Origin of the sequence: Bacillus sp. NH11B, assembly GCF_001884205.1 — a bacterium.
GTDB classification, from domain to species: Bacteria; Bacillota; Bacilli; order Bacillales; family Bacillaceae_G; genus Bacillus_A; species Bacillus_A proteolyticus.
In genome coordinates this window covers 1-42,013 of record NZ_MAOG01000092.1, presented here as the reverse complement: position 1 = coordinate 42,013, position 42,013 = coordinate 1, and the positions used below count along the sequence as shown (strand labels likewise).

At 37.5% G+C, this 42,013-nt stretch carries 40 protein-coding genes, 1 pseudogene, 1 riboswitch and 1 other annotated feature; of the genes and pseudogenes, 23 read left to right on the top strand and 18 right to left on the bottom strand.

Annotated elements, in window-relative coordinates; translation table 11 throughout:
- Together BAU27_RS31845 and BAU27_RS13575 are read right to left on the bottom strand one after the other, a co-directional pair.
- Nucleotides 1-465: pseudogene (locus tag BAU27_RS31845) on the bottom strand (collagen-like protein); the annotation flags it as partial.
- A gap of 128 nt (nucleotides 466-593) precedes the next feature.
- Entirely contained in the window at nucleotides 594-1,514 is a 921-nt protein-coding gene (locus BAU27_RS13575) for a Nif3-like dinuclear metal center hexameric protein (protein WP_071771113.1), read from the bottom strand.
- A gap of 332 nt (nucleotides 1,515-1,846) precedes the next feature.
- Between BAU27_RS13575 and BAU27_RS13570 the strand changes: the two genes are divergently transcribed.
- Together BAU27_RS13570 and BAU27_RS13565 are read left to right on the top strand one after the other, a co-directional pair.
- A complete protein-coding gene (locus tag BAU27_RS13570) occupies nucleotides 1,847-2,170 on the top strand; it encodes an iron-sulfur cluster biosynthesis family protein (protein WP_071744424.1) in 324 nt (107 codons plus the stop codon).
- Nucleotides 2,171-2,385: 215 nt separating this feature from the next.
- A complete protein-coding gene (locus tag BAU27_RS13565; protein WP_071771112.1) occupies nucleotides 2,386-3,291 on the top strand; it encodes a DMT family transporter in 906 nt (301 codons plus the stop codon).
- A gap of 28 nt (nucleotides 3,292-3,319) precedes the next feature.
- On the opposite strand, the gene BAU27_RS13560 is transcribed toward BAU27_RS13565, so the two are convergent.
- Nucleotides 3,320-3,541 carry a hypothetical protein gene (locus BAU27_RS13560; RefSeq protein WP_002123250.1) on the bottom strand — a complete coding sequence of 74 codons (222 nt, stop codon included), beginning with the start codon at nucleotides 3,539-3,541 and terminating at the stop codon, nucleotides 3,320-3,322.
- Between the two features lie 291 nt (nucleotides 3,542-3,832).
- On the opposite strand from BAU27_RS13560, the gene BAU27_RS13555 reads away from it, so the two are divergent.
- Nucleotides 3,833-4,216, top strand: a complete 384-nt coding sequence (locus BAU27_RS13555; RefSeq protein WP_000624940.1) for an ATP synthase subunit I — start codon at nucleotides 3,833-3,835, stop codon at nucleotides 4,214-4,216.
- A 139-nt stretch (nucleotides 4,217-4,355) separates the two neighbouring features.
- On the opposite strand, the gene BAU27_RS13550 is transcribed toward BAU27_RS13555, so the two are convergent.
- Together BAU27_RS13550 and pckA are read right to left on the bottom strand one after the other, a co-directional pair.
- Nucleotides 4,356-4,553, bottom strand: a complete 198-nt coding sequence (locus BAU27_RS13550; protein WP_071771111.1) for a hypothetical protein — start codon at nucleotides 4,551-4,553, stop codon at nucleotides 4,356-4,358.
- A gap of 290 nt (nucleotides 4,554-4,843) precedes the next feature.
- Nucleotides 4,844-6,430, bottom strand: coding sequence for a phosphoenolpyruvate carboxykinase (ATP) (gene pckA, locus BAU27_RS13545; protein WP_071744427.1), 1,587 nt, complete (start codon nucleotides 6,428-6,430; stop codon nucleotides 4,844-4,846).
- Nucleotides 6,431-6,658: 228 nt separating this feature from the next.
- Nucleotides 6,659-6,780, top strand: a riboswitch (SAM riboswitch).
- 169 nt (nucleotides 6,781-6,949) lie between these two features.
- On the opposite strand from pckA, the gene metK reads away from it, so the two are divergent.
- Nucleotides 6,950-8,149 (top strand): methionine adenosyltransferase, encoded by a 1,200-nt coding sequence (gene metK / locus BAU27_RS13540; protein ID WP_000163112.1) that lies wholly within the window; start codon nucleotides 6,950-6,952, stop codon nucleotides 8,147-8,149.
- Here the strand turns inward: metK and BAU27_RS13535 are convergent.
- Both BAU27_RS13535 and BAU27_RS13530 read right to left on the bottom strand, forming a co-directional pair.
- On the bottom strand, nucleotides 8,144-8,365 hold the full coding sequence (locus BAU27_RS13535; protein ID WP_071771110.1) for a hypothetical protein: 222 nt from the start codon (nucleotides 8,363-8,365) through the stop codon (nucleotides 8,144-8,146). The genes metK and BAU27_RS13535 overlap by 6 nt on opposite strands.
- Before the next feature lie 6 nt (nucleotides 8,366-8,371).
- Nucleotides 8,372-8,551: a hypothetical protein gene (locus tag BAU27_RS13530; RefSeq protein WP_000424797.1), complete on the bottom strand. Its 180-nt coding sequence runs from the start codon at nucleotides 8,549-8,551 to the stop codon at nucleotides 8,372-8,374.
- A 251-nt stretch (nucleotides 8,552-8,802) separates the two neighbouring features.
- Between BAU27_RS13530 and BAU27_RS13525 the strand changes: the two genes are divergently transcribed.
- From BAU27_RS13525 to BAU27_RS13500, 6 genes are all read left to right on the top strand, one after another.
- Nucleotides 8,803-9,312 carry a MogA/MoaB family molybdenum cofactor biosynthesis protein gene (locus tag BAU27_RS13525; RefSeq protein ID WP_000117136.1) on the top strand — a complete coding sequence of 170 codons (510 nt, stop codon included), beginning with the start codon at nucleotides 8,803-8,805 and terminating at the stop codon, nucleotides 9,310-9,312.
- A complete protein-coding gene (locus BAU27_RS13520) occupies nucleotides 9,309-9,911 on the top strand; it encodes a molybdenum cofactor guanylyltransferase (RefSeq protein ID WP_071771109.1) in 603 nt (200 codons plus the stop codon). The genes BAU27_RS13525 and BAU27_RS13520 overlap by 4 nt, the downstream gene beginning before the upstream one ends.
- A gap of 687 nt (nucleotides 9,912-10,598) precedes the next feature.
- Complete coding sequence (locus tag BAU27_RS13515) at nucleotides 10,599-12,458, top strand: GAF domain-containing sensor histidine kinase (protein ID WP_071771108.1); 1,860 nt, start codon at nucleotides 10,599-10,601, stop codon at nucleotides 12,456-12,458.
- Nucleotides 12,433-13,071, top strand: a complete 639-nt coding sequence (locus BAU27_RS13510; RefSeq protein WP_071771107.1) for a response regulator — start codon at nucleotides 12,433-12,435, stop codon at nucleotides 13,069-13,071. The genes BAU27_RS13515 and BAU27_RS13510 overlap by 26 nt, the downstream gene beginning before the upstream one ends.
- Nucleotides 13,072-13,314: 243 nt before the next feature.
- Nucleotides 13,315-17,466, top strand: coding sequence for a S8 family serine peptidase (locus BAU27_RS13505; protein ID WP_071771106.1), 4,152 nt, complete (start codon nucleotides 13,315-13,317; stop codon nucleotides 17,464-17,466).
- Between the two features lie 369 nt (nucleotides 17,467-17,835).
- Nucleotides 17,836-18,435 (top strand): TasA family protein, encoded by a 600-nt coding sequence (locus BAU27_RS13500; protein WP_071771105.1) that lies wholly within the window; start codon nucleotides 17,836-17,838, stop codon nucleotides 18,433-18,435.
- A gap of 153 nt (nucleotides 18,436-18,588) precedes the next feature.
- Here BAU27_RS13500 and BAU27_RS13495 read toward each other — a convergent pair whose 3' ends face one another.
- From BAU27_RS13495 to BAU27_RS13485, 3 genes are all read right to left on the bottom strand, one after another.
- The gene (locus BAU27_RS13495) at nucleotides 18,589-19,731 is read right to left on the bottom strand and encodes a glycosyltransferase family 4 protein (protein WP_071771104.1); all 1,143 of its coding nucleotides are present in this window, start codon (nucleotides 19,729-19,731) and stop codon (nucleotides 18,589-18,591) included.
- Between the two features lie 12 nt (nucleotides 19,732-19,743).
- Nucleotides 19,744-20,277: a phosphatase PAP2 family protein gene (locus BAU27_RS13490; RefSeq protein WP_071771103.1), complete on the bottom strand. Its 534-nt coding sequence runs from the start codon at nucleotides 20,275-20,277 to the stop codon at nucleotides 19,744-19,746.
- 295 nt (nucleotides 20,278-20,572) lie between these two features.
- A complete protein-coding gene (locus BAU27_RS13485) occupies nucleotides 20,573-21,085 on the bottom strand; it encodes a gamma carbonic anhydrase (protein ID WP_071771102.1) in 513 nt (170 codons plus the stop codon).
- Nucleotides 21,086-21,159: 74 nt separating this feature from the next.
- Between BAU27_RS13485 and BAU27_RS13480 the strand changes: the two genes are divergently transcribed.
- Nucleotides 21,160-21,963, top strand: coding sequence for an alpha/beta hydrolase (locus tag BAU27_RS13480; RefSeq protein ID WP_071771101.1), 804 nt, complete (start codon nucleotides 21,160-21,162; stop codon nucleotides 21,961-21,963).
- 40 nt (nucleotides 21,964-22,003) lie between these two features.
- Nucleotides 22,004-23,068 (top strand): tetraprenyl-beta-curcumene synthase family protein, encoded by a 1,065-nt coding sequence (locus tag BAU27_RS13475; protein WP_044737537.1) that lies wholly within the window; start codon nucleotides 22,004-22,006, stop codon nucleotides 23,066-23,068.
- 37 nt (nucleotides 23,069-23,105) lie between these two features.
- Here the strand turns inward: BAU27_RS13475 and BAU27_RS13470 are convergent, their stop codons facing one another.
- The 7 genes from BAU27_RS13470 to mnmL form a co-directional block, all read right to left on the bottom strand.
- Nucleotides 23,106-24,407, bottom strand: a complete 1,302-nt coding sequence (locus BAU27_RS13470) for a PepSY-associated TM helix domain-containing protein (protein WP_071771100.1) — start codon at nucleotides 24,405-24,407, stop codon at nucleotides 23,106-23,108.
- Between the two features lie 113 nt (nucleotides 24,408-24,520).
- Nucleotides 24,521-25,045 carry a tetratricopeptide repeat protein gene (locus tag BAU27_RS13465; protein WP_071771099.1) on the bottom strand — a complete coding sequence of 175 codons (525 nt, stop codon included), beginning with the start codon at nucleotides 25,043-25,045 and terminating at the stop codon, nucleotides 24,521-24,523.
- The gene (locus tag BAU27_RS13460; protein ID WP_071744443.1) at nucleotides 25,042-25,716 is read right to left on the bottom strand and encodes an aspartate/glutamate racemase family protein; all 675 of its coding nucleotides are present in this window, start codon (nucleotides 25,714-25,716) and stop codon (nucleotides 25,042-25,044) included. Before BAU27_RS13460 ends, BAU27_RS13465 begins: the two co-directional genes overlap by 4 nt.
- A 24-nt stretch (nucleotides 25,717-25,740) precedes the next feature.
- A complete protein-coding gene (locus BAU27_RS13455) occupies nucleotides 25,741-26,421 on the bottom strand; it encodes an ABC transporter permease (protein WP_071771098.1) in 681 nt (226 codons plus the stop codon).
- Nucleotides 26,422-26,439: 18 nt separating this feature from the next.
- Nucleotides 26,440-27,273 carry an ABC transporter ATP-binding protein gene (locus BAU27_RS13450; protein WP_071744445.1) on the bottom strand — a complete coding sequence of 278 codons (834 nt, stop codon included), beginning with the start codon at nucleotides 27,271-27,273 and terminating at the stop codon, nucleotides 26,440-26,442.
- 115 nt (nucleotides 27,274-27,388) lie between these two features.
- Nucleotides 27,389-27,961: a tRNA 5-(aminomethyl)-2-thiouridylate-methyltransferase MnmM gene (gene mnmM, locus BAU27_RS13445; RefSeq protein WP_071771097.1), complete on the bottom strand. Its 573-nt coding sequence runs from the start codon at nucleotides 27,959-27,961 to the stop codon at nucleotides 27,389-27,391.
- A complete protein-coding gene (gene mnmL / locus BAU27_RS13440; protein WP_071771096.1) occupies nucleotides 27,958-28,917 on the bottom strand; it encodes a tRNA modification radical SAM protein MnmL/YtqA in 960 nt (319 codons plus the stop codon). The genes mnmM and mnmL overlap by 4 nt, the downstream gene beginning before the upstream one ends.
- 115 nt (nucleotides 28,918-29,032) lie before the next feature.
- Between mnmL and BAU27_RS13435 the strand changes: the two genes are divergently transcribed.
- From BAU27_RS13435 to leuS, 10 genes are all read left to right on the top strand, one after another.
- Nucleotides 29,033-29,296 carry a YtzC family protein gene (locus BAU27_RS13435; protein WP_000840869.1) on the top strand — a complete coding sequence of 88 codons (264 nt, stop codon included), beginning with the start codon at nucleotides 29,033-29,035 and terminating at the stop codon, nucleotides 29,294-29,296.
- Between the two features lie 15 nt (nucleotides 29,297-29,311).
- Nucleotides 29,312-29,461: a hypothetical protein gene (locus BAU27_RS13430; RefSeq protein WP_001129345.1), complete on the top strand. Its 150-nt coding sequence runs from the start codon at nucleotides 29,312-29,314 to the stop codon at nucleotides 29,459-29,461.
- Nucleotides 29,462-29,718: 257 nt separating this feature from the next.
- On the top strand, nucleotides 29,719-30,741 hold the full coding sequence (locus BAU27_RS13425; RefSeq protein WP_071771095.1) for a DUF418 domain-containing protein: 1,023 nt from the start codon (nucleotides 29,719-29,721) through the stop codon (nucleotides 30,739-30,741).
- A gap of 247 nt (nucleotides 30,742-30,988) precedes the next feature.
- Nucleotides 30,989-31,750 carry an ABC transporter ATP-binding protein gene (locus BAU27_RS13420; protein WP_071771094.1) on the top strand — a complete coding sequence of 254 codons (762 nt, stop codon included), beginning with the start codon at nucleotides 30,989-30,991 and terminating at the stop codon, nucleotides 31,748-31,750.
- 17 nt (nucleotides 31,751-31,767) lie between these two features.
- Nucleotides 31,768-33,627: an FtsX-like permease family protein gene (locus BAU27_RS13415; protein WP_071771093.1), complete on the top strand. Its 1,860-nt coding sequence runs from the start codon at nucleotides 31,768-31,770 to the stop codon at nucleotides 33,625-33,627.
- Between the two features lie 349 nt (nucleotides 33,628-33,976).
- Entirely contained in the window at nucleotides 33,977-34,543 is a 567-nt protein-coding gene (locus tag BAU27_RS13405; RefSeq protein WP_071771092.1) for a tyrosine-type recombinase/integrase, read from the top strand.
- A gap of 42 nt (nucleotides 34,544-34,585) precedes the next feature.
- Nucleotides 34,586-35,083: a cation:proton antiporter regulatory subunit gene (locus tag BAU27_RS13400; RefSeq protein WP_071771091.1), complete on the top strand. Its 498-nt coding sequence runs from the start codon at nucleotides 34,586-34,588 to the stop codon at nucleotides 35,081-35,083.
- 3 nt (nucleotides 35,084-35,086) lie between these two features.
- Nucleotides 35,087-36,310 carry a cation:proton antiporter gene (locus BAU27_RS13395; RefSeq protein ID WP_071771090.1) on the top strand — a complete coding sequence of 408 codons (1,224 nt, stop codon included), beginning with the start codon at nucleotides 35,087-35,089 and terminating at the stop codon, nucleotides 36,308-36,310.
- 233 nt (nucleotides 36,311-36,543) lie between these two features.
- The gene (locus BAU27_RS13390) at nucleotides 36,544-37,737 is read left to right on the top strand and encodes an MDR family MFS transporter (RefSeq protein ID WP_071744455.1); all 1,194 of its coding nucleotides are present in this window, start codon (nucleotides 36,544-36,546) and stop codon (nucleotides 37,735-37,737) included.
- 51 nt (nucleotides 37,738-37,788) lie between these two features.
- Nucleotides 37,789-38,007: a binding site (T-box leader), on the top strand.
- 65 nt (nucleotides 38,008-38,072) lie between these two features.
- Nucleotides 38,073-40,481: a leucine--tRNA ligase gene (gene leuS, locus BAU27_RS13385; RefSeq protein WP_071771089.1), complete on the top strand. Its 2,409-nt coding sequence runs from the start codon at nucleotides 38,073-38,075 to the stop codon at nucleotides 40,479-40,481.
- 27 nt (nucleotides 40,482-40,508) lie between these two features.
- Here leuS and BAU27_RS13380 read toward each other — a convergent pair whose 3' ends face one another.
- Nucleotides 40,509-40,937: a GNAT family N-acetyltransferase gene (locus BAU27_RS13380; protein WP_071744457.1), complete on the bottom strand. Its 429-nt coding sequence runs from the start codon at nucleotides 40,935-40,937 to the stop codon at nucleotides 40,509-40,511.
- Nucleotides 40,938-41,102: 165 nt separating this feature from the next.
- Here BAU27_RS13380 and BAU27_RS13375 point away from each other — a divergent pair.
- On the top strand, nucleotides 41,103-42,013 hold a 911-nt coding region (locus tag BAU27_RS13375), incomplete at its 3' end, for a VrrB protein (RefSeq protein WP_071771114.1).

Here is a 42,013-nt window from a genome sequence, read left to right as displayed (position 1 = left end):
AGGTCCAGTGCTCCCGGTAGTCCCAGTGATGCCAGTAGGTCCAGTGCCTCCGGTAGTCCCAGTGATTCCGATAGGTCCAGTGTTTCCAGTAGGTCCAGTGTTCCCGGTAGGTCCAGTAATGCCAGTGGATCCAGTGCTCCCGGTAGTCCCAGTGTTTCCAGTAGGTCCGGTGCTCCCGGTAGCTCCAGTAGGACCACCTTCTACCAATACGATATAATCTGGAGATACATTCGGAAAACCTTGAGGTGCATCTTTTTTTACAACATAGCCGCTACTCGTGTAAGTCACAACTTGTCCTGTTTTATAGTTAGGAGCGGCTGCTAGACTAAAAGCGGTAGTACTTTGTAAACCAGCCCCGGTAGGCCCAGTAGAACCAGTAGCACCAGTAGCACCAGTAGGTCCAGTGCTTCCGATAGAACCACTGTTACGTCTACCGTCACAACTAAAACAATTGCGTTGATACATGTACTTTCTCCTTTCTATATTTTTGAAAATCTATTATAAAAGTAGAACCACTATATATATATTATAGATTCTATATTTTTGTGTGGCCGATTGTATTGTGTATATAGATTTCAAAAATAGGGGAGGACTTATAACCACCATTTTTCCTGTGGAAGCAAAGTAACATTCGCACCAAAATTCTCTTTAAACCAATCATACATCAATGTCTCTTTCACTAAATATTCAGAGGCAGAGTGTGACACACCGATGAGTGACATATTTGTTTCTTTTACGTAATCCATAATGAGCGAGTATTTATGCCTGCCGTAATCATTGTCGATATGACAATGGATTTCTCCTGTAATATATGCTTCAGCACCTTTTTCTTCTGCTTCTTTCATTAAAGATACGACATCGCCGCAGCCAGCGATAATTGCAATTTTCTTGATGGAATCATGTTGTTTACCTTCGAAGTCTGTATAAGGAATGTTAAAGAGTTTTTTTAGATGTTTTTGGAGTTTTTCTGTTGTTGTTTCATCTATTTCACAAATGAGACCGACTGGTTCTGTTTCTGGACCACCGTAAGCAAACCCGTCAATTACATTGGCTTGTAGTGCTTTTGCGATTGAAATGCTAGTTCCATGCGTTTGATGAAAATCCATTGGAACGTGACATGTATATATAGAAAGTTGTTTTTCTTTAATTGCCTGCAAATATTTTGATGAAATTGGAGTAAATCCTCGCCCTGACTTTCCGAGTGGATCACCGCACTCCATCACAATTGGATGGTGCATGAAGAGTAAATCACCTGGCCTGGATTGTGAAATGAATTTTTCGAGAACATCATCAGTTGGGAACACAGCTAAAAAGATTGTGTTTACATTTTCAGCGCCTCTTATCATAAGACCGTTAAATAGCTCAACAAAAGTTGCTTCGAAAAATTGTTGCCATGGAAACTGGATTTGATCATATGTAGCTGGAAGGAAACGACTAAAGGAACTGTCTTTTCCGTATTTTTCAATTTGGAATAAATGATTAAGTGATTGTTCTATTTCTTTTAAAGCTGGCATGTTGTATTATCCTCCTTAAAATAATCCTTACCCTGTTAGTTGTTTTTGTTTTTCATGGCAAAATAAGAAGCGGATAGGAAGCACAAAAAACCTAGAATCCAACCGATAGAAGGAGAATAGGGAAGTATATGTTGTAATACCATTCCGCTAGAAATAAAAAAGCTACCGAGTAGACCTAAGAAGATGGGGTATCGCAGTAATTTGAACATACGTGATACAACCTCCTTTATTACATATATTGTATATTAGTCTTAATTTTCTGTATATATTTTTTGAGAAAAATGGTGGTACAATATATGAAGGATACGAGAAGAGAGGATGAAGATTAACGTATGTACGTTACTGTAACAGAAGCAGCATATAAAAAGATTATGGATACGATTCCAAATGAAGCGAAATATATAAAGTTATTTTACGATAATGAAGGTTGCGGTTGTGTAATGAGCGGAATCATCGATTTAGTAGCTGTAGCGGAAAAAGATGAGCGCGATGTGGATATCGAATCCAGCGCAATGAATTTTATTGCAGATCGCACAAAGCTTGTATTTATGGATGATAAGTTAACCGTTGATTGGCATGAAGGTGGAGGAACTTTTCAGCTGAAGAGCCCAAGCCAATTTTATAATCCAACTATGAAGTTACATGTTCGAGTGTAGTAAAAGGAAGGTGGTTCCAAAATGTATTTTGGAACCACCTTTTTATTGTATGAGGTGCTATTATTGTCGTTTTTTGTTGATAAGTCGATATATTCAGAAAATCGCCGATATAATTTTATTTACCAAAAGAAGGCTTAATAAAAAGATTTTTTCACATAATGAAATGTACATATGATTGAATTTTCTGTATAATTTTCTTTGCGGAGGGGATACGCATGAGAAAATGGGGAATTGAATTATTAATTTTAAGTGTTGTTATTATTTGGGGTATTAACTATACGATTGCAAAATATGGATTTTTAGAATTTACCGCAATTGAATTTACCGCGCTTCGAATGATGGCTGCGGCACCACTACTGTTATTACTTACATTCTTTATTGAAAAATCGCTTTATATGGAGCGAAAAGATATACCAAGATTAATCATCGTTAGCACGGTAGGTATTGTACTGTATCAAACGCTATTTATGGAAACTGTCAAATATACATCCGCTACAAATGCCTCCTTACTCATTTCTATTTCACCAATTTTTACAACTGTATTTGCGATTTTCTTGAAACAAGAAAAATTTTCTTCTCGAAAGTTCATTGGTTCTATGATTGCCTTTGCCGGTGCTGCATTAGTTTTAGTAGCTGGTCATTCACTCGCTAGTTCTTTTTACGGAAATGGAATTGGACTAATTACATCGATATGCTGGGGGCTTTATCCTGTTTTAGCAGGACCGTTAATTAAAAAGTACTCGGCACTACGTGTTACGGCATGGTCGGCATTAGTTGGCGCAATCCCGCTTTTATTGTTAAGTGGTCCACATGTATTTGCCATGCCATTTCGTATTACACACGGAATGACACTATTTGCCTTACTATATTCTATTTTCTTTGTAACGGTATTCGGCTTAGTTATGTGGTATGTTGGTGTCCAAAAAATTGGAGCATCACATACGATGGTATATATGTATATTACACCGCTTGTAGCTGTTTTATTTGCAGCTGTATGGGCAAATGAATATGTTTCATTACAACAAATAATCGGTGGAATCATCATTTTCTTCGGTCTATGGTTTGTGAAATCAGAGAAAGTAAAGGTGCATGCTACTGTAGAAAAACTTATATCAAAATAGGAAAACAGATCACCTATGATCTGCTTTCCTATTTTTTTATTTTTGGTAAGAAGATGAGAAATAAGATCGCAGTAATAAGTGGAATTAAGTTTAAAAATGGAATACGGAAGAGTGTAATAAGAATAATACCTGGAAGAAGAACACCGAGGACAGCATAGAAAATACTATGTTTTTTCGTGTACCAATATAAGGAAAGTCCAATAAGTGCAGGGACAATGAGGTGAATGAGAGCCATTAAAAAATAAATCATTAGACGCCCCCTTTATTTATGTGCTTATTACATCATATCCGTATGTTCATAGATTGATATCACTTTTTTCATAATTGGACGGAAAATGTTTTGAAAAACGTCACATTTGTGAGGGATTCTATATTAATAATCTTGTATAATATTATTTTCTGAAAACATTTTAACAACATAAACATACTGTTTATGTTTTTTTATTTGAGTGAAATGGATTTTAAGTAGTATGGACTCGAAAGAAATGAGTTATACAGCTTTTGTTGGATAAATAGAAAAAACATTGAAGGGGAGTACAGCATGATTAGTATGTCATTAAGATCGTTTAAAATTCAATCGTATTATCTACTAGGTATTCTGTTATTAGGCTGGATGTTAACACCGTTTTCAGCACATTTTCTCGGTGCTGGAATTGGACTTATTGTAAGTATGTACTGTGTTTGGCTTTTAGGGAGACGGATTGAAAAGCTTGGAGATAGTCTCGTAAAGAAGACGAAGGCGCCGACGCTTGGTATGTTTAATCGCTTTGCAGCTGCCATTTTAGGTGCTATTATTATGTACGAGATTGAGCACCATATGGTTATGTGGGCATTTGCAGTAGGGATTATGGGCGGTTATTTCTTAATTGTTGTTAATTTAGGATACTATAGTATGAAAGATGAGAAAGAATTAACAAAGAGCTAAAAGAGATAAAAAGATAAAAAGATAAAAAGATAAAAAGCCTCTTTTTAGATGGAATAGAGGATTCAGCGAAGGGTAGTACAACAGGAAGCGAAACTTTGCATAAAATACAGGTTTCTGCTTCCAATAAGTTAATATGAAATTACGTATTAGTATGACTCTTAGGTTCTTTAAAAAAATTGGATATAATACAACAAACTAGTCCAGTAATTAGAATAATGTATTTTATCATTTCACTTGTATGCTCAAATAAATTAACGTTAAGCATCACAAGTCCCCAAAATATTTGAATCGCTCCATAACTGAATAAAATTTTTCCTGTACGAGAAAAATTTTTCATAGGACTGCTCCTTTCCTGTATATGTAAATTTTACCATGAAAACTAAAAAACGAATGGTTATAAAGTGAATTTTCTGTAATTTTATGAGCTAAGTCACAGATGAAGGGATTAATGTTTCACTTTATATAAGATATAGAAAGAAGCTTACGTAAAAAACGTAAGCTTCTTTTTTATGTAAGTGTGTGTAACCGTTAAGCCGCATTGGGTTTTGTCGGTGAGTACGCGAAACTTTACGGTTACACGACACTTATTCATATGAGTAAAGGGTTATTCCAACAGAAAGTTTATACTTAAGCGATTGGGCCGCCTAAGTTAATAATATCTTCAGAAACGCTATCAAACTTTTTGAAGTTTGCTTTGAATTCGTTTGCAAGCTCAATTGCTTTCACTTTGTAAGCATCTTTATCAGCCCAAGTTTGTTCAGGCATTAATACTTCGTCAGGTACACCTGGTACGTGAAGTGGAACTTCAAGACCGAAGATGTCGTGTTTCGCAGTTTCAGCTTTTGCAAGTTCGCCGCTTAATGCTGCTTGAATCATTGCGCGAGTATAACCTAAGTTCATACGTTTACCAACGCCGTATTCGCCACCAGTCCAGCCAGTGTTTACTAAGAATACTTTCGCATCATGTTTCTCGATTTTTTCACCAAGCATTTCAGCATAGCGAGATGCATCAAGTGGTAAGAACGGTGAACCGAAGCAAGTTGAGAATGTAGCTTGCGGAGATGTAACGCCGCGCTCTGTTCCTGCTAGTTTACTAGTGTAACCGCTTAAGAAATGGTACATAGCTTGCTCTTTTGATAACTTACTGATTGGAGGCAATACGCCAGATGCATCAGCAGTTAAGAAAATAATTGTATTTGGATGTCCTGCAACACTTGGTAGTACGATATTGTCAATCGCATGCATAGGGTATGCAGCACGTGTATTTTCTGTTAAAGTAGTATCGTTATAGTCAGCGATGCGTGTTTGACCATCAATAACAACGTTTTCTAAAACTGAACCGAATTTGATTGCATCGAAGATTTGTGGTTCTTTCTCATGAGAAAGGTTTACACATTTCGCGTAGCAACCGCCTTCAATATTGAATACGCCATTATCAGACCAACCGTGCTCATCATCACCGATTAATTTACGGTTTGGATCAGCGGATAATGTTGTTTTACCTGTTCCAGATAAACCGAAGAATAATGCTACGTCGCCTTCTTCACCTACGTTTGCAGAGCAATGCATAGAAAGAATGTCTTGTTCAGGTAGTAAGAAGTTCATAATAGAGAAGATTGATTTTTTCATTTCTCCAGCATATTCTGTACCACCGATTAGTACGATACGTTGTTCAAATGAAACCATAATGAATGCTTCAGAATTTGTACCGTCAACTGCTGGATCTGCTTTAAAGTTTGGTGCAGAAACAATTGTGAACTCTGATTCATGAGTTGCTAATTCTTCTTCAGTTGGACGAATAAATAATTGATGTACGAACAAATTATGCCATGCGTATTCGTTAACAACTTGAATTGGTAGGCGATAGTTGCGGTCAGCGCCAGCAAATCCTTTGAAGACGAATAACTCTTCTTTTTCTTTTAAGTATTCTAAAACTTTCGTATATAATTTATTAAAATGTTCTTCAGAAATCGGTTGGTTCACAGCTCCCCAAGCAATTTTGTCAGCAACCGATGCTTCCTTCACAATAAATTTATCTTTAGGAGAACGTCCTGTGTATTTTCCTGTTGAAGCAGAAACGGCACCAGTAGAAGTTAATTTCCCTTCATTTCGCATTAATACTTTTTCCACTAATTGCGGAACACTTAGTTGAATCTGTGCATTGCTTCCGTTCAATAATTCATGTAAACCAATTTGGACATTCACAGTACTCATATTTATATACCATCCTTTTCATTTAATGAAATATTTCTCGTAATCCCCATCAAGAGTATAACACAATTATATAAATAATGTATACTATTTATTTATTTTTGTTTGTGTGAATGTATTATTTCCTTATTTATATTTCATTCCATACGTATTGAGAAAAACTTTCAGGAAAATGTGAATATTAATTGACAAATGAATATCATTTCTTTAGTATAGGTTGGGACGGATACTCTCTTATCCCGAGCTGGCGGAGGGACAGGCCCGATGAAGCCCAGCAACCTCACTTGTAGTGGTAAATACAGGTGAATAGGTGCTAAAACCTGTGCGAGGCTAATGGTCTCGAACGATAAGAGCAAAGGGCAAAAAGCAGTATGCAAGTAGCAAATTAAACCTTTCCTCTATGTTAAGTGGGAAAGGTTTTTCTGTATGCTTGTGTGGGAGAATAAATGTATGTCGCAGTTTGTGGCAAATTAAGGATGAGTTCCGTACAATATATACAATTACTGTAGGGAGGTTTACCACATGACAAAAAAACGTCATCTGTTCACATCTGAGTCTGTAACTGAAGGACATCCAGATAAAATTTGTGACCAAATTTCTGATTCAATTTTAGATGCGATCTTATCAAAGGACGCAAATGCACGTGTAGCTTGTGAAACAACTGTAACAACTGGTTTAGTATTGGTAGCGGGGGAAATTACGACTTCTACTTATGTAGATATTCCGAAAATCGTTCGTGAAACAATTCAAGGCATTGGTTACACACGCGCAAAATATGGATTCGATGCAGAAACTTGTGCAGTTTTAACATCTATCGATGAGCAATCTGCTGACATCGCTATGGGTGTTGACCAGGCGCTAGAAGCACGCGAAGGTCTAATGACTGACGCTGAGATTGAGGCAATTGGTGCGGGAGACCAAGGTTTAATGTTTGGCTTCGCATGTAATGAAACACAAGAATTAATGCCACTTCCAATCTCGCTTGCTCACAAATTAGCTCGCCGTTTAACTGAAGTACGTAAAGATGACACATTATCATACTTACGTCCGGATGGAAAAACGCAAGTTACAGTTGAGTATGATGAAAATGGTAAACCTGTACGTGTGGATACAATTGTAATTTCTACACAACATCATCCAGATGTTACATGGGAAGAAATCGATCGCGATTTAAAAGAGCATGTAATTAAAGCTGTAGTTCCAGCTGAATTAATGGATGGAGAAACGAAATTCTTCATTAACCCAACTGGTCGCTTCGTAATTGGTGGACCTCAAGGTGATGCTGGTTTAACAGGACGTAAAATCATCGTTGATACTTACGGTGGATACGCTCGCCACGGTGGCGGTGCATTCTCTGGTAAAGATGCAACAAAAGTTGACCGTTCTGCAGCATATGCAGCTCGTTATGTTGCGAAAAACATCGTAGCAGCTGGTCTTGCTGACAAAGCAGAAGTACAACTTGCATACGCAATTGGCGTAGCGCAACCAGTATCAATTTCAGTTGATACATTTGGCACTGGTAAAGTATCTGAAGACGTACTAGTAGAACTAGTTCGTAACAACTTCGATCTTCGCCCAGCTGGTATTATTAAAATGCTAGACTTACGTCGCCCGATTTACAAACAAACAGCAGCTTACGGCCACTTTGGACGTACTGATGTAGATCTTTCATGGGAACGTACAGACAAAGCTGTAGCTTTAAAAGAGCAAGCTGGTCTATAATATATGAAAAAAAGCTTTGCGCAGTGAGCGCAAAGCTTTTTTTATTTTACTTATTATTTGAATGCATGAATTACAATACACTTCTCCTTCTACCTCAATATATTTTTTCGTATTTGTCATTCCGCTTGCCGGAAAGGGCATATGAATCCACGATTTTTCATACGTTTGTATTTCTTTCGCACGTGATTTACAAACTGTTGGCTTTTTATGAAAAATGTGGGATCAACCTTTCATTTGACGTGCTTTGCCCGCACAAAATGCACTGCTCAGTAAGAAGAGCGTTGCGAATATAATGCTCACTAATGTAGCGTATGGGATTGCTCCTTTTAGAGAAAAACCGACAGTGATGGAAGCTATAAATAAGAGGATGAATGTTGTTGTTAATTTTTTATAAAGTTCCATAATATGTAGACCTCCGATTTATTTTGTAGTGTAAATTTAAAAATTAAATCTATTATGTAGAAAATATAAGGTGAGTTAAAGAGTAGCTAATGATGTGGAGTCTAAGAGTATAAAAAGTACACTCTTTTATTTTCCTTTTTGTGGGTGTACATACTTATATTGTATCATGCTTCATTGTGGGCTTCATACATAATTGTGTAAAGATATGTATGATAAAATGGAGAAAAGTCTTCGAGAAAGGAAAGATGAAAATGAGTGTAACTGAACATAAAAAACAAGCACCAAAAGAAGTACGCTGTAAAATTGTTACGATTTCCGATACACGTACGGAAGAGACGGATAAGAGCGGACAACTATTACATGAATTGTTAAAAGAAGCAGGTCATACAGTGACCTCTTATGAAATTGTAAAAGATGATAAAGAAAGTATTCAGCAAGCTGTGTTAGCTGGTTATCATAGGGAAGATGTTGATGTCGTACTAACCAATGGCGGAACTGGTATTACGAAACGTGATGTAACGATTGAAGCGGTGTCAGTGTTATTAGATAAAGAAATTGTCGGATTTGGTGAGTTATTTCGTATGATTAGTTATTTAGAAGATATCGGAAGTAGTGCGATGTTAAGTAGAGCAATCGGCGGTACGATTGGGCGCAAAGTAGTCTTCTCAATGCCGGGATCTAGCGGAGCAGTTCGTCTTGCGATGAATAAGTTGATTTTACCGGAGTTAGGTCATATTACATTTGAGCTGCATCGCCAATGAGTAAGTTTGCTGGAATTGTATTAGCAGGTGGTATGTCGAGTAGATTCGGTGAACCGAAAGCGCTAGCGAGCTGGGGTGGGAGTACTTTTGTTGAGCATATTTTGAAAGTGATGACAAGTACGATTCAAGAAGTTGTAGTCATTAGTCATTTTGATATAAAAGAGCGAGTGGAGCAATTAGTACAAGTTCCCGTTATAGAAGATATTCCGCATTATAAAGGAAACGGCCCACTTGCTGGAATTGTATCAGGAATGGAATATATAGAAGCAGATTGGTACGCTATTATGCCTTGCGATGCACCAAACGTTTCACAAGAGTGGTTTACTATTTTATTAGAACAAACGAGTGATGAGTATGATGCGGTTGTACCTATTATTAATGGAAGAAAACAACCGTTACTTGCGGCGTATCATAACTGTGTGAAAGAGAAGATTTACACTTTACTTCAAGAAGAGAAAAGGAGCATGGGGCAGCTTTTATCACAATGTAATGTGAAATATGTTGCTGGAGAAGATGTACAAGCGAATGCGGATTGGTTTATGAATGTGAACACGAAAGAAGAATATGTACAGGCTCAAAAAGACCTTTCAAATGAATGAAAGGTTTTTTGATATACAGAAATAGGGGAACAATTACTGTATAAAGGTATGTGAGTAAGTTGATTTTAAGGGGAATTTCTTAAAATCATCATACAGTAAAAATACTATATAACCATATTTTAATTTTTATGGGTTTTTATTACAAGTCTGTTTGGTTATGTATCTTTTTGATATGATGAATATAGAAATAAAGCGATATTTCACCTTATGTATCATTTAGTAAACGAAATTTTATAATTGTGTAATAAACTCTCTTCACGTTTTAAATAGCCAGTAAAGGTCACGTTTGGTTGCGGAACAGCTCCACGCAAACAATTATGAAATTGATTCATATACATCTTTAGTTCTATACGATAGACGTAGAATATATTTACAAATATAACATTTGATGGGTAGCGGAATGAAGAGGCCTGTTTTATACTAATATTGTGTCACCCCTTCCAAGGGACAGTGCACAGCCGGTGATTGGTTAATGGGAACATTCTCATTTTGCCAGTGCCGGTTTTTTAGTAGATAATGATGATAATAAAGTGAAACTATAATCAGTTGGGGTTTTGTTCATTCCCTACTGATTATTAGCCTTCACCAATCGGGCGTTTACGGGCAGCAGGGCTCCCACCTGACTTTTGAGGTGGGGGTCTTACTGCCCGCAAATAGCGGGATAAATTTTTTGAGGGAGGGATCGTTTTGAAAAAGATAGATTTTACTTCTATGAGAGAGCAAGTAGCTAGTTTTTATATTTATTCTATCTCTTTTCTTGGTTTAATTGCTTTTATCGTTTCTTTATTTTTAAGTAAAATGCCTTCTCATCTTATACTGCTTTTGTTGTTAATTATGTTTATGGGAATTACTGAGTATTTTCCTATCCGCATTTGGAGAGGCGGGATCACACTCAGCCTTACACTTATTTATACAATGAATTGGCAGTTTGGAATACATATAACTGTTGTTTCGTGTGTGTGTGTGATGTTATGTATCCAATTGTTTCGCCGTTTATCTATGCAAAGGACAGTATTTAATTGTGCGCAACTTGCTCTTAGTATCGTATTAGCAGAATGGCTTTCCAGTGAATGTTTCTCTCTTTTTATTTCTGGAATGAATCTTTCAGTTTTATATGAAAAATTCATAATTTTGTTTTTATTCAGCGCATTCCTTTGCCTTTTTAACGGTTTATTTTACGATCTTTTAATCATACTTCTTCCTCAGCCCTATCCGCTAGAAGAGTGGCGTAAAAAGAATATGTTAGTACTCTTGAGTTTGAGTTTTTGTTTATTTTATTCTTCACTTATACATATTTTAGATTACCGATATCGCGGAGTGATGGATGAAATTATGGTTCTGTTCTTCTTTTTCCCGCTTGTGGCAATCTGTATCATTAGCTCTTTCGTTAGACAAATACGGGTGGAAAAAGAACGATTATATAAGCTTTTTTCCATTACGACGGAATTAAGTCGTGGACTATCTGCCGGAAACTTACAGCAGATGAAACAATCACTGAAAGGATTTCTAGGAATACAGGCATATGTTTTATGGGCGAAAGATGAAGAGAACTGGACACTTTTATTAAAGGATGGAAAAGTACGTCGTGATATTTCTAATTATTCTGACCTGTATAAGGAGTTTGAAGAGATATCCGAAACTGTTGTTGTTACTGATTGGAAAACAGGTATGGCTCCGGGAGATGAAGTGTTTGAAAATACTATGCGCTCTCTTGTATATTTACCTCTTAAGGTAAATCATGAATTAGTTGGAATGTTTGTGGCAGGGAAAAGCAGGAGTGCGAGTTTTATTACTGAAGATGTACAGACTTTAGCTACGTTTGCCAATCAATTAGGCAGCTTGCTTAAAACGCGGACACTCGTCTCTGAACAGGAAAAAAGAACAATTTTAGAAGAACGAAATCGAATTGCTCGTGAAATCCACGATGGAATCGCACAAGCATTGGCCGGAGTGATATTTCAGATGGAGTCGGCTCAGAAAAAATATGCAGATCGACCAAAAGACATGCAGCAAGTGGTAGATACAAGCATAAAAAAATTACGGAAGAGTTTAAGTGAAGTTCGTTATTCTATTTATGCTTTAAAGCCATATCCAACACAAAGATTAGGACTAAAACAAGCAATTATAAATAAGGTTCAATCCTTAAAACAAGAATATGGTCTAGCCATTACATATCATGAAAGAGGCCGTTCTCGAAAACTTAGTTTTACGAAAGAACGAGTTATTTTCGATACTTTGCAGGAGAGCTTGCAGAACATTATAAAGCATGCAAAGGCAGATAAAGTTGACATTTTATTAAGCTATCAACGGGAACATGTACTTTTAAAGGTAAAGGATAACGGAATTGGTTTTTCTCTTTTTGAATCCATGATTAAAGCAAAGCATGAGCCGCACTATGGTATATTACATATGAATGAACAGGCTGAACAGCTAGGGGCTGCCCTTCAGATTGATAGTTCAGCAGGAAAAGGTACAGAAATCACATTGTTAATTCCAGATTCAGAAATGGGGGAGGAGTATCATGATTCGAATATTAGTAGTGGATGATCATACTGTTTTGCGTGATGGAATTCGAAGTATATTGGAACTCGAATCTGATATGCGAGTAGTTGGAGAAGCTGTTTCCGGGGATGAAGTAGTAAAAAAAGTGGAAGAGTGTAGGCCTGATTGTATCTTAATGGATATTAATTTACCAGGAAAAAATGGTATTGAGGCTACATCACTTGTGAAAGATCAGTATCCGAACTGCCGTGTTCTTGTATTGACTATGTATGAACATGATGAATACTTGATGGCTGCTCTTCGGGCAGGTGCAGACGGTTATTTACTGAAGGATTCATCATCCGAGCAGGTAGTGGCGGCAATCCGAATGGTATTACAAGGAGATTCTGTGATTCATCCGCGTATGACTAAAAAATTGATTACATATCATCAGCAAACGAAATCAGAATCAAATGAAAATGAACTAACAGAGCGTGAAAAAGAAATACTGTTTGAATTGGTTAAAGGTCTTAGCAATAAGGAAATTGCTGAAGCTCTATATATCAGTGACAAGACAGTTAAAATCCATGTTAATAAGATTTTCAGAAAACTAAATGTGAAAAGCCGTTCACAAGCAGTCATATATGCCGTGCGAAATCAGCTTGTTCCATTTTCTTAAATGAAAATCATTTAAAAGAACTACCCCGCACTTTATTATTTTACTCAAAATAATAAAGTGCGGGGTAGTTCTTTTGTACTATACGGTATAGAACTAATAACTAAAAAAATATTACTTTTTGATAATTTTCAGAAAAGTTTTAATTTTATAAGATAAGAAAGTAGAGTCGTAGTCTAATAGAGTCGTAAATTTAAAGTTATGCAATGACTACAGATACAAATAAATATAAATGGGGGAACTTGTATGAAGAGAGGGAAATTTGGGAGGATTCTTACAGGAACGTTAGTTGCTGGTATGCTATTGTCACAAGGTATTCCGTATAACGTATTAGCAGAAAGTCCGGCTGAACTGAAGCCAGTTGATAATGCGGAACAGGTGTTGATGAATCTGTCTGCAGAACAAAGAAAAGCGTTGGAACAGTTAGATGTAAAGCCTGGCTTTACGATTTCACCTGATATTGATACGAATAGTCCTAAATTAGTTAACGTTATCGTGGAATTTAATCAAGCTCCAGCAAAAATTGAAGTGATGAAACAAGCGGCGAAAGGAAAGAAAATAGCTGCTACTACTGCGCAAGCAAAAGTGGATGAAGAACATAAAGTGTTCAAACAACATGTCGAATCTTTAAAGTCGAAGAAGGATGTTGGCACTTACGATACGAAAAAAGTGGAAATCACACGCGAATATAAAAATGCAATCAACGGTGTAGCGATGACTTTACCTGGTGTGGCTGTGCAGGAGTTGATCCAATCTGGAGTAGTAAACCGTGTCTTTAAAGACTATGAGGTAAAAGTGGAACCTCCGGTAGAAACGAAAGAAACAATTGATCCGAAAATGGCGGACAGTATTCCGCAAATTGGTGTGGACAAGCTTCATGCAGAAAACATTACAGGTAAAGGGATTAAAGTCGGCGTTCTTGATACAGGTGTTGACTATAATCATCCAGATTTAAAAGATGCTTATAAAGGCGGATATGATTTTGTAGATAACGATGCAGATCCAATGGAAACGACGTACGCTGATTGGATAAAAGCTGGTAAGCCAGAATATCCAGGCTTAGTGTACTATACAAACCATGGTACACATGTAGCAGGAACGATTGCAGCTCAAAAGAAAAACAATGCAGATTACGCTGTAAAAGGTGTGGCACCTGATGTAGATTTATATGCTTACAGAGTACTAGGACCATGGGGCGGAGGAAATACAGCGGGAATCCTTGCCGGAATGGATAAAGCAATTGCAGATGGTATGGATGTCATCAACATGTCGCTAGGCGCACAGACGAATGATCCGCTATATGCTACTTCTGTCGCAGTAAATAACGCCATGCTTTCAGGAGTAGCGACAGTTGTTGCCGCAGGAAACAATGGACCAAACGAAAAGACGCTCGGTTCCCCTGGAACGGCAGCTCTTGGTATTTCAGTAGGGGCAAGTGATGCTGCCATGTCTATTCCTACATTCAGCGCAAGTGTATCTAACGAAAAATTTGAAAATATGCAGCTATTAGGAAAAGATTTTCCTAATAAGTTAGAAGATCTACAAGGACAATCGTTACCGATTGTATTTGCGGGACTTGGTAAACCAGCTGATTTTACGGGGAAAGATCTTAACGGAAAAATTGCGTTAATTCAGCGCGGAGAAATTACGTTTGATGAAAAAATTAAAAATGCAAAAAATGCTGGAGCAAAAGCGGTTATCGTATATAACAATGCTGACGGCCAAATATCTGCCTACTTAGGTGAGGGGGTAGGTCTTATTCCATCTTTCCGCCTGTCAAAAGCGGATGGCGAACGGTTAAAGGCGCTAGGAGAAGTATCTTTCAAATTCGAAACGCTGGGCAATACAAAAACGGAAGGTGATCACTTAGCTGATTTCAGCTCACGCGGACCGGTAAACGGAAATTATGACATTAAGCCGGATGTAGTCGCTCCTGGTGTGTCGGTTTTCTCTACTGCACCAGAATATATCAATGATCCGCAGGACGGTATAAATTACGGCAATGCATATGTACGCTTGTCTGGTACTTCTATGGCGTCTCCTCATGTAGCAGGTACAGCAGCATTGATCCTGCAGCAGCATCCAGAATACACACCTTTCGATGTAAAAGCGGCTCTTATGAATACATCCGATGATTTGAATGGCCAGAATTCCGTATACGAAGTGGGTGCGGGGCGCATTGATGCGTATCAAGCTGTTCATACGGACACATCCATTAAAGTATTAGACAAAACACAAAATGTCGAGAATGGAAAAGTTGTCGAAATTGACGAACAAACAGGTTCCATCGTGTTTGGTAGACATGTTAAGCAAGGGGATAAACCGATTGAGGCGAGCAAAAAAGTGGCTGTCCAGAACAACAGTAAAGAAGAAAAATCCTTTAAAGTAGAAGTGGAGTATCACGGTGAGCGTACAGGTATTCAAGATGCAGTAAAGAACGGTATACAAGTTGACGTGCCTGCATCTCTTACAGTGGCAAGTGGAAAGTCACAGGAACTGCAGCCAAAAATTACGATTCCTGCTAGCGCAGCGAAAGGCAGATATGAAGGATATATTCATGTAACGAATGCGAACAATCCGGCCGAAACATATCAAATTCCATTCGCTGTCATGGTGACGGAAAAGGGATTTGAATATGCGAAAACAAGCAGTCCATCCGTGACGAATACGACGCCTTTCTGGCAATATCTGTACCCGTTTGTTCATGTCAGCATGAAGTTGAATAGCCCGATGAAAACAATTGATGTAGTTGTTAAGGATAGTAAAACAGGAAAAGCTGTAGGTTTTGTAGGAACAGCGGACGCTAGCAGATTACTGATAGACGTAGACACATTTCTTATGAATGCATTTAGCGGTACTGTCTATCCATTTACAAACGATCCTTCTAAGCCAATTGGTGATCTTCCTGTAAAGCTTCCAGCAGGCGATTATATACTGGAATTGATTGCGCACGATGAGGAAGGGAAATCATATGTTATAGACAATCCGCTTATCGTGGACAATACAGCACCGGAAGTAAATATGGATAAAAAACCGGGTATAATCGAGGTTAATGACTCCATGTTTACAGTAGAGGATGGACAAAAAGCAGTATGGCTGCATGGAACAGCCAAGGATGCGACAGTGGATCTATTGAAATCAAAAGGTTTAAATTATGATCAATCGTCCAATCAAATGGCTTACTATGCAAACTCTGGAATGATAGGTGGGTACTTCCCAATCCAAGCAAATGGAGACGTAAAATTCGGAATTGAGGAAAGTGATATTGCAACGAAACCTCTAAATTTGACTTTGGCTACGTATGATATTGCAACGGCAATTGGTAAACAAAACTATCTCTTCGTAAAAGAAGGTACGGAATATACGACTTCTAGTTTTGATAAGAAAGACGTAAAAGTCGGCGATACAGTTACGAAGACACTTAGTCTCAATAATGTGAAGCAGCTTGTATCCGGGGAATTCCAGATCGACTTCAGAAAAGATTTGCTCAAGTTTGAGAATGTGAAACTGAACAATGCGGCAAACGAGTACGCGAAGGAAAGAGGTTTGGAAGTATCAATGCAAGAACCTGTGGTGACAGAAGGAACTTCCAATAATACGGTGAAAGTCGGCGCATCTATGAAAGGGAATGCATTTAGTGGTATGGACGGAGATCTGCCTTTCCTTGATGTCACGTTCAAAGTAGTAAATGAACATTACGATATTGTTGTGGGTGCTTACCAGGTTAATGTAAAACAGGCGTCTTATATGAAAGCGGGACAAACAGTAGCTACTGCCATTCCTTATTTCGGTACGGAAAGCTTTAACGTGATTCCAACGCATTCGAGAGCGTATGGTTCTATCGCGCCGGAAGGATTTTTGGATGGGAAGGAGGGCTATCAGTATTTGAGAAAAGCAGATTATACAAAAATCGGTGCCCAAGTATATGCGATGTCTCCAAGCGGCAAAAAATATAAAGGAACGATTGATAAACAAGGAACCTACGAGATCAAAGGCATCCCAGCTTCTACTGAAGCATACACAGTTGTTATTGATGTTCCAGGACATCTCAAAGCGATGAAAAAATTCATTCCGGGGTATTTTGTAGGAGATGAGCTGCGCGGGCAAAATGTTAGAATAGGTGCTAAAAATCTTGCAGGGGACGTAAATGGTGACAGATTGATTGACATTCGCGATATGCAAAGCGTAGTTGAGGTATACGGCAAGGAGGATGCATCTATCGTGCCGCAAGACATCAATCAAGATGGTGTTGTGAACGAGACAGATGTCCGCTTCATTGAGAAAAACTTCTTGCAAAAAGAAGTCGGTGTTCCAGAAGTAGTTAAGCCAAAAGAAACAATTGGTAAAAAAGGACTGGTAGATTTCCTACGTCAGATTGGTTTAGAGCCGAAGAAATAAAGTGAAACTTTAATCAGTGGGGGGTGTTCATCCCTCACTGATTATTAGTTGAACCAATCGGGCGTTTACGGGAATCCTGACTCCCACCTAACTTCTTTGCCCTAGCCGAATTTTGAGGTGGGAGTTTTACTGCCCGGCAAATAGCGGGATAAAAAGAAGGTGTCTTAGGAGCGGCTGTTGATAAAAGAGGGAGAAATTTCGTCTTCTGCAAATATCGATAGTCGCTCTTAAATAAAACACTAAGTTCTTTATTAAGAACTTAGTGGCCACCTAAAAGGCATCAAATAAGGAAACAATTCGTTTTTACCTCATATAGACTTATCAGCTTTGGGATGGTTTAAATATTATAAAAATAGGGGGATTATTAAAATGAATCTTAAGAAAAAACTTGGTATGGGTGTTGCATCTGCAGTTCTTGGTTTATCTTTAATTGGAGGCGGAACGTTTGCATACTTCAGTGATAAAGAAATATCAGAAAACACATTTGCGGCTGGTACGTTAGATTTGAGCATTGATCCACAAGTTATCATCGATGTTGACAAAATTAAACCAGGTGATCAAATAGAACGCGATTTCCACTTAATCAACAGCGGTACTTTGAAAATTAAGGACGTTCATCTTCTTACTGATTACACTGTAACAGATGCAAAAGGCGATAATGGAAATGCTGATTTCGGTGATTATGTCAAAGTGGAGTTTTTATGGAACATAGACAAAAACACAGTTCCTGTATGGGAAACTACTTTATCTGAGTTGAAACAAGCAACTGCTGATGGCAACTTTCCTGATCTTGTCCAAAAAGGTGTCGTAAATTGGGAAGGAAATGGACTTGCTCCAGGCAAAGATGACACTTTCTATGTGAAATTCATATTTGAAGATAATGGGGAAGATCAAAACGTATTCCAAGGAGATACATTGAAATTGAATTGGACATTCGATGCGGCTCAGACAAAAGGTAAAGAAAAATAAGTTCAAATGTTATCCATTATATCTATGTAACAATTTAGACGTGAAATAAAAGCGAAAGATAAAGAGAGGTCATACTACGAAGGATGACCTCTTTTCCTATATTTTGTACAATATAGAAGTTTCACTTGCAAATTGATAATACTTAAGTTGAATTTAAGCTAGCATTTCCGCATTTCGACTTTGAATAACATCATTATAGTGCATGAGTAAATTATTGAAAATTTCATCCCAGTTTTGTGTAGTAGCGTAGGAGTGAGCATCTAGGCTCATTTGTATCCGCATTTCTTCATTATTTAACAAACCATAAATAGATGATAAAAATGAGTCTTCATTTTTAGGTTCGCATAGAACTCCCGTTTTTTCATCTGTAATAATATTTTTAACTCCGCCACTATTTGCACCAATAACAGGTGTACCACATGCGAGTGATTCCAGTACGACGTTCCCAAATGTTTCAGTAGCAGATGGAAATACCATTAGATCAGAGGAAGCGTAGGCTTCAGCTAAATCTTCACCTTGTAAATATCCAGTAAAAGTTACATTTGTTTTTGGCACATTTTCACGCAAAGTTTTTGCAAGAGGGCCGTCTCCAGCGAGGAGCCAATGAATATCGCTCCGAGCATGTGTAGTTTTAACAATAAGATCTTGCAATGTATCTATATCTTTTTCAGGAGCAATTCTTCCAATATAGGAAAGAATGTACTTCGCTGTAATATTATATTTTTTTCGGAATAGGTCTGTATTGTAAGAAGGATGAAAGAGTGTGCAATCTACACCCCGTCCCCATATAGAGAGGGCCTGAAATCCTTTGTTTTTTAATTGATGTAATGTTTCAGAGGATGGAACGAAATTTTTTTGCATATGACTATGAAACCATTTTAAATAGTTCCAAAGCATATTGGAGAGAAATTCGATTTTGTAATAGCGTAAATAGGAATCGAAATCAGTATGATAAGAACCGACAACCGGGATGTTTAACTTTTTTGCATAATACAATCCACAAAGTCCCATGTTGAAAGGTGTGGCAATGTGAATGATATCAGGTTTAAAGGCAAGAAGTTCCCGTTTAATACGCGGAGTAGGAAAAGAAAAGCGACATTCTGGATATAATATTGTTAACGGGATACTTCTCATTTTGTTCACATTCGCTACGAAATTATCTTCAGTCGTATGCTGAGGGGCGAAAACAGAATAGGCGATATTTTCTTTCTGAAAATAACGTGTTAACCGTTCTAACGTTTTCGCAACCCCGTTCACTTGTGGTGTAAAAGTATCGGTAAATATGGCGACTCTCATCATATCACTCCTTTATGTGAAAAGTGGGATGAATTGATAAAAAGAGATGATGCCAGAGCAAGTGCCGAGGCACATACCGACGAATACATCTGACGGATAGTGAAGCCCTAAATAAATACGAGAAATACCGACGCATAATGCTAATGGTAATAGAAAAACAAGTAAGCTTGGATTATAGCAAATAAATGGAATGAAGACAGAGAAAACAGCCGTTGTATGACCAGACGGGAAAGAGTGGTCTTTTAATGGGTGAACTGGATATTTGGCATCCTGAATTGTTAAATAAGGACGCTTTCGTGGATACCACCTTTTTAATATTTGCACAGGCATATGGCTAATTGTTAAAGAAATAGCAGTTGCAATTGCAGCTTGGTGCAAAGTCCCTTTTGCAAAAATTAAAAAGAAAAGTGTGAGTGCAATGGAGAATGTAGCACCACCGATATGGGTAATATTGCTGAAAAAGATGTTTAATGTTTTTTGATCAAAGTAGCGATTAATTCCTTTAAAAATGAAACATTCTATTTTATATAATCCACTGACCTTCATGAAAATTCTCCTCCCTCGTTTACATATATATGGAGATATTAGCTTCTATTTTAATAAGATTTTATTGAGGTAATAATAAGGTTTTGTAAAGAAAAAGTTAGTTTTTTATCTCGCATTAACGGACAGTGAGACTCCCACCTCAAAGTTCGGCTGGAGCAAAAAAGTTAGGTGGGAGTCGGGCTGCCCGTAAACGCCTGATTGGTGAAGGCTAATAATCAGTGGGGATGAACAAAACCCCCACTGATTAAAGTTTCACTTTATAAAAAAAGCTGCCAATCTTATGGCAGCGGTAAAATTATTTTTGTAATGATTTATAGTACTGACCTTTTTCAACATATTGTGTGCGAATTCGTTCCATGTCTTTGCGGTCTTCCTCTGTTAATTCACGAACGACTTTCGCAGGACGACCGAAAGCTAACGTATTCGGTGGAATTTTCTTTCCTTGTGAAACGAGGCTTCCAGCACCGATAAAGGCTCCTTCACCAATTTCAGCACCATCTAATATAATAGAACCCATTCCAATTAAAGCATCTTTTTTAATATGACAGCTATGTAAAATAACTTGATGCCCAACTGTAACGTCGTCTTCTAAAGTAAGAGGATACTGCGGGCTTTGGTGGAGTGTACATTGATCTTGTACATTTACTCTGTCACCAATTATTGTCGGTGATACATCACCACGGATGACTGTATTAAACCAAATACTTGATTCCTCGCCAATTGTCACATCACCTGTAATGGTAACATAGTCAGCGATAAAGGCACTACTCGCAATTTTCGGATTTTTTTCTTTATAAGGATATATCATGTAAAGCCTTCCTTTCCTAGAGACTAGTTTTAGTGTATCAAATTATGAAAAAGAGTGAAATGGAGGAGTTTCGTATGTGGAACTATGAAGCGGAAGAAGCGAAAGCTGTCATTATTATCGTGCATGGTGCTATGGAATATCACGGGCGTTATGAAGCGGTTGCAGAAATGTGGAATCATATCGGTTATCACGTCGTTATGGGCGATCTTCCAGCACACGGAACAACTTCAAGAAATAGAGGACATATCGATTCATTTGATGAATACATAGAGGAAATAAAGTTATGGGTGAAAGAAGCAAGAAAGTATAGATTGCCCATTTTTTTATTTGGTCATAGTATGGGAGGACTTGTCGTTATTCGTATGATGCAAGAAACGAAAAGAGAGGACATAGACGGGATTGTACTAAGTTCGCCTTGTTTAGGAGTATTAGCTGCACCTTCCGCTCCGCTTCGTGCTGCTTCGAAAATATTAAATGTCGTTGCCCCGAAGTTACAATTTGTAACAAATCTCACTGTAGAAATGTCAACACGCAATCATGAAGTGAGAGATGCGATGGAAAATGATTCATTGTTCTTGCGCAAAGTATCAGTACGTTGGTATAGTGAGTTGATTAAGTCTATCGAGATTGCTCATGAGAAAATAGATAAGTTTCCAGATGTTCCGCTCTTGCTAATGCAGGCATGTGAGGATAAACTTGTAGATAAAATACGTGTCCGTACATGGTTTGATAATGTTAAAATAAGTGATAAGGCTTATAAAGAATGGCCGAATTGTTATCACGAGTTATTAAATGAGTATGAGCGTGATGAAATTTTGAATTATATTCAGTCATTTACTGAAATGCATGTCAATAATATAGTAAAAACAAACAAATAAATCATTATTTGTACATTTAATAGAGGAGATGAAGGAAGAAGTGAACGTACCGAGTAATCCCATAACGCTCATGGCGAAAGTATACCGTGATGTGTTTCCGGTTGTACACCATGAGCTAGCGATGTGGAAAGAGCGTGCCTACCATATTCCGAATGATGAGCTTCATAGTCAGGCAATCGCAAGTATTGAGAATAAAACGTTTCATTGCGAAGGCGGTGGCATTTTAGCGCTATTAGCGAATGAACACCGAGAGGAATGTATTCGTTTTATCGTAGCGTATCAAACGATTAGCGATTACTTAGATAATTTATGTGACCGTAGTACATCACTTGATCCAAAAGACTTTGCGGCTCTTCATGAGTCGATGATAATGGCATTAAGCCCTGAGGTGGAAGGGGGCGGTAATTATTATCGTTACCGTGATGATCAAGATGATGGTGGTTATTTAGATGAACTTGTTGAAACATGCCAAGATGTTTTAAAGAAAACGAAGCACTATGATAAAATTGCTCCTGTTCTTCATGAACTTGCTTGTTATTATTGTGATTTGCAAATTCATAAACACGTAAAGTTAGAAGAAAGAGAACCACGCTTACAAACATGGTTTGAAGCGCATAAAGAAAACTTACCTGAAATGAGCTGGTTTGAATTTTCAGCATGTGCTGGTTCTACGCTTGGGATTTTCTGTCTTGTAGCATATGCATTTCATGATGAATTACATGATGAAGATATTGCGAAAATTAGACAAGGATATTTCCCTTACGTACAAGGACTTCACATTTTACTTGATTATTTCATCGATCAAGAAGAAGACCGTATAGGCGGAGATTTGAATTTCTGTAGTTATTATGAAAACGAGCAAGCTATATTAGATCGTATGAAACATTTTGTAGAAGAAGCAGAGAAGAGCATTGGTGATTTGCCACATGCGAAGTTTCATCGTCTCATAAGCCGAGGGTTACTTGGTATTTATTTATCAGATCAAAAAGTATCAGCGCAAAAGAATATGCACAAAATGGCACGGCGCATTGTAAAATACGGAGGGCTCACTTCACGATTCTTCTATTGGAACGGGAAGATGTACCGAAAGAAAATGGCGCAGTGATGAAGAAAACCACTCATATAGAGTGGTTTTCTTTTTATTATGATCGTATTTTTGAAAATACATATATAAGAAGTTCAATCACAAAAATAACTAAAACAGATAGTCCGAATAAAGGCATGACAGCGCCTAATATAACCATCATGATAAAGAAAATGAATGTGCTTTTCTTATCTCTTTGCTTTGGAGGTGCTGCTAATTTTCCTTTTGGCTTTCTTGCTAACCACATTTTTACTCCGTAATAAATGAGAAGTAATAAAGATAAGGTTGTTAGTAAGCACAATATTTTATTTGGCCATCCGAATAAATGTCCTTCGTGAAGCGGGATACCGTAAGTGAACCATTGTGCAAGTAATCCATAATCACGATAGTCCGTTTTTGAAATGAGTTCCCCGCTATATTGATCAAAGTAAGCTGTTATTTCTTCATTTGGTGCAACATGCATACCTGTAATACCAGAACCGCTCGATTTCGAAATAGTAAATACACCTTTCGGATCAGCTGGTAGTGAAATAACATATGGCTTCTTTATTTCAATTCCTTTTTGTAATTCATCGACAGAAATTGCTTTCGGCTCATTTGAATTCGATTCAGGCGGAGCTTCTTTTCTTGTTGCCCACGGCAATTCTTTTACCTTTGATTCAGGCGGTGCCATGTACAATTTTGGATATCCGAGTGATTCATTAGAAGATGCAATTTTATAAATTTGGTTCCCCATAAATCCTGACCACGGCAATCCAGATGCGACTAGCAAAAAGAGAGGAATTGTAAATATAATACCGATAATAGAATGACGTCTTTTTGCTTTTTCTCGCTTATTGGATGATGGTGTGTTTTTGAATTGGCGTATACTCATGTACAATCCGGTTACGATTAAAAAGATTGTCCAGCATGCCGCAAGTTCTACAGTATAGTTGACGACAGTGCCACCAACTAAAAGAGAACTATGTAATTCCCTCATTATATTGGCAAACGTTTCACTTGCGTTTTGATCCCCAACAATTTGATTATTACTATCTAAATACACATATTTTTGTTGCCCAGTATATTCATTTGCAATCGTAAGTCTCGTATTATAATCCCCATTAAACTCACTAATTTTCGCCACGCTATAATGTGGATATTTTTTCTCTGTTAAGAAAAGCGAATCAGACATCGAAATAGATTCTGTTTGGGTGCTCTTCCCGAAATATAAATCTTTATAGATGAAATCCTCAACTTCTTCCCGAAATAAATACCCAATTCCGCTCAGTGACAAAGTAATAAGAAGCGGCGTAATAAAAAGTCCAGCATAAAAATGCCAACGCCAAAAAATATAATGAAGCGAACGATTTTGTTTCATACTTTCAGTTCCCCTAACCTTCCCTATATGAATAAACTACTTATTTAATATAGCGAGATTAAGTGTGGATACTTTGAAAGAATTGTGAAGAAAGTTAAAAGTTTTGGGGATTTTTATCGGCGAGACATACAATACGTAATACAAAGCTTAGTTGAGTGAATCAGCTCTTCATTTCCTTTTTGTATCCTGATTTGAAGTGCCTTTTGAAAATAAGTAAGGGCGGTGTGGAAGTCGCCTTCATCCAATTTACTTTTTCCGTAATGTTGGTAGAAGAAGTCCTCATAATTAGGTAAGTCGGGTAGTGTTTGTAGAAGTTCGATAAAGAGTACATTTGCAGCAGGAAATTTTCTTTCCAAATGATATGTATGTGCGAGACGAAGTTTGTTAATAAAAATCCCTTGGATGTTGTCTGTTTGTGTGTAATATTCAATCGCCTCCTGTAAGTAATACTTACTGTCAGAAAGGTTGCCAGCGATTCGTTCATAAACACCGATTAATCCGCAGTTTTTTCCATATAACGGTCCTTTATGTAAATGCTCTTTCAAAAATACAATCCCTTGCTTCATTTCAGCAAGGGATATAGGTTTTTCTCTAAGATTTTCATCAAATGTGTATCCCATTTCAAAAGGTATATTCATTTGGACCTCCTTATATTTTCTACATACATTCTAACAACCGCTTCAGCAAGACATTGAGCGGAATCGACAAAATTCTCACTCGCGACTACATTCAAATCAGTACATGCAATAATAGCGGTATCAACTTCAACTCGCAATTGTAAAACGAGTGTATTCCACAATTCACGAGCTTCTTCAATTTCTCCAGATTTAATACAAGTAATAATTTGATTAATCATTTCTTGCCATTTTTCATGGTGAATGTACTCTATATTACGCTTTGCAATGCCGTCTTGGTAAATCACAGCTTGAACAGTTGCTTCTGTTGCGAGAAGAGCGACTCTTTTTGTATTTTCAGGAATTGCTTTTAACGTTTCATCGACTATATTTAAAATTGGGATAGAAAGAGAACGCTGTAATTCTTCAAAATAAAGATGCGCCGTATTACACGGCATAGCGATAAATTCTACGCCAGTACTTTCAAGTTTTTGTGCCCCTTCAATAATTGCTTTTTTCATCGCCGCATGTTCAATAGGGCGATCCATGTAAAAGGGCGTTGGACAAGAATAAATCATCATATGAGGAAAGTCCATATCATGCTTTGCTCCGTATATTGTTTGGCACCTTGCTACAACTGTATCGACGAATGGTCCAGTTGATTTTGGCCCCATTCCTGCTAGTATTCCGATCATTGTTTCGTCTCCTTTAATATGTAATTAAAAACGTTTTTTGCGAACGATAAAAAGAAATAAGGTAAATAATAAAAATGAATATACGATAGCCCAAGCTGTAAGCCATAGAGTGTGAGTCAGTAAATTATATTTGTATTGTCCAAGCATTAGAAAGCTTTCGACAGGTGGTAAAAACCATAGTAACTCTTTTTTAAACCGGATAGATACAATCGTTATAAGCAATATAAATGTAAGGCTAAGCCAAGCAGTGCCTGCTTTTTGAATCATATTTCTAGTAAATAATGTTGCGATTGAAATTCCTAGTATAGAGAAAGACATGTGAGCGAGAAATCCGACTAGAAATAAAGAAACTGTCATTTTTTCATTAAACATTTGCAAAATAATGGGATAGATTACGGATATAAAAGATAACACAGTACAAATGAGAAGAGCCGTAATATATTTACCAACATATAATGTGGAAATATTATTTGTGTGTGAAATAGTGATTTGCTCTTGTACAGGGTCTTCGGTATGAAAAATTGTGACTGCAATCCAGGCAGATAATAAATAAAGTGCGAGTGCTGTTTCTAAATATGTCGGTACAATAGGAGTCGGTTTATATGTATATACAAAAAGCAAGCTCACAAAGTACATCGCAATAGGAGGGATGTACTTATACGATTTTGTATAGTCGAGAAAATGGTAACGAATAAGCGCAAACATAATAAACCTTCTTTCGATTTAAAAGTTAGGTTGTAGCAGTGTGATAGATGCTTTTTTATGTAATAAAAACTGAAGCATTTCGTTTGTATATTCCTTTTCGATTTGTAATTGAATAAGGTTTTGATTTGAATTGTATGTAACGTGTATAAAACCTAATTGTTTCCGTAGTTCTATCGCTGAAAATGTGTCGTGAACGATTGCTTCAATATAGACTTGTTCTGCCCCTTTTTGTACAAAGGTATCTGCTATGATTGTATGATTTGCTAACGTCACGATTTTATCGGCGAGGTTTTCTAGTAGTTGTTTTTCATGACATGTGAAGAGTACAGATATGCCTTGCTGTTTTAATGAGAGTAAAATATGTTCTAATTCTTGCTGAGAGTTAGGATCGAGCCCAGAAAGCGGTTCGTCTAAAATTAATAAATGTACGTCCGTAAGTAATGCTTGCATAATGCCTGTTTTTTGTTTCATACCTTTTGAAAAGTTTCGTACAACGGAATGTCTTGCATGATGTAAATGAAAAGATTCTAGAAGCATCGGAATTTTATCTTTTAAATATTTTGTTGATAAACCATGAATGTGGCCGAGATGATATAAATAATCCTCTAATGTAAAACGAATTCCTTCAGGAAAATGTTCAGGTACATAGCCGATTTGTATATGTTCTTTTCTTTGAAGTGTCCCTGCTGTAGGTGAAATAAAACCTGCAATTATTTTGAGTAGAGTACTTTTTCCAGTCCCGTTCCCGCCAACAATGGCGAGCGCTTCTCCTTCTGGAATGGATAAATCAATGTTGTCTAGTATAAGTGATTTGCCATACTTCTTTTGAATTCCCCGTAGTTCTACTAGCAAAGTTCTATCCTTCTTTCTTTAAATAGTGTATATATCCATTATATAGGAGAATAACAAAAAGACGTGCAATGAGTGCACGTCTTTTTTTGTTATGTTTTGTCGAATTGTCGATATATTATCGTTTCTCGATCGCCACAATAAATGGCGGGTTATTTTGCTGGTTAATGAAGCCGTATCGCAGTACGTGTGCTTGTTTTTGGTCTAGTTCATCGGCAAATTTAAGTACAGCGTCGCGTTCTACTTGTCCTTCTGGATGTCCGTGGTAAATAACAAGGACGATGATACCTTCAGGCGCCATTACTTCTAATAATTGTTCGATCGCTGAGATTGTTGAGTTCGGTTTTGTAACGATATGCTTGTCTCCGCCTGGAAGGTAACCTAAGTTAAAAATTGCGCCTGTTACTTTTCCTTTTGCATCTTCTGGTAATACGGATAGAAGTGTATCGTGACTATCATGAACTAAAACAGTACGTTCGAAAAGTTCTTTTTCTTTTAGACGAGTTGTTGAGCTTTCAATTGCCTCTTTTTGAATATCAAATCCAAATACTTTTCCGTTATCTCCAACGATTTCAGCTAGGAAGCAAGTGTCATGCCCATTGCCTAAAGTTGCATCTACAGCGTAATCGCCTTCTTTTACTGCCGTTTGCAGAAGCGAGCGAGCAAACGGTAATACACGTTCTAATTTCATTTTTGTTTCTCCTCATTTGCATATTTTCCTTGCCAGCTTCCGCGGCGTACAAATTCTGCATCGATGGAATTTAATACTTCCCATTTATTTAAGCTCCACATCGGACCGATCATTAAATCAGGTGGGCCGTCACCTGTGATACGGTGCACAATTACATCTTCTGGAATAATTTCAAGTTGGTCAACAACGAGACTTACGTAATCTTCAAGAGAAAGGAATTCTAGTTGTCCTTTTTCATATTGCTTCACCATTGGCGTTCCTTTTAATAAATGGAGTAAATGAATTTTAATTCCTTGTACGTCAAGCTTCGCTACTTCACGAGCTGTTTCCATCATCATGTCGTAATCTTCAAGTGGAAGACCGTTAATAATATGAGAGCAAACTCTAATGCCGTGTTTGCGTAATTTATTTACACCTTCAACGTAAGATGGATAATCGTGAGCACGGTTAATCAGATTTGCAGTACGTTCATGGACAGTTTGCAATCCGAGTTCAACCCAAAGATACGTGCGTTTATTTAAGTCCGCTAAGTATTCAATGACATCGTCCGGTAAACAATCTGGACGAGTTGCGATAGAAAGACCGACAACGTCTTTTTCTGCTAAAAGTGGTTCGAATTTTTCTTTTAACACTTCAAGTGGTGCATGTGTATTTGTGTACGCCTGGAAATAAGCGATACACTTTCCATCTTTCCACTTTGAGTGCATTTTTTCTTTCATTTCATGATATTGCGTTATAACATCATCGCGGCGATCGCCAGCGAAGTCACCAGATCCAGCAGCACTGCAAAATGTACAGCCACCATAAGCAACTGTACCGTCACGGTTCGGGCAATCGAAGCCAGCATCTAATGAAACTTTAAAGATTTTTTCACCAAATTCATTTCGTAAATGGTAATTCCATGTATGATAACGTTTATTGTCGTTTGTATATGGAAAAGGGTTTTGAACCTTCATTACTTTCCCTCCTAAGACGAGTCAAAATGAAACAAATAAAATCCATTATAACATACTCATAAGGTTCAGATGGAAGGGACACACTAAAGAGGAATTGAAGCAAGGAGGGACAATTATGGCAGAGCGTCAATCACTTGAATCGTATATTACACAAGCTGAACAAGCGGTGGAATATGCGAAAGAACAATTAGACCAAGGTATGAGACAAGAGCATTACAATACGATGGAGTATTCGGATGCGCAGTTACAATTAGAACAAGCATATAATGACTTACAAACTATGCAGCAACATGCGAATGATGAGCAACGTGAGCAGTTAAATAGAGCACGTATGGCAATTCGCCAATTGCAACATCAAATGATTATTACACCGCACTAATAAGGAGTGAATGTTATGGCAAAACGTTCAGATCAAAATAATCCAGAACAAAAAACGCAAAATGGACATAACGCTGAATTTTCAAATGAACTTGATCCAGTTGTGCAAGTGAAACAGCGTAACAGTAAAAAAGGACAACCTCAAAGATCAAAGCAATCAGAGTAAACCAGGTCGCAATATGACCTGGTTTTATTTTATCCCGCTATTTGTGGGCAGTAAGACTCCCACCTCAAAATTCGACTGGAGCAAAGAAGTTAGATGGGAGTCGGGCTGCCCATAAACGCCCGATTGGTGAGGGTTGATTAAAGCTTCATTTTATTATATTACAATAATGTAAGATTCCTGTAAGGTTTGTCGATAGTTATAAGCCCACTTCTCCAGTAGAGTAAGGAAGGATTAAATTTTATACAAGGAGTTGCTTTATGGGGAACAATGTTACAAACAAACGAATTGATGAGTTAGATTATATTCGTGGCTTCGCACTACTGGGGATTATTTTAGTAAATATTCTCGCACTACTTAATATTAAAACTCCAGATCCTAATACAGTGGATGCAAGTTATCAAAGATTTCTATACTTATTTGTAGAAGGTCGTTTCTTTTCAATCTTCTCATTCTTATTTGGAGTGGGATTCTATATCTTTATCTCTAGAGCGATTGCGAAGGGGAAAAATGGATATGTTTTATTTTTACGCCGTGTAGTTGCGCTATTTATTTTTGGCTACATTCATCAAATGTTTCAACCTGGAGAAGCGTTAACGCTATATGCAATTTACGGATTAATCGTTTTACCGTTTTATAAAGCGAAAAAAGAAGTGAACTTAGTAATCGGTCTTATTTTGACAATTACCTTTAGTGTACTTGCTGCGAAAGAATTTCTGCCGCTAAGTTTAATTTTATTAGGGCTTGCTGCAGGGCAGTATAAAGTATTTGAAAATCTTTCAGCGAAAATAAAGCAAGTAGCTATTTTTACAGGCATTATGTTTGTTTTAAGTGTTGTAGCTTTATGGTATCAATATGGGCACGTCCCTGCTGCTCCATTTGTAAATATGATACTTGAGAATGAGGATGGGACAATGGATGCTGCAAGCCAATTCTTAAAAATTGGTATTACAGTTGGAACAATTATTTCAGCTTTCTATGTTGGAGCATTAATTTTACTACTTCAATTAAAACCAGTTCAAACATTGCTAGCACCACTGAAGTACTATGGTCGTATGGCTTTAACGAATTATATTGGACAAACTGCAATGATTTTAATTGCAGGAAGTGTATTTAACTTTGCAGGAAACTTAACGTACATGCAGACGTTATATGTGTGTATCGCAATTTATGCAATTCAAATTGTGTTTAGTGTAATTTGGATGAAAAACTTTAAAATGGGTCCACTAGAATGGATTTGGCGTGTTATTACGTATTGGACGGTAACACCTTTAAAGAAATAAAGAGAGAAGTGGGCTGTTCCTTTTGTGGAACAGTCTATTTTTTTGTCAGCTTTTTGCGGTAAATCGCTAATGGAATTTTATCTACTAATGAAGAAAATGAATTTGTTTTAAAAGGATAAAAGCTAAGCTTACAAGCACCCCTTTTTTATATTACAAAAGTGTAAGGTAAATGTAATGTTAACAAATAGCAGTTCCTCTCCAAAAGGCGCAAAATAGGTAATGGAAAAACAAGCGTAGGAGGATATATATGACGAAACCAGTTGTAGACGTAAAAAACGTTCAAAAAGTGTACGGTAAAAAAGGTGAGAACCAATCACACGCATTAAAAGGTGTTTCATTCTCAATTCAAGAGGGTGAGTTTGTTGGAATTATGGGACCATCTGGTTCTGGTAAAACGACATTATTAAATGTAATTTCAACGTTAGATAAAGCAACGGGCGGTGTTGTTGAGATTGCGGGTACGGATATTACGAAAATGAAGCAAGGTGAGCTTTCTGATTTCCGTTCACAAAAATTAGGATTCATCTTCCAAGACTTTAATTTATTAGAAAACTTATCTATTTATGAAAACATTGCACTTCCACTTTCACTTCAAGGTGTTTCATCACGTAACATTGGACCGAAAGTAGAAAAAGTAGCAGATATGTTAGGCATTTCAGCTATTCTTCAAAAATACCCATCTGAAGTATCTGGTGGACAGAAACAACGTTCAGCAGCAGCGCGCGCTTTAGTACATGAACCTGCAATTATTTTAGGGGACGAGCCAACAGGAGCGCTTGATTCTAAAAATGCAGCGAGTTTACTTGATGCGATGACAAACTTAAATAAAGATCAAGGCGTATCTATTATGATGGTTACACATGATCCGTATAGTGCAAGTTACTGTCAGCGTATTTTATTTATTCAAGATGGTGAGCTATATAAAGAAATTCATCGAGGCGGTACACGTGAAGAGTTTTATAAAGAAATTTTAGATGTGCTTGCAGACTTAGGCACACAAAAAGCATAAGAAAGGAGGTCTAGGGCATGTTATTTAAACTTTCCATGTCAGGGCTAAAAAGTAAGCTGAAAGATTATATCGTCTTACTTGTTGGTCTTGTCATGTCCATTTCAATTTTTTATATGTTCCAAACATTAGCGTTAAACGAAGCCTTCCTTAAGGAAAATTCTACTATTGGTCAAATTGGATTTGTATTCCAAGCAGGTTCATTTTTACTAGCTATTATAACGTTCTTCTATATTTTGTATGCGAACTCTTTCTTACTATCTCTTCGTCAAAAAGAGTTTGGTATGTATATGATGTTAGGAGCAAAAAAGCATAAAGTTACATTACTTATGTTTATTGAAACGATTGTATTAGGTGCTGCATCTCTTGCGATTGGTATTACAGTTGGTGTAGGACTTGCAGAAGGTATCGGGCAGTTATTAATGAAACAATTAGAATTTGCTGGTGAAGGTTATAAAGCATTTTACCTTCCATCTATGACTGTTACTTATATTTTCTTCTTTGCATTATTTGTACTATCAGCAATTATGAATAGTATTAAGTTATCACGTATTTCTGTACTGCAACTTGTACATGCAGATGCACAAACAGAGCGTGTTGCAGTAAAAGGAAAAATGACAGGTTTAGTTGCATTCCTAGCGGTTATTTTATTAGGAATTGGCTATGCATCAATGATTTACATGGAAAAACTAAGAGAAATGGGAATCCTTATTGCATTAATTACAACAACAGCTGGTACTTACATGCTATTTGGATCACTTCTTCCTGTTATTATTAAAAAGTTAAAGAGCAATAAAAAGCGTAGTGAAAAAGGACTTAACGCTTTTACATTTGCACAATTAAACTTCCGTATTAATAGTTTAACAAAGGTTCTTGCTACGGTAGCGATGTTAGTTGCTCTTGGAGCCGGTGCGATTTCAGGTGGTATGGCGTTTAAAAATAACGTTATAAAAATGGTTGATGGTTTCGTAATATATGATTCAGTAGTTCATAATCCAACTGCTGAAGAAAAGAAAATTTTAGACGGTATTACATTTAAAGAGAAAAGCGAATATCGTTACAAAGTCGATGATAAATACGTTTACTATGTAAAAGAGGATTTAGAGAAAAATCGTCCTTTAGTAAAAGATATGGAAAACATGAAGTCGATGAAGGATTTAGTGAAAACGAAAAAAGTTTCAGAGGAACTACCAGTAGGTGCAGTTTCTAGAGAAATGAATGAAAAAGATGCGAACGCTAAAGAACTTCCACAAGAATGGGACGAGGCTTTCAGAACAATCCAGCCATTCTACGTACATGAAGATCATGCAATTAAAATTGTAGATCAAAAAATGTACGATACTGTAAATGGTAAAGAAGGAATCGTATTTACTGGAAAAACAGATGATTTTGAAGCACACACAAAAGAATGGAAAAAACTTGACGAGTTGCAACTAGATAAATATAAAAATGTAGCATCTGAAAGATTAGATAGTAAATATCAAGCTTACGACATGTTCTACGGCGTTGCGAGCGGAACAGTGTTTATGGGATTCTTCCTTGGAATTGCTTTCTTAGCAATGATGGCAAGTTGTTTAATGTTTAAAATTCTTTCTGGTGCATCAAAAGATATTACGCGTTATCAAATGCTTCGTAAAATCGGTGTGCGCCGTGAATTATTAACAAAATCAATTTATAAAGAATTATTCTTAGTATTCTTATTCCCAGCAATTGTAGGTATTGCTCACGTATTAGTCGGTATGAATATTTTCGGATTTATTTTAATCGATCCGTACTTCCGTATTTGGGTACCAATTGTAATTTTCGTAGTTATTTACACGATTTATTACTTCATTACAGTTCAATTGTATAAAGGAATTGTTCTTCCTAAGGAAGATTAATAAAAAACCGAGCGAAACTGCTCGGTTTTTATTATTTTCAGAAAAAACACTTTAATGTTACTGAAATATACAATATAATATAAATAAGTAACATAAAATAAAAGTAGAAGCAGCTGGATAAGGAAAGGAGGAATCCGATCTGTAGAAAGAAGCTGAACCTTTTATCCCCACACTTTTTTCTAACCACACCGTATTTGTACAATCGTAAGTTTCCACATTAAAAATTGCCGAGACCACAGAAGTATATTGTAAAAATAATGGATAAGACATGGAAATCCCATAGCATGATAAGGTAAAATGGACAACATGATAAGAAAATTACCGTTCATAAGATGAGGAGAATACATGTATGGAAGTTGTAGAGGCATTAAAAGATATAAGCCAAATTGAGGCTATGAAAAAATATTTAAAAGAGCACTCGCAGCGAGATTATCTTTTATTTGTTATTGGGATTAACACTGGATTAAAAATTACTGAGCTATTAAGTATTAAATTTGAAGATGTATTAAATGAAGATAGAACTGTTAAAGATTTTTATTCTCTTCCTGTGAAAGATGAAAAGTTTAAACAAGATATTTATTTAAATACAAAAGTCAAAGAGGCACTTTTAGCGTACGTACAATCTTTTGATATTCAAAGAGAAAACTACGTATTTCAATCGAACAAAACAACAAATTCAATCTCACGCCAACAAGCGTATCGTGTTATCCATAGCGCAGCTGAAGCGGTCGGAATACTTGGTAAGATTGGAACGAACTCAATGCGAAAAACATTTGGATTTCATGCATATAAAAGAGGAATAGCAATCGCACTGTTGCAAAAACATTTCCATCACGCGACTCCGTCAGAAACATTAAAGTATTTAGGAATCTCGAAAGATGAAAAGTTTAAGACAGAGATTGATGTAGATTTGTAAAAAGGGAAGAGCCGTAACTAAAAAATTTTAGGAGGCGGGAATATGAATATTAGAGAGAGTGAACTACCGGGCATTGGATGTAAATTTGAAGTTATAACAAAGGGTAATGAAAAAATGGTTATCGTTATTCATGATGATGGCCGAAGAGAAATGTATCATTTTGATGCGGATCACGATGAGAGTATTTCAAGTATTTCTCTTCGTGATTCTGAAGCAAGACAAATTGCGGCTATATTAGGCGGAATGGTATATAGACCACAAGCTTTAGACACAATTGAGATGGCTTTTGAAGGGTTATCAATTGAATGGTTTAAAGTAGAAAATAACGCACCAGTTGTGCAAAAAACAATTGGCAGTTTAAGTGTTCGAAAAACATATAACGTAACAATCATTGCTATTTTGAAAAAGAATATGAAGAAATTTTTCAATCCAGGTCCAGACTCTATTATTGAAGCTGGTGATATGCTCGTATTATCGGGTGAAAGACATGAAGTGAAAAGAATTATTAATGAATTGCTTTCAGCAGGAGGTGATTCCTAATCGATGGATACTTTAATCTTTGAAGTTGGAACTGCGTTAGTATTAGTAGCTTTTGCAGCTATCCTTGCTGCGAAGTTAAAGTTCTCGATTATTCCGTTTCTCATTATACTCGGTATGTTAGTGGGGCCTCATGCCCCAGATTTAGGACTTATCGATTTAAGGTTTATTGAAAGCGGAGAAGTTATTTCCTTCCTCGGCCGTGTTGGCGTCATATTCCTCTTATTCTACTTAGGCTTAGAATTCTCAATAAAAAAATTAATTAAATCAGGAAAGTCGATTGCTTTTGGGGGTAGTGTTCATATATTGCTTAATTTTATATTAGGTTTGCTTTATGGATATGTGATGGGCTTCCCCTTGTTAGAAACGTTAATTATTGCTGGAATCATTACAATTTCATCGAGTGCAATTGTAGCGAAAGTAATTGTTGATTTAAGAAGATCTGGTAATAAAGAGACTGAACTAATTTTAGGAATCATTATGTTTGATGATATCTTTTTAGCTGTATATTTGTCAGTTGTTTCAGGATTAGTACTCGGAGGTGCAACATCATTTATAGGTGCCCTTACGTCGGTGTTAATCGCAGTAGGGTATATGCTACTATTCTTTGTAATCGCTAGAAAAGCTACGCCGTTCCTAAATAAAGTATTAGATATTTCGTCCAATGAAATTTTTATTATCGTAATATTCGCTATTTTATTCTTTGTGGCTGGATTTTCAGAAACGATTCATGTCGCTGAGGCAATTGGAGCGTTATTATTAGGGCTCGTCTTTTCTGAAACAGAGCATAGTGACCGGATCGAGCATCTCGTCGTCCCGTTTCGTGATTTCTTTGGAGCTATATTCTTTTTCAGCTTCGGTTTAAGTATAGATCCGTTTTCGCTTGGAGGAGCAGTGTGGCTGGCATTAGGAGCAGTTTTCATTACTCTCATCGGTAATTTTACAGCTGGAATGTTTGCAGGGCGTAAAGCTGGATTATCCTATAAGGCGTCTACGAATATTGGTTTAACGCTTGTATCACGAGGTGAATTCTCCATTATTGTCGCGAATATTGGAATTGCGGGTGGCTTAATGGCAGCGATTAAACCGTTCTCTGCACTGTACGTTTTAATATTAGCATCGTTAGGCCCGTTATTAACGAAAGAGTCCGGGAGAATATACTCTCTATTAGATAAGATATTTAAATGGAGCGCTAAAGAACGGGCGAAGCGAGAAAAAGAAGTTGGATAGTATAGGGGAGACTATGTGAAATTCATGTAGTCTTCCTTTATTTATATATTGTTACTGATGTCGTTCTTTGTCGGTAAGTCGATATATTTTCAAGTGGCAATCAATATAATTTCATTTACCGACAAACTATTATCTGAATTTCATCAACTATTAATCAGTTGCCTTCCTATTTAAAAACGACTACAATTTTACTGTTATAGATGAACGAAAAAAATAGAATAGGAGGGGAGACTATGCCAAGGAAAGTATGGCTATTAGTAGCTGGGATGATTATTAATGTCACGGGTGCTTCTTTTTTATGGCCTTTTAATACAATTTATTTGCATGATCACCTAGGAAAATCTTTATCAGTGGCTGGAATGGTATTAATGATCAACTCGCTTACTGGTGTAATCGGGAACTTGCTCGGCGGTGTTTTATTTGATAAATGGGGCGGTTATAAATCAATTTTAGTAGGGATTGTTATTACACTTGTATCGATTTTAGGTCTTGTGTTTTTCCATGGTTGGCCGTTATATGTTGTGTGGCTAGCATTAATCGGCTTCGGTTCCGGAATGGTCTTCCCATCGATGTATGCGATGGTTGGTACGGTTTGGCCAGAGGGCGGAAGACGGGCATTTAATGCGATGTATGTTGGACAAAACGTTGGGATTGCGATCGGAACAGCGTGCGGTGGTTTAGTTGCGTCTTATCGTTTTGATTATATTTTCTTAGCGAACTTTATTTTATACTTTGTTTTCTTCTTAATTGCTTTTATTGGATTCCGTGGTATGGAAGACAAAAAAGAGCCAGGAGTGCAAAAGGAAATCGAAACGAAAAAAGGATGGACGCTTACACCTGGATTCAAAGCACTTCTTATTGTGTGTGTAGCATATGCTTTATGCTGGGTTACATACGTACAGTGGCAAGGTGCAATCGCAACACATATGCAAGAATTAAATATTAGCCTTCGTCACTATAGTTTATTATGGACGATAAACGGAGCGATGATTGTTTGTGCGCAGCCGCTTGTTAGTATGCTAATTCGCTGGATGAAGCGTTCTTTAAAGCAACAAATTATGATTGGAATTGTCATTTTTGCGGCGTCATTCATTGTGTTAAGCCAAGCGCAGCAATTTACGATGTTCCTCGTTGCGATGGTGACATTAACAATTGGTGAATTATTCGTATGGCCAGCAGTTCCGACCATTGCAAATATACTTGCGCCGAAAGATAAATTAGGCTTTTATCAAGGTGTTGTAAATAGCGCAGCGACTGTAGGGAAAATGTTCGGACCGGTCGTTGGCGGAGCGATTGTTGATATATACAATATGGAAGTATTGTTTATAGCGATCATGGTAATGCTTGTAGTAGCGATTATAGCAACAAGCATTTATGATAAACGAGTAAAAGTAGAAGAAACAGTTGAAGAAAAAATTGCAGTTTAGTTTGACGGAACATGTAACATGTTTTAGAATATATTTAATTAACTCATATTTGTAATAACAGTGAGAAGGAGTAGTAGTAATAGAAGCTGGTTTAGAGAGTTGACGGTCGGTGCAAGTCAATCCACGTTTCGTTATGAACTCGCCTTTGAGTTGCAGTTGTGAAACTAATAGTAGCAATTGCCGTTAATCCACGTTACGGATCTAAGCGAATGTATATATTACATTAATTTAGGGTGGTACCGCGGGAATCTATAACCTCTCGTCCCTTTCTAGGGATGAGAGGTTTTTTGTATTTTGGGCGGTGAAAATAAATAGAATTTCAAGGAGGTTATCTCATGAGCTTTAATCATCAAGAAATTGAGAAGAAGTGGCAAGGGTATTGGGAAGAGAATAAAACATTCCGTACGCCAGATGAGACAGAAAAACCAAAATTTTATGCACTAGATATGTTCCCATATCCATCAGGTGCAGGCTTACACGTAGGTCATCCAGAAGGTTATACAGCGACAGATATTTTATCTCGTATGAAGCGTATGCAAGGATATAACGTTCTTCATCCAATGGGATGGGATGCATTCGGCCTTCCAGCAGAGCAATATGCACTTGATACTGGGAACAGCCCGGCTGAATTTACAGAGCTTAATATTAATACGTTCCGTAATCAAATTAAAGCATTAGGCTTCTCTTACGATTGGGATCGTGAAGTGAATACAACGGATCCAAACTACTACAAGTGGACACAATGGATCTTCCTAAAACTATTTGAAAAAGGCTTAGCTTACGTTGATGAAGTACCTGTAAACTGGTGCCCAGCACTTGGTACAGTACTTGCAAACGAAGAAATTATTGACGGTAAGAGTGAGCGCGGTGGACATCCAGTTGAGCGTCGTCCGATGAGACAGTGGATGTTAAAAATTACAGCTTACGGAGATCGTCTATTAGAAGATCTAGATGAGCTTGATTGGCCAGAAAGCTTAAAAGACATGCAACGTAACTGGATCGGTCGTTCTGAAGGTGCAGAAGTACACTTCAACATCGATGGTACAGATGAGAAGTTTACAGTTTTCACAACGCGTCCTGATACACTATTTGGTGCAACATACTGTGTACTTGCTCCGGAACATGCGCTTGTTGCAGAAATTACAACAGCAGAACAAAAAGAAGCTGTAGAAGCTTACATTAATTCTGTAAAAATGAAGAGTGATCTAGAGCGTACAGAACTTGCGAAAGAGAAAACTGGTGTATTCACTGGTGCTTACGCAGTTAACCCAGTAAATGGTGAGAAATTACCAATCTGGATCGCTGACTACGTTCTTGCAACTTACGGAACAGGTGCTGTAATGGCAGTTCCAGCTCACGATGAGCGTGACTATGAATTCGCATCAGTATTCAATCTTCCAATGAAGGAAGTTGTAAAAGGCGGAGATATTACGAAAGAAGTGTACACAGGTGATGGTGCACACGTAAACTCAGCATTCCTTGATGGTTTAAATAAAGAAGAAGCAATCGCAAAAATGATTGAGTGGCTTGAAGTAACGAGCGCAGGAAATCAAAAAGTAACGTACCGTCTACGTGACTGGTTATTTAGCCGTCAACGTTACTGGGGTGAGCCAATTCCAGTAATCCATTGGGAAGATGGCACAATGACAGCTGTGAAAGAAGAAGAATTACCATTAGTTCTTCCAAAAACAGAAAACATCCGTCCTTCAGGTACAGGTGAATCACCACTAGCTAACATTGAAGAGTGGGTAAATGTTGTTGATCCTGAGACGGGTAAAAAAGGTCGTCGTGAAACGAACACAATGCCACAATGGGCTGGTAGCTGCTGGTACTACCTACGCTACATCGATCCAAACAACAGCGAAGCACTTGTAGACCCTGAAAAAGTAAAACAATGGCTTCCAGTTGATATTTATATCGGCGGAGCAGAGCACGCTGTACTTCACTTACTATATGCTCGTTTCTGGCATAAAGTATTATATGATATCGGTGTAGTTCCAACGAAAGAACCGTTCCAACAATTATTCAACCAAGGTATGATCTTAGGTGAAAACAACGAGAAAATGAGTAAATCAAAAGGCAACGTTGTAAACCCAGATGATATCGTAGCAAGCCACGGTGCAGATACACTTCGTCTATACGAAATGTTCATGGGACCATTAGATGCTTCAATTGCTTGGTCTGAAAATGGTCTTGACGGAGCTCGTCGCTTCCTAGACCGCGTATGGCGCCTATTCATTCAAGATAACGGTGAATTAAGTGAGAAAATTACTGATGCACCAAACAAAGATCTTGAAAAAGCTTACCACCAAACAGTGAAGAAAGTAACAGAAGACTATGCAGAGCTTCGCTTCAACACAGCGATTTCTCAAATGATGGTATTCATCAACGATGCATACAAAGCTGAAACACTTCCAAAAGAATATGTAGAAGGTTTCGTAAAAATGATTGCACCAGTTGCACCTCACATCGGAGAAGAGCTATGGAGCAAACTTGGATACAGTGAAACAATCACATATGCAAGCTGGCCAACATTTGATGAGTCTAAACTTGTAGAAGATGAAGTTGAAATCGTTGTTCAAATTATGGGCAAGGTTCGCGCAAAACTAACAATGAGTAAAGACGCATCAAAAGAAGAAATGGAACAACTTGCACTTGAGGCAATCAAAGAACAAATTGAAGGAAAAACAGTTCGTAAAGTAATTGTTGTTCCTGGAAAACTTGTTAACGTTGTTGCAAACTAATTCATTTTAAAGAAAAACTCAGAGCATTTATGCTCTGAGTTTTTTTGCGTGAAAAATAAGTTCTGGATCACCTTCATCTAGGTTTTCAATTATTCCACTGCGTATAAAACCGTTCGCTTTAAACACTTTTTGCATACTTTCATTCGACTCGTTCGTTGAAGAAAAGATTTTTTGAGTAGGGGAATGCCTTAACATATATGAGATTAATGAGCTTGCATGACCTCTCCTTCTTTTGACTGGCGAAACAATTATTAATGAGAGGAAAGTACAATCAAAGAAATTTGTATCGTATGTTAGAAAACCAGAAATGGAATTGTCCTCTTTTGTAATTATGCAGTTTCCAGCATCAATAGCGTGTTTAATATAATTTCGTCTACTATCGTTTCCAATTACATCCATATCTATATGAACAATTGAACCTAAATCGTCGATTGAAGCCTTTGTTACGTTCTCCAAAGAAAATGCCCCCTTCAAGTGAAAGAAAAATAATCAGTCCATTAATCCTATCATGAATGAAGAACGAAGAAAAAGGTGCGGAATTCCCATATAGACAAACACCTATTCTTCTATAGGAAATATGATAAAAAAGGTAGGTTAAATTGAGCAGAAGAGGTGAAAGGAATGAAAGGGATGGACAATAATGCACCACATGGCTTCTTCGGAGGTGGATCGGATAGTTATGGACAAATGATGTTCATGGGAGGAGATGGTCAACACGGATATGGCGGAATCCCAAGTTGGATGGGAGGAGCGGCTGGAGGATTTCCGACGTCAGTCGCGGGTGTACAAACAGGATTCCCAACATCAGTAGCTGGAGCGCAAACAGGATTTCCGGCACTAGTAGGCGGTGCGCAAGGAGGAGTGCCTGTAGGTATGCCAACTACATTTCCATCTTTCGTAGGAGGAGCACAAGGAGGAGTACCTGTAGGTATGCCAACTGCATTCCCATCTTTCGTTGGCGGTGTACAAACAGGATTTCCTGTACCTGGCGTCGGTGTTGTAGCTGGTGGAGTCGGTGGCTTCCCTCAAGGTGTTCACGGTCATCATGTGCACCATGAGCATCACGGTCATCACCAGCATCACGGCCATCACCAGCATCACGGTCATCACCAGCATCACGGTCATCATCAGCATCACGGTCATCATCAGCATCATGGCCATCATCAACAACAAGTACATCATCATGGTCATCATCAAATTCATCCACAGGCTGTCCTTTATCAAACTCATCAAAGTCATCATCATGGTCACCAAGGCCAGCATCAACACCACGGTCATCATGGTCATCATCAACACCAACACCACGGCCATCATCAGCAACAAGTACATCACCAAGGCCAGCACCAAATTCACCCGCAGGCTGTCCTTTATCAAACTCACCAAGGTCAACATCATCAGCAAGGTCAACACCATCACCAAGGTCAACACCATCACCAAGGTCAACACCATCATCAAGGTCAACATCATCACCAAGGTCAACACCATCACCAAGGCCAACAGCATCAGCAAGGCCAACAGCATCAGCAAGGTCA

Bases quoted from the DNA above. Each gene is read 5' to 3' on its own strand.
- BAU27_RS13575 (WP_071771113.1), bottom strand. From the start codon at position 1,514: ATGCCAGCTTTAAAAGAAATAGAACAATCACTTAATCATTTATTCCAA.
- BAU27_RS13570 (WP_071744424.1), top strand. From the start codon at position 1,847: ATGTACGTTACTGTAACAGAAGCAGCATATAAAAAGATTATGGATACG.
- BAU27_RS13565 (WP_071771112.1), top strand. From the start codon at position 2,386: ATGAGAAAATGGGGAATTGAATTATTAATTTTAAGTGTTGTTATTATT.
- BAU27_RS13560 (WP_002123250.1), bottom strand. From the start codon at position 3,541: ATGATTTATTTTTTAATGGCTCTCATTCACCTCATTGTCCCTGCACTT.
- BAU27_RS13555 (WP_000624940.1), top strand. From the start codon at position 3,833: ATGATTAGTATGTCATTAAGATCGTTTAAAATTCAATCGTATTATCTA.
- BAU27_RS13550 (WP_071771111.1), bottom strand. From the start codon at position 4,553: ATGAAAAATTTTTCTCGTACAGGAAAAATTTTATTCAGTTATGGAGCG.
- pckA (WP_071744427.1), bottom strand. From the start codon at position 6,430: ATGAGTACTGTGAATGTCCAAATTGGTTTACATGAATTATTGAACGGA.
- metK (WP_000163112.1), top strand. From the start codon at position 6,950: ATGACAAAAAAACGTCATCTGTTCACATCTGAGTCTGTAACTGAAGGA.
- BAU27_RS13530 (WP_000424797.1), bottom strand. From the start codon at position 8,551: ATGGAACTTTATAAAAAATTAACAACAACATTCATCCTCTTATTTATA.
- BAU27_RS13525 (WP_000117136.1), top strand. From the start codon at position 8,803: ATGAGTGTAACTGAACATAAAAAACAAGCACCAAAAGAAGTACGCTGT.
- BAU27_RS13520 (WP_071771109.1), top strand. From the start codon at position 9,309: ATGAGTAAGTTTGCTGGAATTGTATTAGCAGGTGGTATGTCGAGTAGA.
- BAU27_RS13510 (WP_071771107.1), top strand. From the start codon at position 12,433: ATGATTCGAATATTAGTAGTGGATGATCATACTGTTTTGCGTGATGGA.
- BAU27_RS13505 (WP_071771106.1), top strand. From the start codon at position 13,315: ATGAAGAGAGGGAAATTTGGGAGGATTCTTACAGGAACGTTAGTTGCT.
- BAU27_RS13500 (WP_071771105.1), top strand. From the start codon at position 17,836: ATGAATCTTAAGAAAAAACTTGGTATGGGTGTTGCATCTGCAGTTCTT.
- BAU27_RS13495 (WP_071771104.1), bottom strand. From the start codon at position 19,731: ATGAGAGTCGCCATATTTACCGATACTTTTACACCACAAGTGAACGGG.
- BAU27_RS13490 (WP_071771103.1), bottom strand. From the start codon at position 20,277: ATGAAGGTCAGTGGATTATATAAAATAGAATGTTTCATTTTTAAAGGA.
- BAU27_RS13485 (WP_071771102.1), bottom strand. From the start codon at position 21,085: ATGATATATCCTTATAAAGAAAAAAATCCGAAAATTGCGAGTAGTGCC.
- BAU27_RS13480 (WP_071771101.1), top strand. From the start codon at position 21,160: ATGTGGAACTATGAAGCGGAAGAAGCGAAAGCTGTCATTATTATCGTG.
- BAU27_RS13470 (WP_071771100.1), bottom strand. From the start codon at position 24,407: ATGAAACAAAATCGTTCGCTTCATTATATTTTTTGGCGTTGGCATTTT.
- BAU27_RS13465 (WP_071771099.1), bottom strand. From the start codon at position 25,045: ATGAATATACCTTTTGAAATGGGATACACATTTGATGAAAATCTTAGA.
- BAU27_RS13460 (WP_071744443.1), bottom strand. From the start codon at position 25,716: ATGATCGGAATACTAGCAGGAATGGGGCCAAAATCAACTGGACCATTC.
- BAU27_RS13455 (WP_071771098.1), bottom strand. From the start codon at position 26,421: ATGTTTGCGCTTATTCGTTACCATTTTCTCGACTATACAAAATCGTAT.
- mnmM (WP_071771097.1), bottom strand. From the start codon at position 27,961: ATGAAATTAGAACGTGTATTACCGTTTGCTCGCTCGCTTCTGCAAACG.
- mnmL (WP_071771096.1), bottom strand. From the start codon at position 28,917: ATGAAGGTTCAAAACCCTTTTCCATATACAAACGACAATAAACGTTAT.
- BAU27_RS13435 (WP_000840869.1), top strand. From the start codon at position 29,033: ATGGCAGAGCGTCAATCACTTGAATCGTATATTACACAAGCTGAACAA.
- BAU27_RS13430 (WP_001129345.1), top strand. From the start codon at position 29,312: ATGGCAAAACGTTCAGATCAAAATAATCCAGAACAAAAAACGCAAAAT.
- BAU27_RS13425 (WP_071771095.1), top strand. From the start codon at position 29,719: ATGGGGAACAATGTTACAAACAAACGAATTGATGAGTTAGATTATATT.
- BAU27_RS13420 (WP_071771094.1), top strand. From the start codon at position 30,989: ATGACGAAACCAGTTGTAGACGTAAAAAACGTTCAAAAAGTGTACGGT.
- BAU27_RS13415 (WP_071771093.1), top strand. From the start codon at position 31,768: ATGTTATTTAAACTTTCCATGTCAGGGCTAAAAAGTAAGCTGAAAGAT.
- BAU27_RS13405 (WP_071771092.1), top strand. From the start codon at position 33,977: ATGGAAGTTGTAGAGGCATTAAAAGATATAAGCCAAATTGAGGCTATG.
- BAU27_RS13400 (WP_071771091.1), top strand. From the start codon at position 34,586: ATGAATATTAGAGAGAGTGAACTACCGGGCATTGGATGTAAATTTGAA.
- BAU27_RS13395 (WP_071771090.1), top strand. From the start codon at position 35,087: ATGGATACTTTAATCTTTGAAGTTGGAACTGCGTTAGTATTAGTAGCT.
- BAU27_RS13390 (WP_071744455.1), top strand. From the start codon at position 36,544: ATGCCAAGGAAAGTATGGCTATTAGTAGCTGGGATGATTATTAATGTC.
- leuS (WP_071771089.1), top strand. From the start codon at position 38,073: ATGAGCTTTAATCATCAAGAAATTGAGAAGAAGTGGCAAGGGTATTGG.